Source organism: Pseudomonas fluorescens (genome assembly GCF_900636825.1).
GTDB lineage: Bacteria > Pseudomonadota > Gammaproteobacteria > Pseudomonadales > Pseudomonadaceae > Aquipseudomonas > Aquipseudomonas fluorescens_BG.
The window spans coordinates 4,306,638-4,363,130 of sequence record NZ_LR134318.1; the positions used below are offsets into that span (position 1 = coordinate 4,306,638).

General features: G+C 60.0%; 59 protein-coding genes and 1 pseudogene (2 of these 60 running past the window's edge). 9 read left to right on the forward strand and 51 right to left on the reverse strand.

Annotated elements, in window-relative coordinates; genetic code table 11:
- The 5 genes from EL257_RS19460 to EL257_RS19480 form a co-directional block, all read right to left on the reverse strand.
- Positions 1-379 carry the 5' portion of an MFS transporter gene (locus tag EL257_RS19460; RefSeq protein ID WP_126365365.1) on the reverse strand. 932 nt of this gene lie to the left of the window's left edge, so only the first 379 of its 1,311 coding nucleotides appear in the window; the start codon lies at positions 377-379; its stop codon lies off the left edge, out of view.
- Between the two features lie 194 nt (positions 380-573).
- Positions 574-1,722, reverse strand: a complete 1,149-nt coding sequence (gene dgoD / locus EL257_RS19465; RefSeq protein WP_007908327.1) for a galactonate dehydratase — start codon at positions 1,720-1,722, stop codon at positions 574-576.
- A 62-nt stretch (positions 1,723-1,784) separates the two neighbouring features.
- Positions 1,785-2,405, reverse strand: a complete 621-nt coding sequence (locus EL257_RS19470; protein ID WP_126365367.1) for a 2-dehydro-3-deoxy-6-phosphogalactonate aldolase — start codon at positions 2,403-2,405, stop codon at positions 1,785-1,787.
- A 19-nt stretch (positions 2,406-2,424) separates the two neighbouring features.
- A complete protein-coding gene (locus EL257_RS19475) occupies positions 2,425-3,414 on the reverse strand; it encodes a 2-dehydro-3-deoxygalactonokinase (protein WP_126365369.1) in 990 nt (329 codons plus the stop codon).
- Between the two features lie 184 nt (positions 3,415-3,598).
- Positions 3,599-4,081, reverse strand: coding sequence for a GNAT family N-acetyltransferase (locus EL257_RS19480; protein ID WP_126365371.1), 483 nt, complete (start codon positions 4,079-4,081; stop codon positions 3,599-3,601).
- 203 nt (positions 4,082-4,284) lie between these two features.
- On the opposite strand from EL257_RS19480, the pseudogene EL257_RS28115 reads away from it, so the two are divergent.
- The 4 genes and pseudogenes from EL257_RS28115 to EL257_RS19500 form a co-directional block, all read left to right on the forward strand.
- Positions 4,285-4,425 (forward strand): annotated as a pseudogene (locus tag EL257_RS28115) (MFS transporter); the annotation flags it as partial.
- An 82-nt stretch (positions 4,426-4,507) separates the two neighbouring features.
- Entirely contained in the window at positions 4,508-4,852 is a 345-nt protein-coding gene (locus EL257_RS19490) for a hypothetical protein (RefSeq protein ID WP_126365373.1), read from the forward strand.
- Between the two features lie 43 nt (positions 4,853-4,895).
- Positions 4,896-5,150, forward strand: coding sequence for a hypothetical protein (locus EL257_RS19495; RefSeq protein WP_126365375.1), 255 nt, complete (start codon positions 4,896-4,898; stop codon positions 5,148-5,150).
- A gap of 148 nt (positions 5,151-5,298) precedes the next feature.
- Positions 5,299-5,679 (forward strand): Rho termination factor N-terminal domain-containing protein, encoded by a 381-nt coding sequence (locus EL257_RS19500; protein ID WP_071173202.1) that lies wholly within the window; start codon positions 5,299-5,301, stop codon positions 5,677-5,679.
- A gap of 143 nt (positions 5,680-5,822) precedes the next feature.
- Here EL257_RS19500 and EL257_RS19505 read toward each other — a convergent pair whose 3' ends face one another.
- The 8 genes from EL257_RS19505 to EL257_RS19540 all read right to left on the reverse strand — a co-directional run bounded on the left by EL257_RS19505 (position 5,823) and on the right by EL257_RS19540 (position 14,960).
- Positions 5,823-6,752 carry a PfkB family carbohydrate kinase gene (locus tag EL257_RS19505; protein ID WP_126365377.1) on the reverse strand — a complete coding sequence of 310 codons (930 nt, stop codon included), beginning with the start codon at positions 6,750-6,752 and terminating at the stop codon, positions 5,823-5,825.
- A complete protein-coding gene (locus tag EL257_RS19510) occupies positions 6,745-8,211 on the reverse strand; it encodes a purine-cytosine permease family protein (protein WP_126365379.1) in 1,467 nt (488 codons plus the stop codon). Before EL257_RS19510 ends, EL257_RS19505 begins: the two co-directional genes overlap by 8 nt.
- A 183-nt stretch (positions 8,212-8,394) precedes the next feature.
- The gene (locus EL257_RS19515) at positions 8,395-9,393 is read right to left on the reverse strand and encodes an ADP-ribosylglycohydrolase family protein (RefSeq protein ID WP_126365382.1); all 999 of its coding nucleotides are present in this window, start codon (positions 9,391-9,393) and stop codon (positions 8,395-8,397) included.
- Positions 9,390-10,103 (reverse strand): GntR family transcriptional regulator, encoded by a 714-nt coding sequence (locus EL257_RS19520; protein WP_016770970.1) that lies wholly within the window; start codon positions 10,101-10,103, stop codon positions 9,390-9,392. Before EL257_RS19520 ends, EL257_RS19515 begins: the two co-directional genes overlap by 4 nt.
- 315 nt (positions 10,104-10,418) lie before the next feature.
- Positions 10,419-11,387, reverse strand: coding sequence for an L-arabinose ABC transporter permease AraH (gene araH / locus EL257_RS19525; RefSeq protein WP_126368198.1), 969 nt, complete (start codon positions 11,385-11,387; stop codon positions 10,419-10,421).
- 12 nt (positions 11,388-11,399) lie between these two features.
- Entirely contained in the window at positions 11,400-12,947 is a 1,548-nt protein-coding gene (gene araG, locus EL257_RS19530) for an L-arabinose ABC transporter ATP-binding protein AraG (protein ID WP_126365384.1), read from the reverse strand.
- 53 nt (positions 12,948-13,000) lie between these two features.
- Positions 13,001-14,005 carry a substrate-binding domain-containing protein gene (locus EL257_RS19535; protein WP_126365386.1) on the reverse strand — a complete coding sequence of 335 codons (1,005 nt, stop codon included), beginning with the start codon at positions 14,003-14,005 and terminating at the stop codon, positions 13,001-13,003.
- A gap of 136 nt (positions 14,006-14,141) precedes the next feature.
- Positions 14,142-14,960, reverse strand: a complete 819-nt coding sequence (locus tag EL257_RS19540) for an SDR family oxidoreductase (RefSeq protein WP_126365388.1) — start codon at positions 14,958-14,960, stop codon at positions 14,142-14,144.
- Between EL257_RS19540 and EL257_RS19545 the strand changes: the two genes are divergently transcribed.
- Positions 14,959-15,195, forward strand: a complete 237-nt coding sequence (locus EL257_RS19545; RefSeq protein WP_126365390.1) for a hypothetical protein — start codon at positions 14,959-14,961, stop codon at positions 15,193-15,195. The two genes, EL257_RS19540 and EL257_RS19545, sit on opposite strands and share 2 nt — an antisense overlap.
- A 36-nt stretch (positions 15,196-15,231) precedes the next feature.
- On the opposite strand, the gene EL257_RS19550 is transcribed toward EL257_RS19545, so the two are convergent.
- The 19 genes from EL257_RS19550 to EL257_RS19645 form a co-directional block, all read right to left on the reverse strand.
- A complete protein-coding gene (locus EL257_RS19550; protein WP_126365392.1) occupies positions 15,232-16,107 on the reverse strand; it encodes an SMP-30/gluconolactonase/LRE family protein in 876 nt (291 codons plus the stop codon).
- A 134-nt stretch (positions 16,108-16,241) separates the two neighbouring features.
- Positions 16,242-16,958, reverse strand: a complete 717-nt coding sequence (locus EL257_RS19560; protein ID WP_126365394.1) for a FadR/GntR family transcriptional regulator — start codon at positions 16,956-16,958, stop codon at positions 16,242-16,244.
- 136 nt (positions 16,959-17,094) lie between these two features.
- Positions 17,095-17,655 carry a DUF1285 domain-containing protein gene (locus tag EL257_RS19565; protein ID WP_126365396.1) on the reverse strand — a complete coding sequence of 187 codons (561 nt, stop codon included), beginning with the start codon at positions 17,653-17,655 and terminating at the stop codon, positions 17,095-17,097.
- Between the two features lie 15 nt (positions 17,656-17,670).
- Positions 17,671-18,276 (reverse strand): DUF4823 domain-containing protein, encoded by a 606-nt coding sequence (locus EL257_RS19570; RefSeq protein ID WP_126365398.1) that lies wholly within the window; start codon positions 18,274-18,276, stop codon positions 17,671-17,673.
- 170 nt (positions 18,277-18,446) lie between these two features.
- A complete protein-coding gene (locus EL257_RS19575; protein ID WP_126365400.1) occupies positions 18,447-19,415 on the reverse strand; it encodes a GTP 3',8-cyclase MoaA in 969 nt (322 codons plus the stop codon).
- Between the two features lie 137 nt (positions 19,416-19,552).
- Positions 19,553-20,191 (reverse strand): TetR/AcrR family transcriptional regulator, encoded by a 639-nt coding sequence (locus EL257_RS19580; RefSeq protein ID WP_007950805.1) that lies wholly within the window; start codon positions 20,189-20,191, stop codon positions 19,553-19,555.
- Between the two features lie 421 nt (positions 20,192-20,612).
- Positions 20,613-21,404 (reverse strand): TatD family hydrolase, encoded by a 792-nt coding sequence (locus EL257_RS19585; RefSeq protein ID WP_126365402.1) that lies wholly within the window; start codon positions 21,402-21,404, stop codon positions 20,613-20,615.
- Positions 21,405-21,418: 14 nt separating this feature from the next.
- Positions 21,419-21,775: a PilZ domain-containing protein gene (locus tag EL257_RS19590; RefSeq protein WP_126365404.1), complete on the reverse strand. Its 357-nt coding sequence runs from the start codon at positions 21,773-21,775 to the stop codon at positions 21,419-21,421.
- A 42-nt stretch (positions 21,776-21,817) separates the two neighbouring features.
- Positions 21,818-22,801 carry a DNA polymerase III subunit delta' gene (locus tag EL257_RS19595; protein WP_126365406.1) on the reverse strand — a complete coding sequence of 328 codons (984 nt, stop codon included), beginning with the start codon at positions 22,799-22,801 and terminating at the stop codon, positions 21,818-21,820.
- Positions 22,794-23,426 carry a dTMP kinase gene (gene tmk, locus EL257_RS19600; protein ID WP_126365408.1) on the reverse strand — a complete coding sequence of 211 codons (633 nt, stop codon included), beginning with the start codon at positions 23,424-23,426 and terminating at the stop codon, positions 22,794-22,796. Before tmk ends, EL257_RS19595 begins: the two co-directional genes overlap by 8 nt.
- A gap of 19 nt (positions 23,427-23,445) precedes the next feature.
- Positions 23,446-24,621, reverse strand: a complete 1,176-nt coding sequence (gene mltG, locus EL257_RS19605; protein ID WP_126365410.1) for an endolytic transglycosylase MltG — start codon at positions 24,619-24,621, stop codon at positions 23,446-23,448.
- Positions 24,622-24,624: 3 nt separating this feature from the next.
- Positions 24,625-25,440 (reverse strand): aminodeoxychorismate lyase, encoded by an 816-nt coding sequence (pabC, locus tag EL257_RS19610; RefSeq protein WP_126365412.1) that lies wholly within the window; start codon positions 25,438-25,440, stop codon positions 24,625-24,627.
- The gene (fabF, locus tag EL257_RS19615; protein ID WP_126365414.1) at positions 25,440-26,684 is read right to left on the reverse strand and encodes a beta-ketoacyl-ACP synthase II; all 1,245 of its coding nucleotides are present in this window, start codon (positions 26,682-26,684) and stop codon (positions 25,440-25,442) included. Before fabF ends, pabC begins: the two co-directional genes overlap by 1 nt.
- Positions 26,685-26,795: 111 nt before the next feature.
- Positions 26,796-27,032: an acyl carrier protein gene (acpP, locus tag EL257_RS19620; protein ID WP_003175607.1), complete on the reverse strand. Its 237-nt coding sequence runs from the start codon at positions 27,030-27,032 to the stop codon at positions 26,796-26,798.
- Positions 27,033-27,228: 196 nt separating this feature from the next.
- Positions 27,229-27,972: a 3-oxoacyl-ACP reductase FabG gene (gene fabG, locus EL257_RS19625; RefSeq protein ID WP_126365416.1), complete on the reverse strand. Its 744-nt coding sequence runs from the start codon at positions 27,970-27,972 to the stop codon at positions 27,229-27,231.
- A 16-nt stretch (positions 27,973-27,988) separates the two neighbouring features.
- A complete protein-coding gene (fabD, locus tag EL257_RS19630; RefSeq protein ID WP_016986029.1) occupies positions 27,989-28,927 on the reverse strand; it encodes an ACP S-malonyltransferase in 939 nt (312 codons plus the stop codon).
- A 123-nt stretch (positions 28,928-29,050) separates the two neighbouring features.
- Positions 29,051-30,061, reverse strand: coding sequence for a phosphate acyltransferase PlsX (gene plsX / locus EL257_RS19635; RefSeq protein WP_126365418.1), 1,011 nt, complete (start codon positions 30,059-30,061; stop codon positions 29,051-29,053).
- Positions 30,062-30,065: 4 nt separating this feature from the next.
- Positions 30,066-30,248, reverse strand: a complete 183-nt coding sequence (gene rpmF / locus EL257_RS19640) for a 50S ribosomal protein L32 (RefSeq protein WP_003179396.1) — start codon at positions 30,246-30,248, stop codon at positions 30,066-30,068.
- A gap of 13 nt (positions 30,249-30,261) precedes the next feature.
- Positions 30,262-30,789, reverse strand: coding sequence for a YceD family protein (locus EL257_RS19645; protein WP_038364482.1), 528 nt, complete (start codon positions 30,787-30,789; stop codon positions 30,262-30,264).
- Between the two features lie 105 nt (positions 30,790-30,894).
- Between EL257_RS19645 and EL257_RS19650 the strand changes: the two genes are divergently transcribed.
- Complete coding sequence (locus EL257_RS19650) at positions 30,895-31,473, forward strand: Maf family protein (RefSeq protein ID WP_126365420.1); 579 nt, start codon at positions 30,895-30,897, stop codon at positions 31,471-31,473.
- 86 nt (positions 31,474-31,559) lie between these two features.
- Here EL257_RS19650 and sppA read toward each other — a convergent pair whose 3' ends face one another.
- From sppA to rluC, 3 genes are read right to left on the reverse strand one after another with little or no spacing between them, the layout of a single operon-like run.
- Complete coding sequence (gene sppA / locus EL257_RS19655) at positions 31,560-32,549, reverse strand: signal peptide peptidase SppA (RefSeq protein ID WP_126365422.1); 990 nt, start codon at positions 32,547-32,549, stop codon at positions 31,560-31,562.
- Between the two features lie 24 nt (positions 32,550-32,573).
- Positions 32,574-33,236 carry an HAD-IA family hydrolase gene (locus EL257_RS19660; protein WP_126365424.1) on the reverse strand — a complete coding sequence of 221 codons (663 nt, stop codon included), beginning with the start codon at positions 33,234-33,236 and terminating at the stop codon, positions 32,574-32,576.
- Positions 33,223-34,182, reverse strand: coding sequence for a 23S rRNA pseudouridine(955/2504/2580) synthase RluC (gene rluC / locus EL257_RS19665; protein ID WP_126365426.1), 960 nt, complete (start codon positions 34,180-34,182; stop codon positions 33,223-33,225). The genes EL257_RS19660 and rluC overlap by 14 nt, the downstream gene beginning before the upstream one ends.
- 699 nt (positions 34,183-34,881) lie before the next feature.
- Here rluC and rne point away from each other — a divergent pair.
- A complete protein-coding gene (gene rne, locus EL257_RS19670; protein WP_126365428.1) occupies positions 34,882-38,163 on the forward strand; it encodes a ribonuclease E in 3,282 nt (1,093 codons plus the stop codon).
- 173 nt (positions 38,164-38,336) lie between these two features.
- On the opposite strand, the gene EL257_RS19675 is transcribed toward rne, so the two are convergent.
- From EL257_RS19675 to EL257_RS19730, 12 genes are all read right to left on the reverse strand, one after another.
- Positions 38,337-38,927, reverse strand: coding sequence for a nucleotidyltransferase family protein (locus EL257_RS19675; protein ID WP_126365430.1), 591 nt, complete (start codon positions 38,925-38,927; stop codon positions 38,337-38,339).
- Positions 38,924-39,904 (reverse strand): XdhC family protein, encoded by a 981-nt coding sequence (locus EL257_RS19680; protein WP_126365432.1) that lies wholly within the window; start codon positions 39,902-39,904, stop codon positions 38,924-38,926. Before EL257_RS19680 ends, EL257_RS19675 begins: the two co-directional genes overlap by 4 nt.
- Entirely contained in the window at positions 39,905-42,226 is a 2,322-nt protein-coding gene (locus EL257_RS19685; RefSeq protein WP_126365434.1) for a xanthine dehydrogenase family protein molybdopterin-binding subunit, read from the reverse strand.
- Entirely contained in the window at positions 42,223-42,693 is a 471-nt protein-coding gene (locus tag EL257_RS19690; RefSeq protein ID WP_126365436.1) for a (2Fe-2S)-binding protein, read from the reverse strand. Before EL257_RS19690 ends, EL257_RS19685 begins: the two co-directional genes overlap by 4 nt.
- 287 nt (positions 42,694-42,980) lie before the next feature.
- Positions 42,981-44,000 carry a UDP-N-acetylmuramate dehydrogenase gene (gene murB / locus EL257_RS19695; protein ID WP_126365438.1) on the reverse strand — a complete coding sequence of 340 codons (1,020 nt, stop codon included), beginning with the start codon at positions 43,998-44,000 and terminating at the stop codon, positions 42,981-42,983.
- On the reverse strand, positions 43,997-44,461 hold the full coding sequence (locus EL257_RS19700) for a low molecular weight protein-tyrosine-phosphatase (protein WP_126365440.1): 465 nt from the start codon (positions 44,459-44,461) through the stop codon (positions 43,997-43,999). The genes murB and EL257_RS19700 overlap by 4 nt, the downstream gene beginning before the upstream one ends.
- A complete protein-coding gene (gene kdsB / locus EL257_RS19705) occupies positions 44,461-45,225 on the reverse strand; it encodes a 3-deoxy-manno-octulosonate cytidylyltransferase (RefSeq protein WP_126365442.1) in 765 nt (254 codons plus the stop codon). The genes EL257_RS19700 and kdsB overlap by 1 nt, the downstream gene beginning before the upstream one ends.
- Positions 45,222-45,407 carry a Trm112 family protein gene (locus EL257_RS19710; protein ID WP_003174668.1) on the reverse strand — a complete coding sequence of 62 codons (186 nt, stop codon included), beginning with the start codon at positions 45,405-45,407 and terminating at the stop codon, positions 45,222-45,224. The genes kdsB and EL257_RS19710 overlap by 4 nt, the downstream gene beginning before the upstream one ends.
- Before the next feature lie 22 nt (positions 45,408-45,429).
- Positions 45,430-46,440, reverse strand: coding sequence for a tetraacyldisaccharide 4'-kinase (lpxK, locus tag EL257_RS19715; protein ID WP_126365444.1), 1,011 nt, complete (start codon positions 46,438-46,440; stop codon positions 45,430-45,432).
- Positions 46,440-46,868, reverse strand: a complete 429-nt coding sequence (locus tag EL257_RS19720; protein WP_039760196.1) for an ExbD/TolR family protein — start codon at positions 46,866-46,868, stop codon at positions 46,440-46,442. Before EL257_RS19720 ends, lpxK begins: the two co-directional genes overlap by 1 nt.
- A complete protein-coding gene (locus EL257_RS19725) occupies positions 46,865-47,500 on the reverse strand; it encodes a MotA/TolQ/ExbB proton channel family protein (protein ID WP_172604563.1) in 636 nt (211 codons plus the stop codon). The genes EL257_RS19720 and EL257_RS19725 overlap by 4 nt, the downstream gene beginning before the upstream one ends.
- A 101-nt stretch (positions 47,501-47,601) precedes the next feature.
- Positions 47,602-49,836 (reverse strand): DNA internalization-related competence protein ComEC/Rec2, encoded by a 2,235-nt coding sequence (locus tag EL257_RS19730; RefSeq protein WP_126365446.1) that lies wholly within the window; start codon positions 49,834-49,836, stop codon positions 47,602-47,604.
- A gap of 136 nt (positions 49,837-49,972) precedes the next feature.
- On the opposite strand from EL257_RS19730, the gene EL257_RS19735 reads away from it, so the two are divergent.
- Positions 49,973-50,491, forward strand: a complete 519-nt coding sequence (locus EL257_RS19735) for a DUF2062 domain-containing protein (protein WP_126365448.1) — start codon at positions 49,973-49,975, stop codon at positions 50,489-50,491.
- Positions 50,492-50,655: 164 nt separating this feature from the next.
- On the opposite strand, the gene EL257_RS19740 is transcribed toward EL257_RS19735, so the two are convergent.
- The 4 genes from EL257_RS19740 to EL257_RS19755 form a co-directional block, all read right to left on the reverse strand.
- Positions 50,656-51,435, reverse strand: coding sequence for an ABC transporter permease (locus tag EL257_RS19740; protein WP_126365450.1), 780 nt, complete (start codon positions 51,433-51,435; stop codon positions 50,656-50,658).
- Positions 51,432-52,364 (reverse strand): ABC transporter ATP-binding protein, encoded by a 933-nt coding sequence (locus EL257_RS19745; protein WP_126365452.1) that lies wholly within the window; start codon positions 52,362-52,364, stop codon positions 51,432-51,434. Before EL257_RS19745 ends, EL257_RS19740 begins: the two co-directional genes overlap by 4 nt.
- A gap of 132 nt (positions 52,365-52,496) precedes the next feature.
- Positions 52,497-53,120 (reverse strand): glutathione S-transferase family protein, encoded by a 624-nt coding sequence (locus tag EL257_RS19750; RefSeq protein WP_126365454.1) that lies wholly within the window; start codon positions 53,118-53,120, stop codon positions 52,497-52,499.
- A 43-nt stretch (positions 53,121-53,163) separates the two neighbouring features.
- On the reverse strand, positions 53,164-53,823 hold the full coding sequence (locus tag EL257_RS19755; RefSeq protein ID WP_126365456.1) for a transglutaminase-like domain-containing protein: 660 nt from the start codon (positions 53,821-53,823) through the stop codon (positions 53,164-53,166).
- A gap of 248 nt (positions 53,824-54,071) precedes the next feature.
- Here EL257_RS19755 and EL257_RS19760 point away from each other — a divergent pair, with 248 nt between their 5' ends.
- Positions 54,072-56,493: the 5' portion of an acyl-CoA dehydrogenase gene (locus EL257_RS19760; protein WP_126365458.1), read on the forward strand. The gene runs 26 nt beyond the window's last position; only the first 2,422 of its 2,448 coding nucleotides appear in the window; the start codon lies at positions 54,072-54,074; its stop codon lies beyond the right edge, outside the window.

Here is a 56,493-nt window from a genome sequence, read left to right on the forward strand (position 1 = left end):
AGGCCGGTGCTTCCAGCGCACCAACGGCCATGCGCAGGACGAACAGAGCGATGAAGCTGCTGACGAAACCGAGCATCACCGTGGCCACCGACCACAGCAGCAGCGCGACGCTGTAGAGGATCCGCGGCGGCACCCGATCCACCAGCCAGCCGCCGGGAATCTGCATCGCGGCGTAAGTCCAACCGAAGGCGGAGAAAATCAGGCCGACGTGAACCGGATCGATGCCCAGCTCGCTGGTCAGCGCCGGCGCGGCAATCGACAGGTTGCTGCGGTCGAGGTAGTTGATGACCACGGTGATAAACAGCAACACCATGATGAAAAACCGCTTGCGGCTAGGCGTGACTAAAGACGCCTGCCCGGAAAGGGTGTGCGTTTGCATGAGAGATGCCTCTTTTTATGTTTGTTGAGGTCATGACGCAGATCTCCCATCCATGGAGATCAATTGTGGGAGCTGGCTTGCCGGAACGCCGCATCGCAGCGATAGCGGTAAATCTGTCACATCAGTGTTGGACGTGCCGCCGTCATCGCTGGCAAGCCAGCTCCCACAGGGTTTTGTGGTGTGTCAGGGACGACTCACCACTCGGCAAAGCTGCCATCGGCATGACGCCAGATCGGGTTGCGCCAGCGGTGGCCGACTGCCGCGCGCTCGATCACGTATTCCTCGTTGATCTCGATGCCGAGCCCCGGGCCGTTGGGGATTTTTACGAAGCCCTTGTCGTAATCGAAGACGCGCGGGTCTTTCACGTAGTCGAGCAGGTCGTTGCTCTCGTTGTAATGAATGCCCAGGCTTTGCTCCTGGATAAACGCGTTGTAACAAGCGGCGTCCAGTTGCAAACAGGCGGCCAGCGCGATCGGCCCCAGCGGGCAATGCAGCGCCAGCGCCACGTCGTAGGCTTCAGCCATGTTGGCGATCTTGCGGGTTTCGGTGATGCCGCCCGCATGAGACGCATCAGGCTGGATGATGTCGACGTAGCCTTCGCTCAACACGCGTTTAAAGTCCCAGCGCGAGAACAACCGCTCGCCGAGCGCAATCGGTGTGCTGGTCAGCGGCGCCAGTTCTTTCAGGGCCTCGTAGTTTTCGCTGAGCACCGGCTCTTCGATAAACATCAGTTTGTACGGGTCGAGTTCCTTCATCAGCACTTTGGCCATCGGCTTGTGCACGCGACCATGGAAGTCGACGCCGATACCGACGTTCGGCCCGACGGCGTCACGCACGGCGGCGACGTTGGCCAGCGCCAGATCAACCTTCTCGAAGGTGTCGAGGAACTGCAGCTCTTCGGTGCCGTTCATTTTCACCGCGGTGAAACCTCGGCTCACCGCTTCTTTCGCTGCACGTGCGGTGTCGGCCGGGCGGTCGCCGCCGATCCACGAATACACACGAATCTTGTCTCGCACCTGGCCACCGAGCAGGTCACTCACCGACACCCCGAGCGCCTTGCCCTTGATGTCCCACAGCGCCTGATCGATACCGGCCAGCGCGCTCATATGGATCGCGCCGCCCCGGTAGAAGCCCCCGCGATACAGCACGGTCCAGATGTCTTCGATATTGCGTGGGTCTTTGCCGATCAGGTAGTCGGACAATTCTTCTACGGCAGCAGCCACGGTGTGCGCCCGGCCTTCGACCACGGGTTCGCCCCAACCAGTCACACCCTCATCGGTTTCGACCTTGAGGAAGCACCAGCGCGGCGGGACGATGAAGGTCGTGAGTTTGGTGATTTTCATCTCTGCTCTCTTTTGTAAATGCAGCTTTTATTAGATGCAGCGCACGCGGCGCCGGAAAAGTCTTAACGAAGCGCTTTCCATGCGGCCACATAGGCCTTGGCATTGACTGCCACTTGCTCTGGCGTCATGCCCGGTTTGAACAGGCCGGAACCGAGACCGAAACCTTTCACGCCAGCGTCGATGAACGCCTGCATGTTGTCCGGCGTGATGCCGCCGACCGGCGCCAGCACGGTCCCGGACGGCAACACCGCGAGCCAGGCCTTGACGACCGCCGGGCTCATTTGTTCGGCCGGAAACAGCTTGAGAACGTCGGCGCCCTCGGCTAGTGCCGCGAAGGCTTCGGTCGGCGTTGCCACGCCTGGCGACAGGAACAGCCCCGCCGCTTTCGCCGCGCGCAAAACCTTGGCATCGCTGTGCGGCATGACGATCACTTGGCCGCCAGCCGCTTTTACCTGTTCGACCTGTTCCAGGGTCAACACTGTGCCAGCGCCGATCAGGCAATCGGCGGGCAGTGCATCGCGCAGGATGCGGATACTTTCGTACGGCGAAGGGGAATTGAGCGGTACTTCGATGACGCGAAATCCGGCGGCATACAGGACTTCTCCGACAGCGGCAGCTTGCTGCGGGTGCAGGCCACGCAGAATCGCGATCAGACCGTTTTGTGCCAGTGCTTGCTTGAGCATGTCAGGCCTCCAGTCAGGGTTAACGGGATGAGGAATCGATCAATCCGGCGGCCAGCGCCAGTCGCCACAGACCACGCTCGGTGGCCTGCTCGGCCAACGTCACGTTGGCAAACCCACAGGTGTCGAGGGCACGGCTGTAGCGCGAACAAAGTTGCGCGTTGCCGATGAGGACGATCGAAGGGAGATTGGGATTGTCGCGGCGATTGCGCTGCACATTGGCCAGCGCTGTCAGTTCGTGGCCGATCATCAGGCCGGACAGATAATCCGCCTGCGCGGTCGGGCTCAGCTCCCCGGTCAGGCCAAGCGTACGCGCGCTGAACAGCGTCGACAGCACGCCGAGCGCACCGTCCGCCGACTGCGCGACCTGCACGCCCCGGTCAAATGCCGGAGCATCGAACGCTGCGCCTTGCTGCTGGGTTCGCCCCAGAATGCTGTGTTCACTGAGCACCGCGAACACTTCGCCGGTCATGAACGTGTCGAAATGGGTGATGCAGCCATCGACTACGTTTACCCATTTGGAATGACTGCCCGGCAGACCGATCAGCAGATTGTTGCCGGTCTCGAGGGGCAGATTCTGCAGCACGCCAAGGACTTGGGTTTCTTCGCCGCGCATGACATTCGGCAACCGCGAACGCTGAATCACGCCCGGCACGATATGCACACGGCTGCCGCGAAGACTCGTCACTGTTTGTAGGGAATTTCCGAGATTGGCGACATTTGCTGGCGTATCGCAGTAGGCCGCTTCACGCCAGCCCTGCGCACTGCCGACCATGCCGCACGCGATCACCGGCAGATCCGGCTGCGCGTCGAGCCAATCACCGCAGGCCTCATCGAAAGCCAGCTCAAAGCCGTCGACGCATTCGCGACCATTGATGATCCGCGGAGTCTTCGGCAGTTGCATGATCCCGGAAGACAGCGAGCGCTGCTCCAGCACCACACCGTCCGCCGCGAGTTTGTAAGCACGTAATGAGGTGGTCCCCCAATCGAGCGCGATCAATTGCGCCTGCATCGCTTCACCTGTTTTGTTTTTGGCAGTGAGTGCGACGGACTATAAACCCAGGAGGGCTAAAATCTCAATATATAAATATCAGTCCCATATTTTGGGACGAAAGCAAAAAAGATCGCAGCCTGCGGCAGCTCCTACAGTCGTTACCTTGTGTAGGAGCTGCCGCAAGCTGCGATCTTTAAAAAACCTAGTTACCTTCCGCGAAATCGCGCAATACCTTGCCATCCATGCGATATCGCACCCACTCTTCCTGCGGCTGTGCACCGAGTGATTTGTAGAATTCGATAGCCGGGGTATTCCAGTCGAGGACGCTCCATTCGAAGCGGCCGCAGTCGTTGTCGCAAGCGATTTTTGCCAGGTGGCGCAGCAGGGTCTTGCCGGCACCGCCGCCGCGTTGTTCCGGGGTGATATAGAGGTCTTCGAGGTACAGGCAATTGCTGCCGAGCCACGTCGAATAGCTGAAAAAGAACACGGCAAAACCGATCGGCAGGCCGTCGCGCAGGCAGATCAAGCCGTGGGCGGTGGCGCCTTCGCCGAACAGGCTGCGCTCGATGTCGGTGACGCTGGCGATGACTTCGTGGCGAGCCTTTTCGAAATCTGCGAGTTCAGTAATGAACGCAAGAATTTGCGGGGCATCGCTGGGGGTCGCCGAGCGTATTTCGATCGTCATGGACGGGCCTTGTATGCAATTTAAAACATCATACTAAGGCGCACAGCGGCGCTCGTCACATGGCAAACATACTGACCCGTCCGATTTGGTAAATACCGTTGCCCCTGTAGGAGCGAGCCTGCTCGCGAATGCGTCTTTCAGTCAGCCCTCGATTCAGCTGACGGAATGCCTTCCCCGAGCAGGCTCGCTCCCACAGTGGATGCCTTGCCGCCAATCAGGCACCGGATGGCACGACCTCGCAGGCGCTCCTGACGGCTTTGTGCGTGGCGCTGGCAAATTGGCTAATCACCGTCGGCCGATTGCTCTGGCGCAGATTTCATCTCGAGACCGCAACGCTGGTTTAGACCGTTCGTCGCGCTTCAGGCACCAATCCGTAAAAATGGCTGACCAACAAAGTGTGAGGATTCCAATCACTGGAGAAGCCCTATGATTCCGTCAAGGTTGACCGCTTTCGTATTCAGCGCCCTGCTTTGCCCTGCAGTTTTCGCCGCCTCCGCTACCGCGGCGGGCACTGGCCCGACCGATCCGACCCCACCACGCGCCCCCGCGATCAACAGTGCTCCCGGCATGAACACCGATGGCTCCGGCGTGCCGCTGATCAATCAGCCGCCCGCCACCGGGACTGACCCGCGCACGCAAGGCAGCGACCCGGGACGTCAGGGCGGCATGAACACGCCCGACGCTCCTAACGCCACACCCGACAATGCCGGGCCGGGTGTGGGTTCGAAAACCACCACCGGTGGCTCCGGTTCCGAAGGTTCCGGTCAGTAGTTCGCCGACGCGAGCGCCCTATTCACTCCATGAAGAGGTAACCATGAACGTCGACAAAGACCTGGAAAAAGAAGTCCTCACCCGCTTGCTGCACGCGCACCCCAATGGTTTGGGCAAAGAGGTGCTGGACAACTACCGGGGCGAGAAAACCGTCGCCAACACCCTCGCCGCCCTGCAGGATCGCGGACTGATTCACCACGGCCATGTGACCTGCAGTGAAGCGGGCGAACACTCGCTGACCCTGCCGATCAAGCTGAGTGCCGCCGGCGTTGAAGCCGCGCGCAAACTCGATAGCTAAGCGCACTGATCGCTTGACTATGTAATTGCTTGACCCCGTAGGAGCTGCCGCAGGCTGCGATCTTTTGATCTTGTAATCTTCAATGAAAGGTTGAAACCTGCGGTAGTCAACACAGCTGATAACAATCACTGAAGCAAGGAGTAATCCCATGCCTCGTGGAAGCAAAGACAAATACACCAGTGAACAGAAGCGCAAGGCCGAGCACATCGAAGACAGCTACGAGAAAAAAGGCGTGTCGAAAGATGAAGCCGAGGCGCGGGCCTGGGCAACGGTCAACAAACAATCGGGTGGCGGCGAAAAGTCCGGCGGTTCGGGCCGCAAAAAGCCCGCGAGTGCGAAGTCGGAAGATCGCAAAGAGTCTTCGCGACGCGCGGTTGCCAGCCGCAAGGGTCACTCGCGCAACAGCGAGACTTCGAAGGATACGCAGACCGTCGATAGCCTGATGAAAGAAGCCCGGGCGAAGAACATTCCGGGGCGGTCTTCCATGCGCAAGCAAGAGTTGATCGAGGCGTTGCGCAAGGCCAGTTAAATGACGCCCACTGTAGGAGCTGCCGAAGGCTGCGATCTGTTGATCTTGAAAAGCTAAAGATCGCAGCCTTCGGCAGCTCCTACAGTAGATTTGTGACGACACAGTTCCAATGTGGGAGCGGGCCTGCTCGCGAGGGTTTCAGATCAGCCGCCGCAGGACTCGCGGATAAACGCATCCACCTCAGCCGCCACGGGTGCGGTCGCAGGTCCCCAGCGCGTTACTGCCAACGCAGCTGCCGCATTCGCCCGCCGCGCTGCTCCATGCGCTTCAAGCCCCCGCGCCAGCCCGGCAATGAATACCCCGGCATGCGCATCCCCGGCGCCATTGCTGTCCACCGCTCTCACGGCAAACCCCGGCACTTGTCGACGCTCACCACGCTGTTGAATCCAGCAGCCCTGCGGCCCATCGCGGACCACGATCAAGGCCTTTTCCGGCAACACCTCAGCGAGACGCTCCATAGCTGCGCCAATCCCGGCCGCCCCGGTAAAGCGCAGCGCCTCAACGCTGTTGCTGGTCCACACATCGATGCGCGGCAACAACGCTTGCGTCAACGGCGCTTCAGGCGATTCCACCAAGGGTCCCGGATCGAACACCACGTTGATGGACGAGGGCAGCGCCAGTGTCCAGTCGAGCAACGCTTGCGCCTTGCCTTTCTGCACCAGGCTGTAGCCGCTGAGATAAACGTAATCGCCTGCCACTGCTGCGACGCTATTGAGGTCTGCCTCGCTGATCTCGCCTTCGGCACCGATGTAGGAAACGAAACTGCGCTCGGCCGACGCATCGGTCAACGCCACGCACAAACCGGTGTCGCGCGACGCGGGCTTGCGCAGCCCGATCTGAATGCCTTCGGCGTTCATTGCCTGGCGCGCCAGATCGCCAAAGCGACCGGTGCCGTGGCGCCCGAGATAGACCACCGGCAAGCCATTGCGCACCGCCGCCGCCATCACATTGAAACCGCCGCCCGCTTCGAAACCCGCCGACTGCGCGAGCACATCACCGCCAATCTGCGGCAATTTTTCCACGGCCATGACCAGGTCGATGATGACCTGGCCGGTGTGCAACATTTTAGGCATGAGCGTTCTCGGGTTGCGCGGCGCGGCGATCCCTGGCCCCGCCGAGTACAAGGTAAATGCCACCGGCGACAACAAAGGTGACGATCCAGCCGAGACCGTTATGGCCCAGCCATGAGTCGGACAGGAAGCCCTTGAACCAGACGTTCTCGGCCGTGGTGCCGATGGTGGTGAAACTGAAGCCAAGCACGATGGCAATCGCCCACGCGCCAAATGCGCGCCACTCGATGCCGCCGCGATACCAATAGGCGCTGCTCGGACTCACATCCAGCAGGTCTTTCGGGCTGTAGTAATGACGGTGAATCAGGTCGACAACGAAGATCCCGACCCAAGCGGTAATCGGCACTGCCAGCAGCGAAATGAAGGTAATGAACGGGCCGTAGAAACTGTCGGCGATCAGCATGAAGTAGATCGAACCGGCAAAGATCGCGACGATATCGACGACCACGGCATAGACGCGTTTGACCTTCAGCCCGAGGGTCAGCGTGGTCAGGCCGGCGGAATATACCGACAGGTTGTTCGACAGCAGCAAGCCACCGAACGCGGTGATCAGGTACGGCACGGCCATCCACGTCGGCAGCATGTCGCGGATTGCCACAATCGGATCGGTTGCAGAAGCGAGGTCGTTGTTACCCACCGAGAGCAAGCCGCCGAGGGTGATCAACAGCACCAGCGGAATGCCCGCGCCAAACGCCGCCGATGCGACCAGGCGCACGGCTTTGACGCTGCGATGCTGATAGCGCGACATGTCAGCGCCAGCGTTCGCCCAACCGATACCAGTGCCGGCGGCCATGGTGCCGATGCCGATGATCATCGCGCTCAGCGGCGCGGGCGTGGCGTTGAATACGGCGCTCCAGTCGATGGTCGCGCAAAGGAAACCGCCGACCAGAATGTTCAGCGCGCCGAACACGTAAGTCGCCCATTTCTGGATGACCAGCAGGGTCGCGTGGCCGAGACCGGAAACCGCCAGGGTGAGCAGCACGAAAATCGCGATGAAGATCAGCGTCAGTACCGGCGCACTCTTCGCTTCCACTGGCGAACCGAACAGGATCGAGCACAGCGACAGCAGCACGAACGCGGCGGTGGTGGTGTTCACGGTTTCCCAGCCCAGGCGCGACATCAGCGAGACCAGGGTCGGACCGATATTGCCGCGTACGCCGAAGATCGCGCGCGACAGTGTCAGGCTCGGGGCGCGGCCACGTCGACCCGCAATCGAGATGATCCCGACCACCGCGAACGAACCGGCGGCACCGATGATCGCCACGATGATTGCTTGCCAGATCGCCAGCCCACGAAACGCGACCAGGGTCGCGCCCAGCGGCAGGCCGAGAATGGAAATATTGGCCGCGAACCAGACCCAGAACAATTGCAGCGGATGGCCGTTGCACTCGGCTTCCGGCACCGGCTCGATGCCACGGGTTTCCAGTTGCCCGGCGCTTTGCCCGGCGGTTGATGAACTCATTGAAAATGCTCCTGTTTGCCATTCTTGTGTTTATGGGCAATTGAATACCTGCACCTCTCCCCTGTAGGAGCTGCCGCAGGCTGCGATCTTCTGATCTTGATTTTATAGCGACAGAAGGCTGCCGAAGATCAAAAGATCGTCCGATCGCGGCCCGAGCCTTCGGCAGCTCCTACACAGGGTTCCTCAGCGTAGGTTGAGGAGTCCTTTCACGAGGGGTTCCAGGTCAAGACGATTAACCGCTTTCACCGTGTCGACCATTTCCCCAGGCCAACACTCAAGACCCAGGCAGGCCCCAAGCATGGCGCCGAGAATCGCCGCGATGGTATCGGTGTCGCCACCCAGACTGGCTGCCATGCACAACGCGTCGAATGCGCTCATTTCACCGATCGCCACTTGCTGCGCCAGAGCGAATGAAACCACCACCGACTCCTGCGACGCCACCGACGTGCCGATCACGTCATACAGCACATCGGCGAGCAGCGCTTTGTCGCTGTCGACACTGATACTGCGCGCCCAGCTGATGCGCGAGGCCATGCGCCCACCCGCGACCCAGTGGCCGTGGGCTTCGGCTTGCTGGGCAATGTGTTGACCGAGGTTCAACGCCTCGCCCAGATCCACGCCGTTGATCCCGGCAGAAACCACCGCCGCCACCGCCGCCGCGCTGGAAATGCCCAGCGTGGTGTTGTGGGTCACCTGACACGCCTGCACCACTGCGGCGATAAATTGCTCGGGTTCAGCAACATTTGCGGCAATCCCGACCGGGGTAATGCGCATCGCCGCGCCATTGGTGGTGCCATAGCGCCCGGCTTCTTCCGGTGAATGTCCGGCGAGGATCATTTCAATCGCGCGTTTGGTCGAAGGGCCGAGCAAATCCTGCGAGCCCTTGGCCTGCATCTCGGCTTCCCACTCGATCAAACGCTGAGCGAGGATCGCCGGCTCGATGCGCCCCTGACCTTCGACCAGCAACTCGCCGACCAGAATCGCCTGTTCGGTGTCGTCGGTGATCGAGCCTTTGGGCATATTCGCGGCGATGGGTTGCAGCGGGCCGGCGTCCTGCAGATCGGTGATCTGGCCAAAACGGCTCTTGATGGTTTCGCGGTTCAGCGACTGCGTCGGCATGCCCAGCGCATCACCCAGCGCCAGACCATAAAAAGCGCCAAGTGCACGGTTGAGCGCGGTCATTTCGATTCTCCAAATTGCAGGTGCAGACGAAAGTGCACCGGGTCGAGCAGGCTCTCCACCTGCTCCATGAAACGGTTCTGCCGGTCGTACGTGGTGCGCAGGGCTTTGAGGAACACCGTGCCGACCGGTCGACCGAGCAGTTCGGCGTCTTCGGCGTTCAGCGGCTCGGCGCCGATCCACTGATCACCGCGCTCGCCGATGTAGCCGTACGCGGCGAGGGTGATGGTCAGAGAATTGTCGATCAGACCGACGCGCGGCAGGCTTTCCAGACCGCCATTGGCCGGCATCAAAGAGCGTTCGAGAGAGACCAGCGTACCGTCGGTGGCGCGCCGGCGACGGTCGAGGGTGATGAATTGATCGGTGCCGAACCGCACCAGCAGATCCGGGCGCGTCACCGCTTCAAGGCGCAATACTTCAGTGTTGATCAGCGCCCCGCTGTCGGCCAGCGCTTGCGCCCAACCGCTGCGTTGGTCGAGGGCGACACCGTCGAAGGTGACGATGGAGCCGACCCCGCTCTGCGTGGCGATGTAATTGCGCCGCTTCAGTTCGGCCAGCGCTTCGCGCAAGGTGCCGCGGCTGACCTGGAATTCTTGAGCCAACTGATGTTCGCCGGGCAACAGGAAACCGTCCTCCATGAGGCCGCTTTCGATGCGCCGGACGAGTTCGTCGACCACCCGTTGTTTCTTGTCAAATCGTACCTGTCTAATCATGTACAAATTGATAACCGAAACGGGGCGCGGCGGGCAAGGGATATTTAAGGGAGGTGACCGGTGGGGGCGAAGATCAAAAGCAAAACCAAGAGCCCCTCACCCTAGCCCTCTCCCGGAGGGAGAGGGGACTGATTGGGGAATGCTGGCGAGATGCGGTGACCTCAAAGTGTTGCGCCGTATCCGCAATCGACCTGTTGCCGAGTGATTGTCCAATCCGTAGTCAACTCGGTATTTCAGGTCGATGCAGAACGGGAGACACCTCGGTTGGCCCCCTCTCCCCCTGGGAGAGGGCTGGGGTGAGGGTAGCTTTTGACGTTAGCGCTGCTTAAGGCGGTCAATCACCACGGCCAGCAACAGAATCGAACCACGGATCACATACTGATAAAACGTGTCGATGTTTTTCAGGTTCATCGCATTCTCGATGATCGCCAGAATCAACACCCCGGCAATCACATGGCGGATCATGCCAATCCCTCCACTCAGCGAAACCCCGCCCAACACACAGGCAGAAATCACCGTCAGCTCGAAGCCCTGACCAATCATCGGCTGCCCGGAGGTCATCCGCGACGCCAGAATCACACCCGCCAACGCGCCGATCACACCGTGCACCGCGAAGATGATGATTTTGGTGCGATCAACGTTGACGCCCGCCAGCAGCGCCGCTTCCTGGTTGCCACCGATGGCCATGGTGTTGCGCCCGTAGGTGGTGTAATTCAGCAGCCAGCCGAAAAACAGAAAGCAGACGATGGTGATCAGGATCGGCACCGGCACGCCGAACAACTGGCCGTTGCCGAACACGAAGAACGATTCCTGCGATACGCCCACCGCTTTGCCGTTGGCGAAAATGTACGCCAAGCCACGGACGATCTGCATCGTCGCCAGCGTGGTGATCAGCGCATTGACGCGCAATTTGGCGATCACGATGCCGTTGATCAGCCCCACGATCAGGCCCATCACCAATGCTGCGCTGACGCCGAGAAAGACGCTGTCGGTGTCGCGCATCACCACTGCCGCAACCACACCGGCACAGGCGATCACCGATCCGACCGAGAGGTCGAAATGCCCGGACGCCAGGCAGTACAGCATGGTGCACGCCGCGATGCCGGTGGTGGAAATCGCAAGGCCCAGACCACGCATGTTCAGCGGCGAAAGAAAGTTATCGATCAGCAGCGTGCAGGCGACAAAAATGCCGATCGCCGCCAGCAGCATGACCCAGTCATCGAGGAAGCGGCGCATGTCGAGCGGTTTGCGCTGGGTCGGCAGGGTTTCGTTTTGGGTAGTCATCATAGTCACCTCTCAGTTCGCCACGCCGTCAGCGCGTTGGCGCGGCAAAGCCAGTTGCAGCAGGTTGGATTCGTTGGCCTGGTCGCGGTTGATTTCACCGCGCAAGGCGCCTTCGCACAGCACCAGAATACGGTCGGAGATGCCCATCACTTCCATCAGGTCGCTAGACACCACGATCACCGAAATGCCGTCCGCGGCAAGGTTATGGATGATCTGGTAAATCTCGGCTTTGGCGCCGATGTCGATGCCGCGAGTGGGCTCGTCGAGCAGCAGGACTTTCATCGGCATCGACAGCCAGCGACCGAGAATGGCTTTCTGCTGGTTGCCGCCGGAAAGAAATTTGATCTGCTGCCCGGCGTGCGGAGTTTTCACTTTCAGGGCTTTGATCTGCTTGTCGGCGTTGCCCTTTTCCCACAGGCCACGGATCAGACAGCCGAGGCCGGAATGCGCACCGCGCGCACTGATGTTGATGTTCTCGGCGACGCTGGCCAGCGGGATGATGCCTTCTTTCTTGCGGTCTTCCGGGCACAACAGAATGCCCGCAGCAATCGCATCACGCGGTGAACGCAATTTCAGTTCGTGACCACGCAATTCGAGACGGCCAGCGGTGTTGCGCTCAAGGCCACTGAGCAGGCGAAACAGTTCGGTGCGCCCTGCCCCGACCAGCCCGAACAGGCCAAGGATTTCGCCCTTGTGCGCCTCGAAACTGATCGGCTCGCGCAGCCCTGGACCGAGCAAACCGTCGACTTTCAATGCCACGGCGCCGCGCGGGCGATGGCGGTAATCGTAGATATCCTGAATGTCGCGACCGACCATGCAGGTCACCAGTTGATCGTGGGTCAACTGACTCATGTCTTCGAACGTGCGCACATAGCGGCCATCCTTGAACACCGTGACGGCGTCGCAGATGCGGAAAACTTCTTCCATACGATGGGAAACATAGAGGACCACTTTGCCCTCATCGCGCAGGCGGCCGATGATTGCCATCAAGCGGTCAATTTCCCGCGCCGAAAGGCTGCTGGTCGGTTCGTCAAAGGCAATCACATGGGCGCCGCGCGACAGTGCCTTGGCGATTTCCACCAATTGGCGTTGGCCCAGTGACAACCGCCCGACCTTGGTCTGCGGATCGATTTCATCGGCCAAGCCTTTGAGGCAATTCAAGGCTTTCTGGCGTAGCTCACTGCGATTGATCAAGCCGAAACTGGCCGGCAGATGGCCGAGGAACAGGTTCTCGGCCACGGTCATTTCCGGGACCAGATGCAATTCCTGGTGAATCACTGCGACGCCGCTGCCGATGCTGTCGGCGGTGGACTTGAACGCCATCGCCTGCTCGCCGATCTGCAACTCGCCGCTGCTCGGGATGTAGGCACCGCCGAGAATCTTCAGCAGGGTCGATTTGCCGGCGCCGTTCTCGCCCATCAAGGCATGAACCTGACCCGGATGCGCGACGAAACTGATGCCGTCCAGCGCCTTCACACCCGGAAAGGTCTTGCCGATGCCGTTAAAGCGCAGGCTGCCACTGGCGCCGTGTTGTTCTTGTGTCTGTACTTGCGCGTGCATAAAGCCACCTCTTCACACCGAAAAACGGCCCGGCTGCCCGGGCCGTCGCTGCCTCAGTTCCACAAGCCGATTTTTTCCAGCTCTTGCTTGAAGTTTTCGCGGGTGATCAGGGTGACGTCATCCATGGCGGTGTACTTCGGCGGTTCTTTGCCGGCAGTGATCCACTCGTACATCATCTCGGCGGTCTTGTAGCCTTCGATGTGCGGGCTTGGCAGCATCGAACCGAAGAAGCCGCTGTTAGGCTTTTTCAACTCGCCAATGGCGTCGGTGCCGTTGATGCCAATGCCGATCACGTTGGTCGCGGCAAAACCGGCCGCTTCGGTAGCCCGTACGCCGCCGAGCACGGTGTTGTCGTTCATGCCGCCGATGATCAGGTTTTTCGCCGCGCCTGGCAGTTTCACCAGCGCCGAGTTGGTGGCGTCCATGCTGCCAGGTACGTCGAGGGTTTTCAGCGCGGCGAAGAGGATGTGATCCTCAGGCATGCCGGCCTTCTTCAGAGCATCGACCGAACCGTCGGTGCGCTTCTTGCCAGTGTCGAGTTCGTTGTAGGTGTTGACCACCGCGTAGGTGTCTTTCCAGTCCCAGTTACGCTTCTTCGCTTCGGCGGCCATGGCGGCGCCCTGCTTCTGGCCGACTTCGAACGCAGCCATGCCCAGGTACGGCACGTCTTCCATGAATTTGCCGCTGGCATCGACGAAACGGTCGTCGACGGCGATCACTTTGAGGTCATTGAGTTTGGCTTTGGCCATGATCGCCGGGCCGAGCGACACATCCGGTGGGCAGATCACAAAGCCCTTGGCGCCATTGGCGGCCAGGCTGTCGATAGCCGAGAGGGTTTTCTCGCCATCCGGCACGGCGATTTTGATCAGTTCAAAGCCTTTGTCCTTGGCGGCTTTCTCGGCAAAAGCCCATTCGGTCTGGAACCAAGGTTCTTCGGCCTGCTTGACCAGAAAACCGATCTTCACCGCGTCGGCGGCGAGCAGCGCACTGCTCAAGCTGAACGCAGTAACCGCCAGGGCAGTGCTGCACAGGGTACGAATCCCGAATCGACGTTTCATCAGATGACTCCTTGTTATTTTTTTTGAGCAAGGTTTGCAAAGCGTTGAAGCGTGTTCTTACTGAAACAGTTGAAAATAGTCATATCGTATGATGATTGGATTTCAAGCGTAGTTCAGCGCTCAAAATCCGTTGTATTCAGTCGTGGTACATCACCGAACGTCCGCCATCGAGGGTGATACACGACGCGTTGATGAACGGCGCTTCATCACTGGCCAGAAAAACCGCGGTCATGGCCACTTCGATCGGCTGGCCGATGCGTTTCGGCGGGTGCAGATCGAACGCGCGCTGGCGCTCGGCATGCGGGTCGGCGAAACCGTTCCAGTAGTCGACGTTGAGCTGCGTTTCGATATACCCCGGGGCAATGGCGTTGACGCGAATGCCTTTGGCGGCATATTCGATGCCGAGTGCGCGGGTCAGCCCGAGTAAACCGTGTTTGGCCACCGGGTACGGAAAGCAGCCGGGGATGATGTGGCTGGAATGGGTCGAGGCGATGTTGATGATGCTGCCGACGCCCTGCTCGATCATCTGCGGCAGCACGGCTTTGCAGCCAAACCAGGCGCCATCCAGATCGATGGCGAAGCAGCGGCGCCAATCTTCTTCGGTCATCTGCAGCGGGTCGCGAAACACGTTGACCCCGGCACAGTTGATCAGTACATCGATGCGTCCGTGCCGTTCAACGGCAAGTCTGGCCATGGCGTGCAAGTCGCTCTGGGCTGAGACATCCGCCTGCATCGCCTGCACATCATGGCCCTGCTCGCGCCAATGCGCGGCGACGCGTTCAACTTTGTCGGCCTGGATATCGCTGATCACCAATTTGGCCTGCTGCGAGGCGAAAGCGGCGACGATGGCTTCGCCGATGCCTTGAGCTGCACCGGTCAGCAACACCACTTTGTTGCGCAAACGCTCGCCCTTCGGCGGCGCAGGCACCGGCGGCAGCGAAAGAGGTTCAGCCATGGATCAGGCCTCCTGTTTTGCGCGCGCAAAAAAACCGGCCATCAATCGATGTCCGGTTTTGGTGGCTGCGGCAATGCAACAGGCAGGCGTCGCTGACGGCATTGAGCCGTGGCGATACGCGGATCCCGCTTGCGCGGGCAATAAGAATTCGCTGCATCACTTCACCTGTTTTGTTCTTTTTAAGTGTGAGTGCGTGTTACTGCTGGAGCCGACTATAAACCCGACCGCCAAATAATCTCAATATATAATTTTGCATCCCATATTTTGGGATTTAACCAGCAAAACGCGTACAGAGTTTTCCTGCAACGTCGACGCGCATGCTCAACACCGCGCCATCCAGGGGATGGTTGAGCGGACTTTTCGCGCTGGTGATGTACAAGGTCTTCAGATCTTCACCACCGAATACGCAACTGGTTGGGCGGCTGACCGGCAGATCGATTTTGCGATCCACTTGCCCATCCGGCGTCAGCCGCAACAGGCAACTGCCGTCCCAACGCGCGTTCCACACGTAGCCTTCGGCGTCCATTGCCGAGCCGTCGGGGCCACCGTTTTGCTCCGACGCGTAAAAGACCTGCGCGGCATCGAGACTGCCGTCGGTGCGGATGAAATATCGATTGAGCGTGCCGTCGAGACTTTCACCAAACAGCAACGTGGTGCCGTCATCACTCCACAACAAGGTATTTGGAATGCCCAGCCCGAGCAGCAGCGGTGTCACGCGCTGGTCGGGATCGATGCGAAACAGGCCACCGGAGCGGCGGACGATCGACAGGTCTTCGCCCTGCTCGCCGATGTTGTTTTGCATGGTGCCGAGCCATAACCGGCCCAGCGCATCACAGCGGGCTTCGTTGGGCCGATTGCCGGGTTGCGGGTCGGCGACGCAGAATAACGTGAGACGCGGTTCGAGCCCTGGCGAGTCGAGATCAAGGCGATAGACGCCGCTGCTCAGTGTCACCAGTGCATCGCCGCTGTTGCAGGGAATGAATGCGGAAATGTGCTCGGGCATTTGCCAGATCTGCACGTTCTGGCCGATCAGGCGCAAAGCCTGCTTGCCTGCAATATCGACCCAGTACAGCGCCTGGGTCGGCGCGTCCCAGAACGGGCCTTCACCAAGTTGCGCGCGGTGTTGGGTCAGAGCGGTGCACGACATATCCATTCCTTCATGTTCTTGTTGTTTTTCATTGTAGGAGTGAGCCTGCTCGCGATGGCGGTCTGTCAGGCGACATCATTGATATTGAACCACCGCTATCGCGAGCAGGCTCACTCCTACAGAGGTACCGGGTTTCAGCTGGCTTTTTTGTCAGCCATGACTTTCGGGTAAAAGCGTTTGATCGCCAGATCCGCATTGTCGATCAAGGTCATGCAGGCCCACACGCCACGTGCGGAATCCCGGGCGGCAATGGCGTCGGCCATGTCTTTGTGAATGGGAAGCGTGCGGCGCAATTCATCAGGATCAGCGGCAGAAACTTCGAACGAAACCGCGAGCAAAGCGCCGAGCGCCGGGACCATTTGTTCGATGAACTGGTTATGGCTCGCAGCCAGAATGCATTCATGAAAGGACTGGTCGGCGCGGTTGTAATCGACATTACTGTCGACGGCGCGCTCAAGGGCGTTGTACGCCAACTGCACCGCGTCGATCTGTTCCTGGGTCGCGCGCTCGCAAGCCCAGCGCACCGCCATCGGCTCGATAGTGCGGCGCAGGTCGAGCAGGTCATCGACGAAGTTTTCCGGCAAGCCGTTGCGCGAAAGCCAACCGACGACTTGCGGATCGAACAGATTCCAGCGTCGCACCGGCAGGACGCGAGTGCCGACTTTCGGCCCCACTTCCAGCATGCCTTTAGCAACGAGGGTTTTGATTGCTTCGCGAATCACCGTGCGGCTGACACCGAGCTGCTCGCCCAGGTCGGCTTCGACTTTGATGGTCTGCCCAGGCTTGACCTGACCAGCAGCAAGCCAGCTGCCGAGCCAGTCGACCGTCGACGCATGAAAACTGCTGGACATGAACACCTCAAAGCGGATCGCGTTGGGTGCCTACGCTAATCATCATACGATTGAGTGTCAACGACAAAAAAGATCGCAGCTCTCGGCAGTTCCCCGAGGTGTACACCCTGTAGGAGCTGCCGAAGGCTGCGATCTTTTAAGGTTCGAGACCGATGCGAAAGAATTCGCCGCGACTCCAGACGCCAAGCCAACGCTGGCCGTCGATTTCGCGGCTGACCGCCAGGTTCACCATTTGATAAAAGACATTGCGGTGAATCAGCGCCTCGAGATTGCTGCGCACATGAACATAGGGCGCGGGCTCTTGGGTTGTCGGATCGATTTCGACACGGATCGGATGCTCAGGCCCGGCCTCGGCGGTTTCCTCGACGTTGATGGTAAAGCGCAAAACCTGCGCCTCGCCCTCGCCTTCGACCTCAACGGAAATCGCCACAAACGGCGCATCGTCGACCTTGATTCCAACCTTCTCGACCGGGGTGATCAGGAAATAATCGTCACCATCGCGGCGGATGATGGTGGAGAACAGTTTGACCATCGGCTTGCGCCCGATCGGCGTGCCCAGGTAATACCAGGTGCCGTCACGGGCGATGCGCATGTCGATGTCGCCGCAAAAATCCGGATTCCATAAATGCACCGGCGGCAGGCCTTTGGTTTTGGGGATTTGTCCCAACAGGTCATTGGCTGTTTGCTGGCCACTCATGGCGTTCTCCTCGGATTATTGGTTGCTGACTCCCAGCAGGCTGCGCGCGTACTGTGCCAGCGGCGGACCGATCAGGTCTTCGGGTTTATTGTCGTGGAACGTCAGTAAACCGCCACGACTTTTGATGCGTGCAGTATCAATCAAATACTGCGTGCTGGTCTCGATCAACATGATCTGAATGACGCCGCCGTCGATGCCGAGACGATCCACAGCTTCCTGATCGAGCCACTCATCGGAGTTGCCGATGCGATCATCAGCCTTGGCGAAACGCGTGTACAACAAATAATGCGCGCCGGCATCGCGAGCCTCGCCCATCGCCTGGTCGAGGCCTTCCGGCGCACGGGCGCGGCGAACCATCGGGAAATACTCGATGAAACCTTTGAACGCTTCTTCAGCGACCACATTGGGTCGAGGATAGGAACCACCCGGCGGCGCGAAAGCACCCTGAGCGATGTAAATGAACGAATCCGCCTGAATGCGGAAGTTGTTCACGCGACGGCTATCGCTGTGATCGAGCAAACCGGCGTCGCTCATCTGGTAGCGAGTGCCTTCGGCCATATCGCTGACAGTCATACAGCCGCCGAGCGCCAAAACGGCCAGCAGCAAAACCAGGCTACGCATCCTATTCCTCCAGAGGCCGGTGACGGAAAACCGGCGAATGGCCAGTGAATGCAGCTTTTGCGCCAGCTCTGATTCTTCGTTCAATGTTAAATCGCATTCGCGAGCAGGCTCGCTCCCACACGGGATCGCTTTTAAATTGTGGGAGCGAGCCTGCTCGCGAAAACGGCCGATCAGCCGCCGATGATCTTCATGATGGTCGCGCCGCCCGAGAACGCCACTTCCTGCTTGTCGCCCAACGCCTTGACCAGCAAACGTTGAAGCGCCGGCAATGCCTGATGGCGCGGCTTGTCGAGGAGATCGCCGACATAGTGGCGGTTGCTCGACGACAGGCAGCCATGCAGCCAACCGGTCGAGGACAGGCGCAAGCGCGAACACGTACGGCAGAACGGCACACTTTCATTGGCGATTACGCCGAAGTTGCCCATCCCCGCAATTGCATAGCGCACAGCGGTTGCGTCCACTGGCGCATCGGTTTGCGCGTATTCGTAGTGTTCGCCGATCAGCGCCAGCAACTGCTGCAGGCTGACGAATTGTTGCAGGAATGCGTTGGAGTCTTTGGCCAGATGCCCCATGCGCATCAGTTCGATGAAGCGCAGTTCGAAGCCGCGTTCCAGGCAATAATCGAGCAACGGCATGACCTGATCGAGGTTCTGCCCACGCAAAGGCACCATGTTGACCTTGATCTTCATCCCCGCCGCTGCCGCTTGATCCATGCCATCGAGCACCGTGGCCAGGTCACCGCCACGGGCAATGCTGCGGAAAGCGCTGGGGTCGAGGGTATCGAGGGAAACATTGATGCGGCGCAGACCGGCATCGACCAGTAGCGGAAGCTTCTTCGCAAGGAGTTGACCGTTGGTGGTCAGGCTGATGTCTTCCAGGCCCATCTGCCCGACAGCGGCCATGAAAGTTTCGAGCTTTGGACTTACCAGCGGCTCGCCACCGGTGATGCGCAGGCGCTCGATGCCAGCGGCTTCGATCAGATACGCCACCCCGCGTGCCATGGCTTCGGCCGACATTTCATCCTGCGCAGCCACCAATCGCTTGCCGTCAGGCACGCAATAGGTACACGCGTAATTGCAGGCTGAGGTCAGGCTGATTCGCAAATTGCGAAAACGCCTGCCTTGACGGTCAACGATCATGATCACTCCGGCGAAAGAATTTCGAGCCGCTAAAACTTGACTCACAAATCAAGTTTTAGCAAGCCCTATGCCTGAGTATATTCCTGCGGTACTGCGTCATGTAGGGAAATCACGGCGCAATAAGGCTGCTGAATAGCTCAGCTGCTCGGCGTTTCCGGATCGCGCTTGCGCTTGTTGCCCATGCGCACACCGATGTCCATCAGGAACTGGAAGAAACCCTCCTGATCTTCCAGCACGTTGCTCCAGAATGGCGAGTGATACAGCGCAACAGCGCCGTGCACCAACGCCCAGGACGCGCAGTAATGGAAATACGGCGGCACGTCTTCGAGCTTGCCTTCGCTGATGCGGCCTTTGATCAGCAGGGTCAGACGTTCGAAGTTCGAGGCGCGGATCTTGTGCAACTCCTCGACCATCTCCGGCACCTGATTGCCTTTGACGACTTTCTCTTCGAGACGGTCGAACAGGCGATAACGCTGCGGATCGCGCATGCGGAATTCGAAGTAGGCGCGGGACAGCGCTTCCTTGTCCTTGTCGACATCAGCCGAATGCAGCAGCTCGTTCAAGTCGCGCTCGTAATCGAGCATCAGGCGCAGATAGATCTCGGCCTTGGATTTGAAGTGCTTGTAGATCGTGCCTTTGCCGATACCCACGGCATCAGCAATCATCTCGACGGTGACACTGTCTTCACCTTGTTCGAGGAACAGCTTGAGCGCGGTATCGAGAATTTCCTGCTCGCGGCGACGAAATTCACGGACCTTACGAGGTTCTTTATGCATAAGAAAAAAGGTCTGAAGGGTCAAAATTCGAAGCCGCGTATTATGCCTAACTTGCGCAAAAAAGCACGGTTCATCGACTGAATCTGTGTTTCTCGTTCATTTTGAGAACGTTTTCGGGGCAATGAGAACTCAACTGAAGCAAACGTATTCCAAATTTGTTTAAAAACCCCGGCCGCCTCACTGGACTGCACGCCAGACTGATCAATACTTGAACTGTCGGCCGACATCTCCCCCAAGTGTCGCGCCGATAAAGGTACCAACGGACCGCGTGCCTTTGTTTTACTCCTAATGGTCTTAACCCGGATTCACCCCCCAGAACCCGGGTTTTTTTTGCCTGCGATTTGACGTGTAGGAGCTGCCGCAGGCTGCGATCTTTTGATCTGGCTTCTTTAAGAACAAAGATCGCAGCGTTCGGCAGCTCCTACACGGCAGATTGAACGGTGGCCAGCGGGAACAGGCGCTTGAAGTTCTCGGTAGTCTGTTCGGCAAAACGCTCGTAATTCTCGCCGCGCAACATCGCCAGAAACTCCGCCACTTCACGCACGTATTGCGGCAGGTTCGGCTTGCCACGATAAGGAATCGGCGCCAGGTACGGCGAATCTGTTTCCACCAGCAGGCGATCCGCCGGAACCTTGCTCGCGACGTCGCGCAAGGCGTCGGCATTGCGGAACGTGACAATGCCCGACAGAGAAATGTAATAGCCCATGTCCAGCGCAGCCTTGGCCATGTCCCAGTCTTCAGTAAAGCAATGCAGCACGCCCGCCTGGGGCAGTGCCGCTTCGCGCAGCAACTCCAGCGTATCGGCACGGGCGCCGCGGGTGTGAATGATCACCGGTTTACCGGTTTGCTGTCCCGCTTGCAGATGCAGGCGGAACGATTCCTGCTGCAACTCGGCGGCTTCCGGCTCGTAGTGGTAATCCAGACCGGTTTCGCCGATCGCCACCACTTTCGGGTGATCGAGTTCGTGCAACAGCCAATCCAGGGCTGGCGCCGCACCCGGTTGAACATCGAGGGGATGCACGCCGACTGAGCAGTCGACATCGGCGTAGCGCTCGGCCAAAGCTTTCACGTCGGCGGCGTTATCGGCACTGACGCCAATGCAGAGAAAGTGTCCGACACCACGCCCGCGCGCGGCATCGAGTGCGGCATCGAGCGAGCCGTCATGGGCGGCGAGGTCGAGGCGATCAAGGTGACAATGGGAATCTACGAGCATAAAAACACGGCTACTTACATCGTATGAGTGGGACGGTCGGACTTGAGGGCTCCGGCCAGATGAGTTTCGATGCGACTGCGCGCAGTGTTGTCGCCGTCGTTGAACTGCACGCCGACCCCGGCGGCGCGGTTACCTTGCGCACCCTTGGGTGTGATCCAGGCGACTTTGCCGGCAACCGGAATTTTCTCCGCCTCGTCCATCAGGTGCAACAGCATGAACACCTCATCGCCCAACTTGTAACTCTTGTTGGTCGGGATGAACAAACCACCGTTTTTGATAAACGGCATGTAAGCGGCATATAGCACCGCTTTGTCCTTGATGGTAAGGGACAGGATGCCGTTGCGTGGCCCTGGGCCGAGGGGTTCATTCATGTTGACCTCCACTGCTGATCTTCAGAGTCTAGGTACACATTGTCATCTTTGACCAGGCAAACCCGCCCATTGCACCAACAATGCTTCCAGCAACAATGCCGGATTGAGGTTGGCCTTGCTCATGACTTTCTGTCGCTGGGCGAGAATCCAGTCCTGAATCTCGAGGACTTTGCCTTGCGCACTTTTCTGCGCCAGGTACTGCACGACCTTGCGCATATCGGTCAGGCCGAGGCCGGCTTCATCCTGAGTCAGTTGATAGCGCAGAATCAGGCTCGACCAGTCACAGAACCAGTCGAACAGGCGCAGCATCGGGATATTTTTCCATTCTTCGGCCAGTTGCGTCGGCGATTGCTGCTGCTTGAGCAACTTCTTCACGCCTTCGACCACCTGCGCACGTTGTTCACGCACGCCTTGGGACTGCAGACTGACCGCCATCAGCGGCGAGCCAGCAGCCAGTGTCAGCAGTTCGACCCGTTCTTCTTCAGAACAATCAGGCAGCGCCTGCGCCAGCCATTGCAGGCTCATCGCCTCACCCGGAAGCGGACAGGCCTGCTGCACGCAACGACTCTTGATCGTCGGCAGCAAACGGCTGGTCTGATGGCTGACCAACAGCAACACCGTGTCGCCGGACGGCTCTTCAAGGCTTTTGAGCAAAGCGTTGGCGGCGTTGATGTTCATCGATTCAACCGGCTCGATCAGCACCACCTTGCGCCCGCCCAGTTGCGCGGTTTGCACGACGAAACTGACCAGATCGCGCACCTGATCGACCTTGATCGCCTTGTCGGCCTCTTCCGGCTCGAGAATGTAATTGTCCGGATGGCTGCCAGCCCGGAGCAACAAACAGGATTTGCATTCGCCGCAAGCCTCCGGCGTCGGACGCTGGCACAACAGGCTGGCCATCAGCCGCTCAGCCAGCGCTCGCTTGCCGATCCCGGCCGGACCGTGGAGCAGATAGGCGTGCGCGTGCTGCTTACGCCCGGCCAGTTGCTGCCAGAGACTGTCCTGCCACGGGTAGGCCTCAGCCACGGGCCAGCTCCAGCAGGTTCGGCAGCAAGGTATCCAGCGATTGTTGAACCTTGACCAGTGACTGCCCGGCATCGATCCGCACGTAGCGCGCAGGATCGGCTTCGGCACGTTTCAGGAACGCGTTGCGCACGTCCTCGAAAAACGCGCGACCTTCCAGTTCGAAACGATCCAGTCGACCACGGGCACTGGCCCGAGCCAGGCCGATCTCCACCGGCAGATCGAAAATCAGCGTCAGGTGCGGACGCAGATCGCCTTGGACGAAATTTTCCAGCAGCGCGATGCGTTCCAGCGACAAACCGCGACCGCCGCCCTGATAAGCGTAGGTCGAGTCGGTGAAACGATCGCACAGCACCACCGCGCCGCGTGCCAGCGCCGGACGGATGACCTCCGCCAGATGTTGCGCGCGCGCAGCGAAGACCAGCAACAGCTCGGCATCCGGATGCATGACTTCATCGGCCGGCGCCAGCAGCACATCGCGAATCCGCTCGGCCAGTGGCGTGCCACCCGGCTCACGGGTCAGCACCACCTCGATACCGGCGGCGCGCAGACGCTCGGCGAGGTACTCGCGGTTGGTGCTTTTGCCGGCGCCTTCCGGGCCTTCCAGAGTAATAAACAAGCCAGTCACAGGCAGTCCTTAATCAAAGTCATTGCGCGTCTTGTGGTGCAGCAGCATCCGGGGCCGCTGCCGGTTCCTGAACGGGAACTTGCGGCAACGTTTCCGGCGCCGTGTTCGGCGACGCACCAGGAATCGCTTCCGGCGTAGCCGGAGCCTCTTCCGGGGTTACGGCTGGCGCCGGGCTTGAGCGGTAATCGGCGCGGCGCTTGAGCTGATATTCGCGCACCGCATTGTTGTGGGCATCGAGATCGTCAGAGAACACATGACTGCCATCACCGCGGGCGACGAAGTACAGACTCGTACCTTCCACCGGATTCAGCGCGGCGTGAATCGCTTCCCGGCCGACCATCGCAATCGGCGTCGGCGGCAGCCCTGGAATCACATAGGTGTTGTACGGCGTCGGCTCTTTCAGATGCGCACGGGTCAACTTGCCGGTATAGCGATCACCCAGGCCATAGATGACGGTCGGATCGGTTTGCAACTGCATGCCCAGCGCCATCCGCCGCACGAAAACACCGGCAATCTGCCCGCGCTCCTGCGGCACGCCGGTCTCTTTCTCGACCAGCGACGCCATGATCAGCGCTTGATAGGGTTCGGTGTAAGGCACATCGGCGGAACGCTGCGCCCACTCCTTGGCGAGCACTTCGTCGAGACGTTCAAAGGCCTTTTTCAGCAACTCGGCGTCGGACATGCCGCGCACGAAGCGATAGGTGTCCGGGAAAAACCGACCTTCAGGAAACAGTCCTTTATGACCGATCCTGGCCATGACGTCGGCGTCGCTCAATCCGTTCAAGGTCTGTTCGAGTTTCTCGTCTTTGGCTAACGCGGCGCGCACTTGATGGAAATTCCAGCCCTCGACCAGCGTCAGGCTGTACTGAACCACTTCGCCACGCTTCCAGGAGTCGATCAGACCGTTGACGGTCATGCCCGGCTGCATGCGGTATTCGCCACTGTGAATCGGCGTGCCGGCGAGGTTGAAGCGCCAATAGACCCTTAGCCAAAACGCGTCCTTGATGACGCCATCGGTTTCGAGTTCAAGGAAAGTACGGGTAGGTGTCGAGCCTTTCGGCACATCCAGCAGTTGTTCCTGCGTGATGTTCAAGGGCTGTTCCAGCGCGGAATGAATCTTCCAGGCGCTGGCGCCCATCAGCAGCCCTGCCAGAACCAGTCCGGTTTCAAGCAGCAGCAAAAGTTTACGTCTCACTAATCAGGCATCCAGTAGGGCGCGGGCAATGGTTTGCAGTTTACGGGTGAGCGGGCCAACCGGCCAGCTCAGTGCAGCGTAGGCGCGTACCGGCCAGACGCCATAAACGCTGTTGCAGAGGAAGATTTCGTCAGCCCATTGCAGCTGTTCGAGGCTGATGTCGGCGATTTGCGTGGGGATGGCCAAAGACTCGGCCTGAAACAATATTTCCGCGCGCATCACCCCGGCGACGCCGCAACGCTTCAGGTCCGGCGTCAGCAGCACGCCATCGCGCACAATGAACAGATTGCTGAACACCCCTTCAATCACTCGACCCGCCTGATCAAGCATCAAGCCCTCGGCGTGCTCGCTGTCCTGCCATTCGGCGCGGGCGAGCACCTGTTCCAGTCGATTGAGGTGTTTGAGCCCGGCCAGCAACGGCTGTCTGGACAAGCGCGTACTGCACGGGAACAGGCGAATGCCTTGCTCGGCATGTACGGCAGGATAAGCAGCAGGTGGATTGCCTTGCAGAATGCGTCGACCCGGCGCCGCTGGATCGGGCGCATAACCGCGCAGCCCGTCGCCACGGGTGAGGATCAGCTTGAGCACGCCCTCGCCCATGGCTGCCGCGTAGCTCAGCAGTTCGTGGCGAACCAGCTCGATATCTGCGGCAATAGCCAGACGCGAGCAGCCGTCGGCCAGTCGCGTCACGTGTCGTTCGAACAGGATGGGGCGGCCGTTGTGCACGGCGATGGTCTCGAACAGACCATCGCCATAAGCCAGGCCGCGATCTTTCAGCGACAGAGCGTCAGCCGGTTGACCGTCGACCCAGCAGTCCATCAGCCTGCAAACCGGCGGAATGCCAGCGTGCCGTTGGTGCCGCCAAAACCGAAGGAGTTGGAGAGCACGACATCGATGTCCATGTTGCGCGCAGTGTGCGCGACGAAATCGAGGTCGCAGCCTTCGTCCGGTTCATCAAGGTTGATGGTCGGCGGCGCGACCTGACTGTTGATGGCCAGCACGCTGAAGATCGCTTCGACCGCGCCCGCTGCACCCAACAGGTGTCCGGTCATCGACTTGGTCGAACTGACCGCCAGTTTGTAGGCATGCTCGCCGAACACGGTCTTGATCGCATTGGCTTCAGCGAGGTCGCCGGCCGGGGTCGACGTACCGTGGGCGTTGATGTACTGCACTTGATCAACGTTGATCTTTGCATCGCGCAGCGCATTGGTGATGCAGCGCGCGGCACCGGCGCCGTCAGCCGGTGGCGAGGTCATGTGGAACGCGTCGCCACTGGTGCCGAAACCGATCAGCTCGGCGTAGATCGTGGCGCCGCGCGCCTTGGCATGCTCGAGTTCTTCGAGAACCAGTGCACCGGCTCCGTCGGACAGAACGAAACCGTCACGGCCCTTGTCCCACGGACGGCTGGCACGGGTTGGCTCGTCATTGCGTGTCGACAGCGCACGGGACGCGCCAAAGCCGCCCATGCCCAGACCGCACGCAGCCATCTCGGCGCCGCCGGCAATCATCACGTCAGCTTCGTCGTACATGATGTTGCGCGCCGCCATGCCGATGCAGTGCGTACCGGTGGTACATGCGGTGGCGATCGCGTAGTTAGGTCCCTGTGCCCCCAGGTGGATGGACAGGAAACCGGAAATCATATTGATGATCGAGCCTGGCACGAAGAATGGCGAGATTCGACGCGGGCCCGTCTCATGCAGGGTGCGGCTGGTTTCTTCGATGTTGGTCAGACCGCCGATGCCCGAACCCATGGCCACGCCAATGCGTTCACGGTTGGCGTCGGTGACTTCCAGACCGGCATTGCGCACGGCTTGAAAGCCGGCGGCGAGGCCATACTGAATGAACAGGTCGAGCTTGCGCGCTTCCTTGACCGACAGGTATTCCTCGACATTGAAGCCTTTTACCGAGCCGCCGAAGCGGGTGGAATAGGCAGAAAGGTCGGTGTGTTCGATCAGACCAATGCCACTGCGGCCAGCCAGAATGCCCTGCCAACTGCTCGGCACGTCCGTGCCCAGTGGCGACAACATACCCATACCGGTGACTACGACGCGTCTACGCGACACAGCACTCTCCTTTTTCAAATGACGACGACTTTGCATCAGGCCTAAAGAAAAAACCGCACGCCATGATGGCAGTGCGGTTTTTCCATGACAGCAAACAACGATTACAAACTATTACGCCTGGTGGCTAGTAACGTAGTCGATTGCAGCTTGTACAGTAGTGATCTTTTCAGCTTCTTCGTCAGGGATTTCGGTCTCGAATTCCTCTTCCAGAGCCATCACCAGCTCAACGGTGTCAAGGGAGTCGGCACCCAGGTCTTCTACGAAGGAAGCGGTATTGACCACTTCTTCTTCTTTAACACCCAGTTGCTCGGCAACGATTTTCTTGACGCGCTCTTCGATGGTGCTCATACCTTGTTTTCACTCCTAATGGACAAATTCAGGCAGCTGGCCAGTGGGTAAGTGTATAGAAAGACTTTTCAGTTTTTCAACTGAAAGCTTCACTCCTCAAACCCTGCGACCCTCTGCCTATAAATAGATTGCAGCTTTATAACGGATTTTAGACAGCTCGTATGACATTTTTTTGAAGCAATCCGTCACATTTTACCTACATGTACATCCCACCGTTCACCGGGATTGTAGCCCCGGTAACGTATGCCGCACCGTCGGATGCAAGAAAAGCGACCACGGACGCGATCTCTTGAGCTTGTCCCAGACGACCCAGCGGAATCTGCGTCTGCAAGGCTTCACGCTGTGCTTCAGGCAGCTCACGTGTCATATCGGTGTCGATAAACCCTGGGGTTACCGAGTTCACCGTAATCGAACGCGAACCGACTTCACGCGCCATCGCACGGCTGAAACCTTCCAGACCGGCCTTGGCGGCTGCATAGTTTACTTGGCCGGCGTTGCCCATGGCACCCACCACCGAGCCAATACTGATAATTCGACCCCAACGCGCTTTGGTCATGCCGCGCAGAACGCCCTTGGACAAGCGATACAGACTGTTCAGATTGGTATCGATCACGTCGTACCATTCGTCGTCTTTCATGCGCATCATCAGGTTATCGCGGGTGATACCGGCATTATTGACCAGAATCGCCACTGGCGCACCGAACTGTTCCTGAATGCCCGCCAGTACCGCGGTGACCGATTCGTCGCTGGTGACATTGAGTTCGAAGCCTGCACCCTGAATACCGTTTTCCTTCAGGGTTGCGGCGATACGCTCAGCGCCCGACGCGGAAGTCGCAGTGCCAACGACAATGGCGCCCTGACGACCCAGTTCCAGCGCGATGGCCTGGCCGATCCCGCGACTTGCACCGGTGACCAGTGCAACTTTACCTTGCAAACTCATGCAAGTTTCTCCTGATTCAGGCTTGCGCTGCGCGAGCGGCAGCGAAAGCATCTGGGGTATTGAGGTTGGAAGTCGCAACGCCTTCGGCGCAACGTTTGTTCAGACCTGCCAGCACTTTGCCGGGGCCACACTCGACCAGATTGGTTGCGCCCTTGGCGGCCAGCGTCTGCACCGACTCGACCCAGCGCACTGGCTTGTACAATTGTTCCAGCAGATCACGCTTGAGGGTTTCCAGATCGGCCGGCACTTGCGCGCTGACGTTCTGGACGACCGGGATCTGCGGCGCTTGCCAGTCAATGGCAGCGATCGACTCAGCAAAACGCTCGGCAGCCGGGCGCATCAGCTCGCAGTGCGACGGCACGCTCACCGGCAGCGGCATGGCACGCTTGGCGCCACGCGCCTTGCAGCCTTCGATGGCGCGTTCGACAGCGGCCTTGGCACCGGCAATTACAACCTGGCCCGGAGAGTTGAAGTTGACCGCGCTGACGACGTCGCCTTGCGCAGCTTCTGCGCAAGCGGCCAGCACGTCCGCGTCTTCCAGACCGAGGATCGCGGCCATGCCGCCCTGCCCGGCCGGAACCGCTTCCTGCATCAGTTGACCGCGACGCTCAACGAGCTTCACTGCGTCAGCCAGCGTCAGGCTGCCAGCCGCCACCAGCGCACTGTATTCACCCAGGCTGTGACCGGCGACAAAGGCCGGACGCGCGCCACCTTCTGCCAGCCACAAACGCCACAGCGCGATGGATGCAGTCAGAATGGCCGGTTGGGTTTTGTCAGTTTGATTGAGCAGTTCTTCCGGACCCTGTTGGGTCAGCGCCCACAGGTCATAACCCAGAGCCTCAGAGGCTTCTTTGAAAGTTTCGAGGATCAACGGATATTCCGCGCCCAGCTCGGCCAGCATGCCGAGGGACTGCGAACCCTGTCCTGGAAAGACGAATGCGAGGGAAGCAGACATGTAACAAGCCCCTAATGATCTTGTCGTCGAAAAAGCACGTCCCGTTTGGGACGCAAGAAACTGACAGTTTGGATGGCCCATTGAACCGGGCGGTCACATTTAAGCATTGTCCGACGAAAACGCCTAAGACAACAGATCCTCCAGACGACCGTGAAGACGCTCAGGCAGGTTCTCCTGAATCTCGATCAACGCCCGCTGAATCGCACTCTGGAAGCCCTGAACGCCGGCAGAACCGTGACTTTTCACGACAATGCCCTGCAGACCGAGAAAGCTCGCGCCGTTATGTCGCGCGGGGGCCAGATCAGCCTGCAAACGTTTCATCAAAGGCAGCGCCAGGGCGCCGACAGCGCGGGAGGCGAAGTTTTTCTTGAACAAGGCCTCGATCCGGGCGGCGATCATGGTCGCCAGGCCCTCGCTGGACTTCAGCAGAATATTGCCGACAAAGCCGTCACACACCACCACGTCAGCTTCGCCGCGGTACAACCCGTCACCCTCGATGAAACCGGTGTAGTTGATGCCGCGCGCGGCCTGCAACAGCGTTGCTGCCAGCTTGACCTGCTGATTGCCTTTGATGTCTTCGGTACCGATGTTCAGCAGCGCGACGCGCGGGCGATGGATGCCCAGCGTCTGCGCCGCCACCGAACCCATCACCGCAAACTGCAGTAAGTGCTCGGCGCTGCAATCGACATTGGCACCCAGGTCCAGCAACTGGCAATAACCCTTCTGTGTCGGAATCGCCGCCACCATCGCCGGGCGATCGATACCCGGCAAGGTTTTCAGCACGAACCGCGACAGCGCCATCAACGCCCCGGTATTGCCGGCACTGACACAGGCCTGCGCCTTGCCATCACGTACCAGCTCCAAGGCGATACGCATCGATGAGTCTGGCTTGCCGCGCAAGGCTTGCGTCGGTTTTTCGTCCATGGTGATGACTTCGCTCGCCGGGACAATACTCAGGCGCGCGCGATCGGCAGCCGATTGGCCGTGGATCAATTCTTCAAGAAGGGAGGGTTGACCGACGAGGGTCAGATGCAGCGAGGGCGTAGCGGACAGGCAAGCAAGGCTGGCCTGAACAATGCTGCGGGGACCGAAGTCCCCGCCCATTGCGTCAATCGCGATGACTTGAGCGGACAAGTGATTACTCGTCAGCGCCCTTGTCGATCACTTTACGGCCACGGTATACGCCTTCTGGCGAAACGTGGTGACGCAGGTGAACTTCACCGGTGGTTTTTTCTACAGACAGGGTGCTAGCCTCGAGAGCGTCGTGCGAACGGCGCATGTCACGGGCAGAGCGGGATTTTTTGTTCTGCTGAACAGCCATAATTGATTAACTCCTAAACGTTTGGGTCACGCTTTAACTGCGCCAATACACTGAACGGGTTGGACCGCGTTACCTCGTCCTCGCTCGGTTCGGGCTCATCTGCTCCCGCCGGCTGCTGGCATTCTTCCGGATGATGAGCAGGCACAATAGGCAAGGCGAGCAGAAGCTCTTCCTCGACCAGTGACTGCAGATCCAATGGATCTTCGCCCAGTTCCAGCACGTCATAACCTTTCGGTAACGACTGGGTATTCGCACCCTCCTTCACTACAGCGTAACTGCATTCGCTGTGGATCGGCAGGGTGACCAGCTCAAGACAACGCTGGCAAACCATTTTGACTTCGGTGTCGATAAAGCTGTGGATGACCACAGATTTACGTTCATCTCGTTCAAAAACGAATTTCGCCTGCACCGTACCGACATCGTCGGAAAGCGGGTCGCAGAGTCTCTTCAAATCGGCCAGCAGCAGCTCACCTTGAAGGGTGGTGCCACGGTCAGCCAATTTGCGCGGGTCAACGTGAGGTGGAATCGGGTCATTCAACATAGGCGCAGCATTATAGGGATGCCCCCACCCTTGTCAAAGGAAATTGTGCCCTGTCCGTCACTTGCGTGCCTCCGCTAGAATCTGCACCTGCCTCAGGAGACGCGAATGTTGCCTTTATTACTCGCTTCAAGCTCGACCTATCGCCGGGAATTGCTCGGCCGCCTGCATTTACCGTTCGTCTGCAGCTCGCCGGATATCGATGAAAGCCATCGCCCAGGCGAGCCGGCCATCGAACTGGTCAAACGCCTGGCCGAGCAAAAGGCCCGAGCGTTGGCCGACAGCCATCCCGCACATCTGATCATCGGCTCCGATCAGGTTGCCGTACTTGGCGATCAAATCATCGGCAAGCCGCACACCTTTGAAAAGGCTCGCGAACAACTGATGGCCGCCAGTGGCGCAAGCGTGACCTTCCTCACCGGCCTCGCCTTGCTGAACAGCGAGACCGGCGCATGTCAGGTCGATTGCGTGCCGTTCACCGTGCACATGCGCCAGCTGGATCAGGCGCGCGTCGAGCGCTACTTGCGCATCGAGCAACCGTACGACTGCGCTGGCAGCTTCAAGGCCGAGGGCCTGGGTGTGAGCCTGTTTCAGGCCACCGAAGGGCCTGACGCCAGCAGCCTGATCGGCCTGCCACTGATTCGCCTGATCGATATGCTGCTGGTTGAAGGCGTGCAGATTCCTTAAAGCAAAAGATCGCAGCCTTCGGCAGCTCCTACACCGATCTGTGCAGGAGCTGCCGTAGGCTGCGATCTTTGGATCTTTACAGTGACTTAACGCAAAGAAGGTCCGTGGAAACCCATCCACATCGCCAGTTGCTCAGCCACGCTGGCGCCGAGCTTTTTCGAGAAGCGATCGAACGGCGATCCCTGCACAGTGAAATCCACCAGTTCTTTCTCGCCAATCACATCCCGAGCTACGGAACTGGCGCTGCCCAGACCATCGATCAAGCCCAACGGCAACGCCTGCTCGCCCGACCAGACCAGTCCGGAAAACAGTTCCGGATGTTCCTTGTCCTTCAGACGATCACCACGCCCCTGCTTGACGCTGTTGATGAACTGTTTGTGCGTGGTATCGAGCACGCCCTGCCAGAACGCCGTTTCTTCAGGCTTCTGCGGCTGGAACGGATCGAGGAACGACTTGTGCTCACCCGAGGTGTAAGTGCGACGCTCGACGCCCAGTTTTTCCATGGTGCCGACAAAGCCGTAACCGGCCGCCGTCACGCCAATCGAACCGACCAGACTGGCCTTGTCGGCGTAGATCTGATCCGCCGCGCTGGCGATGTAATAGGCGCCGGACGCACCGAGATCGGAAATCACCGCATACAGCTTGATCTCCGGATGCAAGCCGCGCAGACGCTTGATCTCGTCATACACGTAGCCCGACTGCACCGGACTGCCGCCAGGACTGTTGATCCGCAGCACGACGCCTTTGACCTTCTTGTCCTCGAATGCCGCGCGCAGGCTGCCGACAATATTGTCGGCACTGGCCGGCTCTTTGTCGGCAATCACGCCATCGATCTCGATCAATGCCGTGTAGTTCGGCCCGCGCGTAGCGCTCTTTTCCATGTCCATCAGCGGCGTGAACAGCAGCAGCGCCACAAACAGATAAACAAACGTCAGCAGCTTGAAAAAAATCCCCCAGCGCCGCGAACGACGCTGTTCCTGCACACCGGCCAACAGGGTCTTTTCCAATAGCTTCCAGCTTTTCGCGTCACCATCGTCGGCACTTGCCTTGGCCGGTGCTTTCCATTCGTCGGTCATGCCATCTACCCCAGCAAAAACGTATTAAGCCCGCTGCCCCAGCCAGGCATGCAATTCAGAAAAACGATCGATCGACAGGCACGGCTCGAACTGCTGCAACGATTCGATAGATTGCGCGCCATAACTGACCGCCACCGAATCCATCCCCGCGTTACGTGCCATCAGCAAATCGAAGGACGAATCGCCGACCATCAACGCCTGCTCCGGGCGTACCCCGCAATGGCTGACAATCTGCTCCAGCATCAGAGGGTGTGGCTTGCTGGCAGTTTCATCGGCAGCACGGGTGATATCGAAATAGTCTTCCCAGCCATTGGCCTTGAGCACGCGATCCAGGCCGCGACGATTCTTGCCTGTGGCCACCGCCAAGTGGTAGCCCTGCTCGCGAAACGACGCCATCGACTCGATCACGCCTTCGAACAACGGCGAAGGCACGGCTTCGGCAGCAATGTAGTGATCGGCGTAATACTCGCGGAACGCCAGCAATTCAACGTCGCTGATCTCGGGATAAAGCGTGCGAATCGCTTCCGGCAAACCCAGACCGATGATGCCCTTGACGGCAAAATCATCGCGCAACTCGAAGCCAGACCGCCCGGACGCCGAGTGCATGGCCTCGACGATGCGATGGATGGAATCAGCGAGCGTGCCGTCCCAATCGAAAATCAGCAGTTTGTAATCAGATGGGCGCACTCAATCGCTCCACAGTCTTGGCCCACATCTCATCGACTGGGGCCTGCAAGGTCAGCTTGCCGCCATCCGGCAGCGGCACGGTCAACATGTAAGCGTGCAGAAACAGACGCTTGCCGCCCAGATCGCGAATCTCTTTGGTGAAGTCGTCATCGCCATACTTGCTGTCGCCGGCGATGCAATGCCCGGCGTGCAAGGTGTGAACGCGAATCTGGTGGGTACGACCGGTTACCGGCTTGGCCTCTACCATCGTTGCGAAATCACCGAAGCGGCGCAGCACCTTGAACACCGTCAGGGCTTCCTTGCCTTCCTCGTTGACTTCGACCATGCGCTCACCGGAACGCAGGTTGCTCTTGAGCAACGGCGCGCGAACCTGCTTGATCGACGTCGCCCAGTTACCACGAACCAGCGCCATGTAACGTTTGTCGACGCCATCACCGCGCAGTTGCTCGTGCAAATGACGCAACATGCTGCGTTTTTTGGCAATCATGAGCAGGCCGGAGGTGTCACGGTCGAGACGGTGAACCAGCTCCAGCTCCTTGGCATCGGGACGCAACTGACGAAAGGCTTCGATGACGCCAAAATTCAAGCCGCTGCCACCATGAACCGCAATGCCGGCGGGCTTGTTGATCACGATCAGGGCTTTGTCTTCGAAGACAATCGAGGCTTCCAGGCGCTGCAGCAGACCCTGCGCAAGCGGGACCGGCTCGTCCCGCTCAGGCACGCGAACTGGCGGCACGCGCACGATATCGCCGGCCTGCAGCTTGTATTCGGGCTTGATCCGACCTTTGTTCACGCGCACTTCGCCTTTGCGCAAAATGCGGTAAATCAAGGTCTTGGGCACGCCTTTGAGCCGGGCGAGGAGAAAATTGTCGATTCGTTGGCCGGCATACTCCGGCGAGACTTCAAGCAGTTGAACGCCTGGAGTCGAAGGGGCAGTAGTTGTCATGCCGCGGATGATAACAATTTTTATGGAATTGAAGCACTTAATCATTGCTGCTATAGTCGCGAACGCCGCCAAAAGCGGCCTGGACAGCGGAACCACGGTCAAAGACCGGCCCTGACCAACGCAATTCACCAGGGCGCGAGGCCGTCCTACGGGGCTTTCGCTACGTAACGGTGGAGTTTGCAGTTGTAACGAGCGCAGGTGACATGAGGCCTGAATTACACCGTCGAGCAGAGTTTTTACTCGCCTGACAGGCACACATTCGAGGCCAGTTCACAAAGTGCAGTCAGCTGCGGATGACCCCGAGCGAACGCTTCGGAAACATCGCCTGAATTAGCCATGATGCGTGACCTCCCCTTTCGGAGCTCACGGTAAATGCCAACCCGCTGCGGATTCTGCGCGCGGCAGCACCCGAATTATCAGGGATACGTGTAGGGTGGAGATGCACAACCGCCGGACTGTGTAGCAATAGGCTTTATCAAGACGCTTCATCTCGTCCACAGCCGCTGGTTGATTCCTCCTCCTGACTGAGTGCTTAAGTAGCCACAGCAAGCAGGACGCGTACGTCGCGATATCGGCCCAATTGGTCGTACATCGCTGGACACGGGAATGGCCAACCACTCCCGACGCACCTGACACCGACCGTGAGAAGTCGTGTGTGCCGAACGCCGTTTCCGGCAGCCCGGAAACCGACGGTACTACATGAAAAGAATGCTGATTAACGCAACTCAACCCGAAGAGTTGCGTGTTGCACTGGTAGATGGCCAACGCCTCTACGACCTGGACATCGAATCCGGTGCACGCGAGCAGAAGAAGGCCAATATCTATAAAGGCCGCATCACTCGCATCGAACCAAGCCTTGAGGCTGCCTTTGTCGATTTCGGCTCCGAGCGCCACGGCTTCCTGCCCCTCAAAGAAATCTCCCGCGAATACTTCAAGAAAGCCCCTGAAGGCCGCGTCAACATCAAGGACGTCCTGAGCGAAGGCCAGGAAGTCATCGTTCAGGTCGAAAAAGAAGAACGTGGCAACAAGGGCGCCGCCCTGACCACTTTCATCAGCCTGGCCGGTCGTTACCTGGTACTGATGCCGAACAACCCGCGTGCCGGCGGTATCTCCCGTCGCATCGAAGGCGAAGAGCGCAACGAACTGCGTGAAGCGCTGAACGGTCTGGTCGCTCCTGCCGACATGGGTCTGATCGTGCGCACTGCCGGCCTTGGCCGCAGCAGCGAAGAAATGCAGTGGGACCTCGACTACCTGCTGCAACTGTGGACCGCCATCAAAGAAGCCTCGCTGGATCGCTCCGCGCCATTCCTGATCTACCAGGAAAGCAACGTGATCATCCGCGCCATCCGCGATTACCTGCGCCAGGACATCGGCGAAGTGCTGATCGACAGCGTTGAAGCCCAGGACGAAGCCCTGACCTTCATCCGCCAGGTAATGCCGCAGTACGCCAGCAAGATCAAGCTGTACGAAGACAGCGTGCCGCTGTTCAACCGTTTCCAGATCGAAAGCCAGATCGAGACCGCTTTCCAGCGCGTCGTCGAACTGCCGTCCGGCGGCTCCATCGTCATCGATCCGACCGAAGCCCTGGTGTCCATCGACATCAACTCGGCGCGCGCCACCAAAGGCAGCGACATCGAAGAAACCGCCCTGCAGACCAACCTTGAAGCCGCCGAAGAAATCGCCCGTCAGTTGCGCCTGCGCGACATCGGCGGCCTGATCGTCATCGACTTCATCGACATGACCCCGGCCAAGAACCAGCGCGCCGTGGAAGAGAAAGTCCGCGAGTGCCTGGAAGCTGACCGTGCCCGCGTGCAGATCGGTCGCATCTCGCGTTTCGGCCTGCTGGAAATGTCCCGTCAGCGCCTGCGTCCGTCGCTGGGCGAAAGCAGCGGCATCGTCTGCCCGCGCTGCAACGGCACCGGCATCATCCGTGATGTTGAATCGCTGTCGCTGGCGATCCTGCGCCTGATCGAAGAAGAAGCCCTGAAAGACCGCACCGCCGAAGTCCGCGCGCAAGTGCCGATCCCGGTGGCCGCGTTCCTGCTCAACGAAAAACGCAACTCGATCACCAAGATCGAACTGCGCACCCGTGCCCGTATCGTCATTTTGCCGAACGACCACCTCGAAACGCCGCACTTCGAAGTTCAGCGCCTGCGTGACGACAGCCCGGAAGCCGCGACCAACCAGTCCAGCTACGAAATCGCTGCTGCCGCTGCCGAAGTCGAAGAAGTCCAGCCTGCCGCTGCGACCCGTACCCTGGTTCGCCAGGAAGCCGCGGTCAAGACTGCACCGGCCCGCGCCAATGCTCCGGTTCCGACCGAAGCCGCCGCACCCGTCGCCGCTGCACCGGCTCCAGTTGCCGCGCCAGAACCAAGCCTGTTCAAAGGTCTGGTGAAGTCGCTGGTCAGCCTGTTTGCTACCAAAGAAGAGCCAGCCGCTCCGGTTGTGGTTGAAAAACCAGCCACCGAGCGTCCGGCCCGTAACGAAGAGCGTCGCAACGGTCGCCAGCAGAGCCGCAACCGTAACGGTCGCCGCGATGAAGAGCGCAAGCCGCGGGAAGAACGTGCCCCACGTGAAGAGCGTGCACCGCGCGAACCGCGTGAAGAGCGCGCACCTCGTGAAGCCCGTGAGCCGCGTGAAGCACGCACCGAAACGCCGGTGGCCCGCGAAGAACGCGCCCCTCGCGCTCCGCGTGAAGAACGTGCCCCACGTGCTCCGCGCGAAGATCGCAAGCCACGTGGCGAGCGTGAGGAGCGTGTACGCGAACTGCGCGAGCCGCTGGACGCCGCTCCAGCTGCCGCAGCCGTCGCTGTCACCGCTGAAGAGCGTCCAGCCCGTCAGCCACGTGAAGAGCGCGCACCGCGTCCGCCGCGTGAAGAACGTCAACCGCGTACCGAGCAGGCCACTGCTGCCGTCGCGGAAGAAGAAGTGAACAGTGTCAACGAAGAGCAACTGCCGGAAGACGGTTCGGACAACGCCGAAGGCGATCGCCCGCGTCGTCGCTCCCGCGGCCAGCGTCGTCGCAGCAACCGTCGTGAGCGTCAGCGTGATGCCAACGGCAACGTGATCGAAGGTTCGGACGAATCCGAATCCGGCGAAAACGCGGCCGAGCCAAGCACGGCTGATCTGGCCGCGGGTCTGGCAGTGACTGCCGCCGTTGCCGGCAGCGTGATCAGTGCTCCGGCCGAAGCTCAAGCCCACGAGCAAGCTGAACGGTCCACCGCCGCAGTTCAGGACACCGCTGCTGTAGAAGCGCCGGCTGTTGAAGCGACCACTCCGGTGGAAGCGATTGCCGCGCCGGAAGTCGAAGTTGCACCGGTTCGCGAAACTCAGCGTCACGCTGAAGTCGCTGCCGAACCGACCTTCGCTGCGCAGGAGCCAGCTGTGGTGGCCGAGCCGGTTGTTGAAACCGTCGCCGAGACCGTAACCGAGACCGTGCGTGAAGTTCGTGAAGTTCGTGAAGTTCGTGAAGAACAGACCGCGTTCAACTGGGTTACCGAACCAGCCGTGACCGAAGCCCCTGCCCCGGTGGCAGAAGCTGAAGTCCCGCAGGCCATGGTTTCCGAACCAGTGGTTGCTGCTGCCGAACCGGCTCAAGCGCCAGTCGCTGAAACGCCAGTGATTGAGACTCCGGTCGTCGAGGCACCTGCGGTAACCGAAGCGCCAGCTCCGGTGGTTGAAGCGCCGGCTCCGGTCAGCGCCCTGACGCCAAGCGGTCGCGCACCGAACGATCCACGTGAAGTGCGTCGTCGCAAGCGTGAAGAAGAGCGTCTGCAGAAGGAAGCCGAACTGGCGGCCGCTGCTGCTCCGGCTGCCGAACCAGTCGTTGCTGCTGAAGTGGTCGAGGCAGCTCCTGCCGCGGTCGCTGAAGAAGCATCGGTTGAAGCGGTGATTGCCGAAGCACCACGCTCCGTTCAGGACGCGGTCGAGCAACGCGAAGAAGCCGAGGAAAAAGAACACGAGCCTAAACCCCTCGTGTGATTCCCGAAGCCGATAAAAAAGCCCCGCCAGGTGAAAGCCTGGCGGGGCTTTTTTTATGCTTTTCAAAAAATCAAAAGATCGCAGCCTTCGGCAGCTCCTACATTAAACCGGTGTAGGAGCTGCCGCAGGCTGCGATCTTTTGATCTGGCTCTTATCTGAAAATGATCTGGTTGTTATGTGAAAATCAACGCATCAGGCACATCGATATCCCACAGCACCCCAGGATCCTCCACCGCCACTTCCACCACCCGTCCCTGCGCAAACAACGGCCGAGCACCACGATCACCCGTCAGCGCCTGCAATTGCGCGCCAAACGAACGACCAAATCCCACCGGGTGGCCGAACTCGCCATTCAGCACTGGCACGCTCACCGCGTCATCAGCCATCGCCGCGACCACCCGCTCGATACTCGACGGCAGGATAAACGGCATATCCCCCAGCACAATCAACCAGCCATCGGCCTCCGGACAAGCGGCGACGCCGGCGGCAATGCTGTCGCCCATACCGGTCGACTCGATGGACACCACGTCACAACCGTAGGCTTGGGCCATGCGCATCGCCTGTGGTCGCGCCTCGGTCGTGACCAGCACGCGAGTATCGAGGCTGACCGGCAAGTTCACCAGCACATGCTCGATCACCGAACGTACCGCGCCGTCACGCCCTGTGCAGTCAGCCAGCAATTTGTCTTTGTCTGGCCCTGCGATCTGGCGAAAGCGGTTGCCCTCGCCTGCCGCCAATACAATCACTGCGATGGATCGACTCATGCGCCCTCCAGTGGTTTTTTCTGCTTCAACTCCACGCCATTCTTGATCGCCACGATTTCCGCGAGCAGCGACAAGGCGATTTCAGCTGGCGAATGACTACCGATGTGCAAACCGATCGGACCGTGCAAGCGATCAATCGACGCTTGAGACAAGCCTAGCTGAGCCAGGTTTTCCCGGCGCTTCAGACTGTTGACCCGCGAACCGAGCGCGCCGACGTAGAACGCTGGCGAATCCAGCGCGGTGAGCAGGGCCATGTCGTCCAGCCGTGGATCGTGGGTCAAAGCGACGATCGCCGTGCGCTCGTCGGTCTGGATGTTCAACACCGCGTCATCCGGCATCCCCGGAACAAAACGGCCGTGCTGCTCTTCCCAACCATACACAAACTCGGTGCGCGGATCGCAGATCAGCACTTCGAAATCCAGCAGCCGCGCCATCTCTGCAACATAACGCGACAGCTGCCCAGCGCCGATCAACAACAGGCGCCAGCGCGGGCCGTAAATCGCTCGCAGAATCTTGCCGTCGAACACCAGCGAATCGGATTTGGTCGCGGACGCGAGTCGCACTTCGCCGGTGTCGATATTCAGCTCACGAGCAACAATTTGGTGGTCTTCACAGCGTTGCAGCAGTTCGGCGACCCACGTCGGATCGCCGACGCGCTCTTCGGTCAAGCGCAGCGTGCCACCACAGGGCAGGCCAAAACGCGCGGCCTCCTCGCGGGTCACGCCATAGGTAATCATCTGCACAGGCGGGCCATCAGCGGCGATGCGGCCATCGTGCAATCGGGCGATCAGGTCATCCTCGACACACCCGCCCGACACCGAACCGATGACTACGCCATCCTCGCGCAAGGCGAGCATGGCGCCGGGCGACCGCGGCGCGGTGCCCCAGGTCTGCACCACACTGAACAGCACCACCCGCTGCCCGGCGCGGCGCCATTCCAGCACGCTGCGCAAAACGTTGAGATCGACGCTATCCATTCACGCCTCCGTCTTCTGCCAGCCCTGCAACTGATAACGCACCGGCAGATCACGAATACGCTTGCCGGTGGCGGCGAAAATCGCGTTGCACAGCGCCGGCGCAATCGGCGGCACACCCGGCTCACCGACGCCGCCCAATGGTACGTCGCCCGGCGGAGTGACCAGATGCACCGCCACTTCCTTCGGTGCGAGCGACATGCGCGCGACTTCGTACATATGGAAGTTGTCCTGCTGAACCTTGCCGTCCTTGAAGCTGATTTCGCCCAGTACCGCGTTGCCCAGACCCATCACGCACGCGCCTTCGAACTGCGAACGGATGCGCTCAGGGTTGATCTGCGGCCCGCAGTCCACGGCGATGTCGGCCTTGTGCACGATCAGCGAACCGTCGTCCTTGACCTCGACTTCGATCACTGCCGCCACATAGGTGACGAAGCTGTAATGCACCGCCAGGCCCAGACCTCGACCCTTGGGCAGTTTGCGTCCCCAGCCGGCAGCTTTCGCGGCGGTTTCCAGCACTGTACGCATACGCCCGGTGTCGATCGGATAGCGCTCGGGCGATTCGCCGTAATTCCATTCTTCGCTCAAGGTGCGTGGGTCGATCTGCCGATCCGGGCCAAGCAGCTTGATCTGATACTTGAGCGGATCTTCGCCAGCATTGTGCGCCAACTCATCGACAAAACTCTGGATGGCGAAACCGTGGGGAATGTTCGACACCGAGCGATACCAGCCAACCCGCGTGTGCACCTTCGCCTCAGGGTTTTCCAGACGCACATTGGGAATCGCGTAGGCCATGTTGGTGAAGCCCATGCCCAGCTCGAACGCTGCCTCATGATTCATGTTCGGCGCGAACAACGCGGTGATGCTCGGTGCCACGGTGCGATGCAGCCAGCCGGACGGCATGCCGTTGTTGTCGACACTGGCCTTCAGATATTCAGCCGACACGGTATGGAAATACGAGTTGTGGATGTCGTCTTCCCGCGTCCACTGCACCCGCACAGCCTTGCCGGGAAACTCCTTGGCGAGAATCGCCGCCTCAACCACAAAATCCGGTTTCGACTTACGTCCGAACCCGCCGCCGAGCAACGTCACGTTGAACGTCACCTTCTCGAACGCCACGCCCAATCGTTCGGCAATGCGCTCCCGGGTGACCTGCGGCGCCTGACTGGGCGCCCAGGCTTCGCAAACGCCGTCCTTGAAACGGGCAATCGCGACCATCGGTTCCATCGGTGCCTGGGCCAGGTGCGGCAGGTAATACGACGCTTCGAGGGTGCTGGCGGCGCCGCTCAGGGCTTTGTCGATGTCACCGGTATTGCGCACGACTTTGCCAGGTGTCAGCGACGCGGCTTCGAGCTCCTTGCGATAGGCGATCGAGTCATAGCTGGCATTCGGGCCATCGTCCCATTCGATTTTCAACGCTTCACGGCCCTTGATCGCCGCCCAGGTATTGCTGGCGACCACCGCCACGCCACCCAATGGCTGAAACTCCGATGGCAACGGCCGGCCTTCGATCTGCAGCACTTTGAGCACGCCGGGGACTTTCAATGCCGCGCTGTCGTCGAGGCTTTTGACCTTGCCGCCATAGACCGCCGGGCGAGCAATGGTGGCGTAGAGCATGCCGTCGAAATGCACATCCGCACCGTAGATCGCGCGGCCATTGACGATGTCGACACCGTCGATGGCTTTGCTGCCTTCCTTGCCGATGTAGCGAAATTCCGACGGCTGCTTGAGGCGCAGACTGTCACGTGCCGGTACCGCCAACGCACTGGCGGCAGCGGCAAGCTCGCCATAGCCCAGCTCACGACCGGACGGTTTGTGGATGACTTTGTGCAGTTGCGCATGGCATTCGCCCACCGGCACTTTCCACTGCGCAGCGGCGGCCTGCTCGAGCATGGTTCGTGCCGCCGCGCCGCAACGGCGCATCGGCTCGTACCAGTGACGCATGCTGCGCGAGCCGTCGGTGTCCTGGTTGCCGAAGCGCACTTCGTCACCCGGCGCCTGCTGCACTTTGACCTGCGCCCAGTCGGCTTCCAGCTCATCGGCGACGACCATGCTCAGGCTGGTGCGGACGCCCTGGCCCATCTCCGAACGGTTGCACACCACGGTGACGCTGCCATCGGCGGCAATGCTCACGTAAACCTTGGGATCATCGATCCAGCCGTTGGGCATGCCGTCGGCGCCAAATTTTTTCGGTGCGTCTTCGGCCAGCGCATCGTGCCAGCCCCAGCTCGCGGCGAGGACCAGCGCGCTGGTAGCGCCAACGCCTTTGAGAAAGCCACGGCGGCTGAGATTGCTCAGGGCGAAATCATTCGGGACGCGGCTCATGCCTTCACCTCCTTGAGGTGACTGGAGGCTTGGCGAATCGCGGTTTTGATCCGGTTGTAGGTGCCGCAGCGGCAGATATTGCCGACCATGGCTTCTTCGATTTGCTCGTCGCTCGGGTTCGGATTGGTTTTCAACAACGCCGTGGCCGACATGATCTGCCCGCCCTGACAGAACCCGCACTGCGCCACAGCGCTATCGAGCCAGGCCTGCTGAACCACTTGCCCGACCGGGTCAGCGTGCAGATTGTCGATGGTGGTCACGTTCTGCCCGACGACCGAACCGATCGGGGTGATGCAACTGCGCGCCGGCAAGCCATCGATATGGATCGTACAAGCGCCACACAGGCCCATGCCGCAACCGAATTTGGTGCCGTTGTAACCGGCGACATCACGAATCGCCCATAACAGCGGCATGTCTTCAGTGACATCGAGGGAGTGGTCTTGACCGTTTAGCTTCAGGGTAATCATGGGCACGCCCGCATATTTTTAGTGGTTATGAGGTCATATCTGAGCTGCAAGCGGCAAGCTTCAAGCAGCAAGTGAAGGCGTGTCTGATTCGCTTGCACTTTGCAGTTTGGTTGGAGCAAATGGTTGGTATCGTTAGGTGGCTAAGTTAACCCAGCGTTAACAAAAAAGCCCTGCAGATACAGGGCTTTTTCAGCTGCAAGTTGCTAGCCACAAGCTGCAAGTAGAAGCGGCAGCTAGCTCATGACGCAGTGTAGCTTGCCGCTTGAAGCTTGAAACTTGCAGCTGCCTCAATACCGATTGGGCTCCATCTCCAGCTCAACATGAAAGCGCTCGGCAATGTCTTGCTGAATGCGTTGCGCCAGATCAAGCAATTGCAGGCCGGTGGCAGTGCCGTAATTGACCAGCACCAGTGCCTGCAATTTGTGCACACCCGCGTCGCCGTCACGAAAGCCCTTCCAGCCAGCGCGCTCGATCAGCCAGCCAGCGGCCAGTTTCATCTGCCCGTCCGGCTGCGCGTAGGCCACCAGATCCGGGTGCTGCGTTTTGATCCGGGTGACCACGGCGGCGGACACCAGCGGATTCTTGAAGAAGCTGCCGGCATTGCCGAGCACCGCCGGATCCGGCAGTTTCTCGCTGCGGATGCTGCAAATGGCGCGACTGACATCCGTCGGCGTCGGCTGCTCGATGCCCTGCTCGCTCAGGCGCTGACGCACCGGGCCGTATTCGAGATGCAGGTGGGCAGCCCGGTCGAGCTGGAAGCGCACCCGCAGAATCAGCCAGCGTCCCGGTTGCTGCTTGAACAGGCTGTCGCGGTAGCCGAAGTTGCAATCTTCCAGCGTGAAATCGCGCAGCTCGCCGCTCTCACGATCCAGCGCCGTGAGCCCGGCGAACACGTCCTTGATCTCGACGCCGTAAGCGCCGATGTTCTGCATCGGCGCAGCGCCGACCGTACCCGGGATCAGACTGAGGTTTTCCAGGCCGGAAAAACCGTGCGCCAATGTGTGCTGCACGAACGGATGCCATGGCTCGCCCGCCTCGGCCTCAATTACCACGCGACTGCCATCATCGCTGAGAACGCGAATGCCGCGGCTGGCCATACGCAACACCAGCGCATGAATATCAGCGGTCAGCAGCAAATTGCTGCCGCCGCCGATCACCAGCAAAGGCGTGTCATGCGCCGCAGCATATGCCAGCGCTTCGCGGACATCGTTGTCGCTGTGGGCTTCAGCGAACAATTGCGCGCGGACATCCACGCCAAAACTGTTGAACGGTTTCAGGGAAACCTGCGGTTGCACCTGCAAACTCATAACCGGCCCTTCACTTCGATCAACAGTTGGTCGCAGGCCGTTTCGATCAGATCCAGCACTTGTTCAAAGCCCTTGTCACCGTCGTAATACGGGTCCGGCACTTCATCGACCAGCCCGGCATAGCGACGCAGGAACAGATCCAGCTCAGCCTTGCCGGCGGACGGTTGCAGGGCCTTGAGGTTGCGCAGGTTGCTGCTGTCCATGGCGAGGATCAGGTCGTAGCTGGCGAAATCGGCGCGGCTGACCTGTTGCGCGCGCTGGGCCGACAAATCATAGCCGCGCACTTTCGCGGCGGCCTGGCTGCGTCTGTCCGGCGGATTGCCGACGTGCCAGTCACCGGTGCCGGCAGAGGCCACTTCGACCACATCCGCCAGCCCGGCTTCGCGCAATTTGTGACGCAGCACGCCTTCGGCCGTGGGCGAACGGCAGATGTTGCCCAAGCACACAAACAGAACGCGCATCAAGCCTCCAGCAGGCGACGAACGCGCTCGAGGTCTTCAACGGTATCGACGCCGGTCGGCGGCGCGATCAGCGCATCGGCCACATGTATCCGCACGCCGTGCCACAGCGCACGCAGTTGCTCGAGGGATTCGGTGTTTTCCAGCCAGCACGGCCCCCAGTTGACGAAGTCGTGCAGGAACCCGGCGCGGTAGGCATAAATGCCGATGTGACGACGATACGGCACGCCGTCCGGCAATTGCTCGCGGCTCTTGGCGAATGCATCGCGGGCCCACGGCAAGGTGGCGCGGCTGAACGTCAGCGCCAGACCATTGATGTCGCTGACGACCTTGACGACGTTCGGGTTGAACAGCGTCTCGACATCTTCGATCGGCTCAGCAAGAGTGGCCATGCGCGCTTCGGCGTGTGCAGCCAGATTGGCCGCGACCTGATCGATCACGCTCGGTGGGATCAACGGCTCATCGCCCTGCACATTGACCACGATCGCGTCGGGCGCAAGGCCGAGTTTGGCTGCGACTTCGGCCAGACGATCGGTCCCGGAGTTGTGATCCTCACGGGTCAGCACCACTTCGGCGCCAAAGCGTTCGCACGCCTCGACGATGCGCGCGTCATCTGTAGCAACCACCACGCGAGTGGCGCTGCTTTTGCTCGCCTGTTCCCAGACGTGCTGGATCATCGGCTTGCCGGCGATATCCAGCAACGGCTTGCCGGGCAAACGGGTCGAGGCGAAACGCGACGGAATGACTACGGTGAAGGCGGTGGTCATTTATCCAGACGCTCGTCAGTGGTCAGGGTGCGCGCTTCGCTTTCCAGCATCACCGGGATGCCATCGCGGATCGGGTATGCCAGGCCGGCGCCCTTGCTGATCAGTTCGGTCTTGTCGGCGCTGAGTTTGAGCGGGCCTTTGCAAATTGGGCACGCGAGGATGTCGAGCAATTTGGTGTCCATGAACATTCCCTGGAATCAAGAGTTAAGGCAAAAGACGATTGGGCAACAGGCGCATCAACTGTGTGTCAAACCAGGCCACGAAGGCCGGCGACGGCACGGCATCGACCGCCAGATACCACCAGTCGGCAGCGGCGAAGGCACGGCACTTCACCGCGTCCTTTTCGGTCATCACCAATGGCAATGACGGTTTGAAGTTCAACGCCTGCACGCTGTATTCGGCGTGGTCGGCGAACGGATGAGGAACTGCTCGCCAGTCTAGCGCTTCGAGGGTATTGAAGAAACGTTGCGGATTGCCGATGCCGGCGACGGCATGCACAGCCTGACCCGCGGCAAAGTGCTCGAGCGATTGGCGCTCGCCGCTGCGCAGATTGACCAGCGCCGTCGGTTGCAGACGGAAGGCGAAACCGTCGTCGCGATCTGCCACGGCGCCATTGAACAGCACGCCGTCGACACTTTGCAGACGTTCGATCGGCTCGCGCAGGGGCCCTGCCGGCAAACAGCGCTTATTGCCCAGGCCCCGCGCCGCGTCGATCAGCACCAGTTCCAGATCCCGCGCCAGCCGGTAATGCTGCATGCCATCGTCGGAAAGGATCAGATCCAGCGGCTCGCTGGCGATCAGCGCTTTGACGGCAGCGCTGCGATCGGGATCGATCATCAACGGCACGCCGCTGCGCTGGACGATCAGCAGCGGCTCGTCGCCGGCGATCTCGGCGCTGTGCCCGGCTTCAACTCGCCATGGCAGTTGCGGCGGTTTGGCGCCGTAGCCGCGACTGACCACGCCGACCCGCAAACCTCTGCGCTGGCAATGCTCGATCAGCCAAAGAATCATCGGCGTTTTACCGGTGCCGCCCACGGTGATATTGCCTACCACGATCAACGGCACCGGCGGCTGGTAGATCTCGCCCTGACCATCGAGAAAACGTCGACGTTTGTTGTTGACCACGCGGCGGTACAACAACTCCAGCGGCCGCAGCAGCATCAGCGCTGGATGCCCTTGATACCACGCGGCGAGCAAGCGATCGGACAGGCTCATCAGGATTTCGGCGCCGCCTCGACCGTGGTCATGCGCAGATGGCTGAAACCGAGCTTGCCGGCCGCATCCATGGCAGTGATCACCGATTGGTGCTGCGCCTTGCCATCGGCACTGATCGACAACGGCATACTGGTATCGCCGTTGGATTCTTTCTGCATGGCTTCCATCAGCGTCGGCAGATCATTCTTCGGCAGAATCTTGTTATTCACCGAAAACACGCCTTCAGCACTGATCGCGACGTCCAGCTGTTTGACTTGCTGGTCTTCGGCTGGCGAGCCGCTGACGGCTTCCGGCAGATCCACGCGCAATTGGGTTTCACGGGTAAACGTCGTAGTGACGACGAAAAACAGCAGCAAAATGAACACCACGTCGATCAGCGACGCGAGGTTGATGTCCACGGTTTCCCGGGGTTTGCGACGGAATTTCACGCTTTGCCCTCGGTCAGGTCGACATCACGGTCACCCTGCACCACTTCAACCAGTTTGATCGCCTCCTGCTCCATGCCCACCACCAGTTCATCAATGCGGCGCTGCAGGAAACGGTGGAAGAACACCGCTGGAATACCGACCATCAAGCCCGCCGCCGTGGTGATCAACGCTTTGGAAATACCGCCCGCCAGGACTGACGCATTGGTAGTCATGCCAGAGCCGGTGAAGGCGCTGAAAATATCGATCATGCCCAGCACAGTGCCGAGCAGACCCAGCAACGGCGCCATGGCAGCGATGGTGCCGAGGGCATTGATGTAGCGTTCGAGTTCATGAATGACCCGCGCGGCGGCCTCTTCGATGCACTCTTTCATGATCTCGCGACCATGCTTGGAATTCGCCAGGCCTGCCGCAAGAATTTCTCCCAACGGCGAATTGGCGCGCAGCTCCTTGAGCTTTTCCTTGTTGAGCTGTTTGTCCTTGATCCACACCCAGACCTGGCCCAGCAGATGCTCGGGGGTGACGCGGCTGGCGCGCAGGGTCCACAGGCGCTCGGCGACAATCGCCATGGCCGCGATGGAACTCAGAATGATCGGCAACATCATCCAGCCGCCGGATTTGACCAATTCCCACACAGTGACAGTCCCTTCGAAAAAGTGCGCCACTTTACCATACAGGGTCACGATTACGTCCCGGCGCCCCGACGACCGTGACGTGGCATTCATGCTGGCACCGATCAGCGGGCAGGCGCAGGCGGATCGCGCCAGAAGCGCCGCTGTTGACGCATCATAACGGGCGGGCTGAAGGTGCCCAGTTGCAGATGAATGGCGCCGTGTTCAGCGCTGTCGTAAATCCGCAGGCGTTGCTTGCGGTAACGGGCAAGAACCGTTGGGTGCGGATGGCCAAACGAATTGCCATGGCCACGGGAGATGAGCACGCTTTCTGGTTGCAAAACCTTGAGCAAGGCCATCGACGAAGAACTTCGGCTGCCGTGGTGCGGCGATTGCAGCCAATGCGTCGGCACTGCCAGGGGACTGTCGAGCAGGACACGTTCGGCATGGGTGTCGATGTCACCGGTCAGCAGCAACCGCTCGCCATTCGCTTCGATCTGCAAGACGCAGGAACGCTGATTGCTGTCATCGGCGTCTGACCATTGCCAGAGTTGGAATCGCACGCCATCCCATTGCCATTGCTGGCCGCTTTCGCAGGCTTGCGCGTTCAATTCAGCGGGCAGACCCGGCGGATCGCCGCTGATTGTTCTGGCGACTTTCAGGCCGCGCGCAATGCTCAGCGCACCGCCAGCGTGATCGGCATCGGCGTAACTGAGCAGCAGCAGATCGAGATTCTCCACGCCGAGTTTGCGCAGGGCCGGCAGCACCACCCGCGCACCGAGATCGAATTCGCCGAAACGCGGACCGGCGTCGTAGAGCAGCGTGTGGTGGCGGGTTCTGACCAGAATCGCCAAGCCCTGCCCGACATCCAGTTGCCAGACATCCGCCAGCCCTTCATTCAATCGCTCTCGCGGTGGCACCACCAGGATCAACAGCAACGGCCAGCCCAGCGCTCGCATCGGCACACCGCGCGGCAGTAGCAACAGCACCGCACCGAAACTGCCCAGCGCCCAGACCCAAGCGGATATCGACGGCGCCGTCCATGCCGGCCATTGCCCGGCAATCAGCGCCAGAACGCGGAACAACCAGTCGACCAAACCGCCGGCCAGCCACAACAGACCTTCGCCGACATAGGGCACCGGCAGCAATAGGGTGCCGAGCAACGCTGGCGGCAGCACCACGAGACTGACCCAAGGCACCGCCAGCAGATTCGCCAGTGGTCCGCTGAGGCTGATTGGCAGGTTCAACGCCAGCAGCACCGGGCATAGACCGATAGCGATCAACCACTGCGCGCGCGTCCAGGTTTGCCACCAGCGCCACGCCCCCAAACGACCGCCAAAAGTGAAGATCAGCACCGCCACCGCTGCAAACGACAACCACAGGCCAGGACGCAAACTGGCGAGTGGATCGAACAACAACACGCCATTGAACGCCAGCAGCAGCGGCCACCACGCACCCAGATGACGAAAGCGCAGACGCCACAGCAACACCAGCCCGACCATCACACAGGCGCGCTGCACCGGCACATCGAAACCCGCGAGCAAGCCGTAGCCGAGCGCTGCCGCGAATGCCATTCCACAGGCCCACGGCAACCACGGCCAACGCAACGGCCACAGTCCGTAACGCGCGAGCCCGGCCACCAAGCCATACATCAGCGCCGCCAGCAATCCGATGTGCTGGCCGGATATCACCAGTAAATGCACGGTGCCGGTGTCCTGCAGAATCTGCCAATCGTCGCGACTAAGTCCTGAGCCGTCGCCCAGCACCAGTGCAGCCAACGCCCCTGCCCGGCCTTGCGCGTCGGTTGCCAACAGGCGCTGGCGAATGCTGTCACGCCAGGCGCCGCGCGCTGGGCTCAGGCGCTGACCATCCTTGATCGTGCCCGTCGCCCCGATGCGTTGCGCCAACAACCATGCCTCGTAATCGAAAGCGTCCGGGTTGAGCAAACCTGCCGGTCGCTTGAGCTTGACTGCCAGTCGCCAGCGCTCGCCGCTACTGACCGGTGGTCCGCCGTACCAGGCCAGACGCATCAGCGTCGGCATTTCCTGCTGACGCGAGCGCGCATCGGCGAATTCGAAACGCACTACCCCGCCAGCGTTTTGCGGCAAGCCGACGACGCGCCCCTCGAGCCAACGGGTCTCGCCATCAAGCGAAGGCGCCAATCGATCATTCAGCGCCCACTGCGCGTTGATACACGCCCAACCGAAACCCAACAGCAGCAATGCCAACCGATACCTGCGCAACGCCAGCAGGGCCAAACCCGCCAGCGGCAACAACATCATCAACCCGACCGGCGGCAATGCCGGTAAAAACATCGGGGCCAGCAGACCGGCTGCCAGCGCCATCATCCCTGTGCGCATAAGCCCGTCCTTGAGAGTCCCGCACTTAGGCATAGCCGGTGTCGGGCACGTCCGTCGTCAACAATTGTCACAAAGTCTGAATGGGCGGTTCATGGAATCCAGACATACTTGCCGCCTTAACCGACCGAGAAGCCTTATGCCCCGGCGCTTATTCAAACGTTACATGCCCGACCCGACGAGCATCAGGGAACACAAATCCTTACGCTTTCTCGGCAAGTTGCTGCATGACCCGAACCTGTGGCACCTCAATCGCCATTCCGTCGCGCGGGGGATGGCGGTCGGTCTGTTTGCCGCTTTTCTGCCGATTCCGGCACAGATGCTGGTCGCCGCAGCGCTCGCGGTGACTGTGCGCGGGAACATGCCGATCGCCGTCAGCCTGGTCTGGCTGACCAATCCGATTACCATGCCGGCGGTATTTTTCTGCACGTATCAGGCCGGCGCGTTCTTGATGGACGTGCCAGCCAGGCATCTGCCCGATGAACTGACCTGGGAGTGGATCAGCGGCGAGTTGTCGACGTTATGGCAGCCGTTTTTGCTGGGTTCGGTGGTGGTCGGACTGGTGCTCGGTGCCCTCGCCTATTGCGTGGTGATGCTCTACTGGCGCTGGTGGGTGGCGCGGCAATGGCGCCGGCGCAAGAAAAGCCGGCAGAAGTGAATGCAAAACGGCCTCCGCGATGGGAGGCCGTTTTGTTTTGCGGATCCAGATATCCAGTGTAGGAGCTGCGGCACGCTGCGATCCTTTGATCTGGTTTACAAGAGCATAAAGATCGCAGCCTTCGGCAGCTCCTACATTGGGTCATCAAACCGATTCGGTGTGAATCAGGTACGCATCCCGCGCCCACTCACCAGCAACCGTGCACAACCGAGATACAGCACCACGGTCGCCACCAGCATGAAGGTAATGGCAATGCCGATGCGGATATCCGAGACGCCGAGGATGCCGTAACGGAAAGCATTGACCATGTGCAGCACCGGGTTGGCCAGTGACACCGTCTGCCAGAACGGCGGCAGCAATGTGATCGAGTAGAACACGCCACCCAGATAGGTCAGCGGGGTCAGCACGAACGTCGGAATGATCGAAATATCATCGAAGTTGCGCGCAAATACCGCGTTGATGAAGCCCAGCAGCGAAAAGATCGTTGCGGTCAATACAACCACGAGAACGGTCACACCGAGGTGATGCACCTGCAAATGGGTGAAGAACAGCGACAGCATCGTCACGATCACGCCCACCATCAGCCCGCGCAACACGCCGCCTACGGTGTAGCCAATCAGAATCGTATGCGGCGACACCGGCGACACCATCAACTCCTCAATGGAGCGCTGGAACTTGCTGCCGAAGAAACTCGAGACCACGTTGCCGTACGAGTTGGTGATCACCGACATCATGATCAGCCCCGGTACGATGTACTCCATGTAGGTGAAGCCACCCATGTCGCCGATCTGCCGACCGATCAGGTTGCCGAAGATCACGAAGTACAGAACCATGGTGATCGCCGGCGGCAGCAGGGTCTGCGGCCAGATCCGCGTAAAACGTCTGACTTCGCGGTAAACGATGGTCTGAAGAGCCACCAGATTGGGGCGCAATTCGGAACTCATACCGCCACCTTCGACAGATTTTTCTCCACCAGAGACACGAACAACTCCTCAAGGCGATTGGTTTTATTACGCAGGCTCAACACTTCGATATTTTGCAACGCCAACTGCCCGAACAGCGCCGTGATGCCCATCGACTTGTCGACCTGCACCTCCAGCGTGTGCGCATCCACCAATCGGCACGGATAACCGAGCAACTGTGGCGCGGCGGGCAGATCACCCTTGAGATCGAGCAGGAAAGTTTCGACATGCAGCTGACTGAGCAACTGACGCATGCTGGTATTTTCGACGATGGTGCCGTGATCGATGATGCCGATGTTGCGGCACAACTGCTCAGCCTCTTCCAGATAATGCGTGGTGAGGATGATGGTGATGCCTTTCTGGTTCAGCTCGGTGAGGAACGTCCACATCGAACGGCGCAGCTCGATGTCGACGCCTGCGGTCGGCTCATCGAGGATCAGCAGACGCGGTTCGTGCACCAGAGCGCGAGCGATCATCAGGCGACGTTTCATGCCACCCGACAGCGACCGCGACGGCACATCGCGCTTGTCCCACAGGCCCAGTTGCGTCAGGTACTGCTCGGCGCGTTCCTTGGCGACTTTCGCCGGAATGCCGTAGTAACCGGCCTGGGTCACGACGATATCGAAGGTCTTTTCAAACTGGTTGAAATTGAATTCCTGAGGCACCACGCCAATCGAGCGCTTGAGCGCGGCGGGATTCTTGTCCAGGTCATGACCGAAAATATTTACCGTGCCGCTGGTCTTGTTTACCAGGGTGGACAGAATGCCGATGGTCGTGGATTTGCCGGCACCGTTGGGGCCGAGCAAGGCGAAAAAATCACCTTCGGCGACGTCCAGATCGATACCACTCAAGGCCTGGAACCCGTTGCCGTAGGTTTTGGTTAGCTGCCGGATGGACAGAGCGGAACTCATATCTGATTTACGCACCATGAAGGAAGGAAATGAATAAATGGGGGCGGACGGCGCAAGAAACAACCGCAACACATGGCGCAATGTTGCTTGCCGCCGCCGCACAAGTACAGTCAAGTGTGTCGATAGTAATTATCAAGTCAACGCGGTCATGACGGCTTTCTGATAGGCCGGGCGCTGCTTCAGACGCTCATACCAAGCTTGGAGATGCGGCTGCGGTGCGCGTGCGATCGGCATCTCGTACCAGGCATAGATGAAACAGCCGAGTGGAATATCGCCCATCCCGATGTCGTCCCCGGAAAGATACGGCTGGGTGGCCAAAGCGTCATTGGCCATGCTCAGCAGCTCGCTGCATTCCTCGATCGCGGCGTTGATCGCAACCCAGTCCTGCTCGTGCGCCGGCGTACGAACGACACCCCAGAACACGGTGCGAAAAGGCCCGGCAAAACTCGACGTGGTCCAGTCCATCCATTTGTCAGCGATGGCGCGGGCTCGCGGATCCGCCGGATACCAAGCGCTGTCCGGCGCATGTTTGCCCAGCAGATAGCGAACGATGGCATTGGATTCCCACAGCACGAAACCGTCGTCTTCTATCACCGGAACCCGCCCGTTCGGGTTCATCGCACGATACTCCGGTGTGTCGACCACACCGAACGCGCCTCCGGCATCAATCGCCTCGTAAGCCAGACCAAGTTCCTCGGCGGCCCACAATGGCTTCCTGACATTCGATGAGTTTTTCCGTCCCCAGATCTTCAGCATGACCGCCTCTTTTCATTTGAGTGGGCAGGCAGCATACGCCGGATCAGCCGCGGCTCACATCGCTGTGCATATCCCCGAGCAACGGTGGCTGCTGATCAGTGAACAGATGCGGATAGCACTTTTCCAGGTGGCCGAAAAAAAACGCCTCCGGCACGTCGGCGAATTGACCGTGATCGATCAGGTATTCCATCAGCGGCGCGCCGGCGCGGTTGAAGGGGTGAAACACACTGTCATGGATGCCGTCGAATTCCAGCGGCGCGACGTTGAACAACTCGCACAATTGCTGGTTGAACGCGGGCGTCGCCTTGACCCAACGGTCATTGAGGAAAAACTCGGTATAGCCGTGCATGGCGAACATGTCGCTTTTCAATAATTCGAGCAGACGCGGGGTCGACAGGTGATTCTTCACGTCGGCCAGGCCAATGCGCGCGGCGATTCCGCAATGCCGCGCACAAGCGGCGAGCAACGTCGCTTTGGGCACGCAATAGCTCTCGCCCGCCGCCAACGCATGGCTGCCGCGCAACGTCTGCGGGTCACGGCTGAAGGTATAGGGGTTGTAGCGCACGGCCTCGCGCACGGCGTAATAAAGACTGATCGCCTGAGCGCGCGGGTCGCGACTGGCGCCCCGGTGCCGTTCGGCGAACTCCACCACTGCGGGGTGGTCACTATCGATGAAGCGGCCGGGCCTCAGATACTCGTGCATGACGACAATCTCCTGAATGAGCCTGGAGTCTAGCGACAGCTCAAGCACAGAGATAACGGCATTTCGGCCAAACTTGGACGCAAAGATGCGGACTAACCGAACGTTTTCCTACACTTGTTGCCCACCGAACCTACGAAAACCATCCGGGCTTTCCCACGATTTCAATCACCTTGGTCTGACCACCCGGTTTTACAGATGCCGTCTAAGCTCTGGAGGGTCGATTTGCCTTGGTTCACGGAGGACTGAATATGCTGTTGTTGTGGATACTGGTGTTGATTGTCGGCGTGGCGTATCTCGCGCACCGGCGTGTTTCTCCGCTGCCCGCATTGGGCATCGTTGCGGTCTATTTACTGGCAATGGGTATTTTCAGTCACGCACCGGGCTGGCTGTTGCTGGCGTTCTGGGTCGTATTGGCAGCCGTCGCTGCACCGTTGCTGCTGCCCGACCTGCGCCGCAAACATTTCACCGCGCCGCTGTTCAACTGGTTCCAGAAAACCCTGCCGCCGATGTCGCAGACCGAGCGCGACGCGATCGATGCCGGCACAGTGTGGTGGGACGGCGAGCTGTTCAGCGGCCGTCCGGACTGGGACAAACTGCTGGCTTATCCCAAGGTGCAATTGAGCGAAGAAGAACAGGCGTTCATTGACGGGCCGACCGAAGAACTCTGCGCGATGGTCACTGACTGGCAGATCGGCCAGTCGATGGATCTGCCGCCCGAAGCCTGGACACACATCAAGGAACATGGCTTTTTTGCCCTGATCATTCCAAAAGAGTTCGGCGGTAAAGGTTTCTCGGCCTATGCCCACTCCCAAGTGGCCATGAAACTCGCAACCCGCAGCGGCGACCTCGCCTCCACCGTGATGGTGCCCAACTCCCTCGGCCCCGCCGAACTGTTGCTGCATTACGGCACCGACGAACAACGCAATCACTACCTGCCACGTCTGGCGCGCGGTGAAGACATTCCGTGCTTCGCACTGACCGGCCCGCTTGCCGGCTCGGACGCCGGGGCAATGCCCGACACCGGGATCATCTGCAAAGGCGATTGGAACGGTGAGGAAGTCATCGGCCTGCGCCTGAACTGGGAAAAGCGCTACATCACTCTCGGCCCGGTCGCCACCCTTCTCGGCCTGGCGTTCAAGGCTTACGACCCGGATCACCTGCTCGGTGACAAGGACGACCTCGGCATCAGCCTGGCGCTGATCCCGACCGATACCGCAGGCGTCGAAATCGGCCGCCGTCACTTGCCGCTGGGCGCTGCATTCATGAACGGGCCGAACTCGGGCAAGGACGTGTTCATCCCGCTGGACTACCTCATCGGTGGTCAGGAGATGCTCGGCAAAGGCTGGATGATGCTGATGAACTGCCTGTCGGTCGGGCGTTCGATCTCGCTGCCGGCAGTCGGTACCGGTGCGGCCAAGTTCACCAGTCTGGTCACCGGCCAGTACGCGCAGATTCGCGAACAATTCAATGTGCCGCTGTCCGCGTTCGAAGGCATTCAGGAAGCCATGGCGCGCATCGGCGGCAACGCGTGGATGATGGACGCGGCGCGGATGCTCACTGCCAACGCGGTGGATCTGGGCGAAAAACCTTCCGTGCTGTCGGCGATCCTCAAATACCACCTGACTGAACGCGGTCGCGAATGCATCAGCCACGCGATGGATGTGCACGGCGGCAAAGCCATCATCATGGGGCCGAACAATTACCTCGGTCGCAGTTGGAACGGGGCACCAATCTTCATCACCGTGGAAGGCGCGAACATTCTTTCGCGCAACTTGATGATCTTTGGCCAAGGCGCGATTCGCTGTCATCCGTTCGTGCTCAAAGAGATGGCGCTGGCCGGTCGCGAGGACAAGGATCAGGCACTCAAGGAATTCGATGGCCTGCTGCTCAAGCACATCGGTTTTGCCGTGAGCAATGCCGCCAGCACGCTGGTGTTGAACCTGGGCCTGGGCCACTTCGAGCACGCGCCGGGCGACAAGATCAGTCAGGGTTACTTCCGTGCCCTCAACCGTCAGGCTGCGGCATTCGCCATGCTCGCCGACTTCAGCATGATGCTGCTCGGCGGCGAGCTGAAACGCCGCGAACGGTTGTCTGCTCGCCTGGGCGATGTGTTGAGCAACTTGTATCTGGCGTCCGCAGCGCTCAAGCGCTATCACGACCTCGACTCGCCGGGCTACATGGAACCGCTGTTTCGCTGGGCGATGGAAGAAAGCCTTGGTCAGTCGGAACGGGCACTGGATGAGCTGCTCAGCAACTTCCCCAACAAAGTATTCGGCTGCGTGCTACGCGTGATCGTCTTCCCGTTCGGTCGACGTCACAAAGGCCCGTCGGACAAACTCGGCGCCGAGGTGGCTGGCGTAATCGGTCGGGCCAAGGGCGATCCAGCGCTGGAAGAACTCCTCGCCGGCTGCTATCGCCCGCAATCGGCGGACGATGCCGTGGGCGCGCTGCAACACGCCAGCGACCTGCTGCACGCCGCGCAGCCGCTGCACAAAAAACTGCACACGTCGCTGAAAAGCGGTCAGGTCAAACCGGTGGCCGGTGAACACGCGATTGATGCTGCGCTGGAAGCCGGCGTGCTGCAACCGGTGGAAGCGCAGAGCCTTCGCGATGCCGAAGCCGCACGCCGCAAGGTGATCGATGTCGATGATTTCGACAAAGACGAGCTGG

Coding starts and splice junctions, on each gene's coding strand:
- dgoD (WP_007908327.1), bottom strand. CDS start 1,722: ATGAAAATCACCAAACTCACGACCTTCATCGTCCCGCCGCGCTGGTGC.
- EL257_RS19470 (WP_126365367.1), bottom strand. CDS start 2,405: ATGCTCAAGCAAGCACTGGCACAAAACGGTCTGATCGCGATTCTGCGT.
- EL257_RS19475 (WP_126365369.1), bottom strand. CDS start 3,414: ATGCAGGCGCAATTGATCGCGCTCGATTGGGGGACCACCTCATTACGT.
- EL257_RS19480 (WP_126365371.1), bottom strand. CDS start 4,081: ATGACGATCGAAATACGCTCGGCGACCCCCAGCGATGCCCCGCAAATT.
- EL257_RS19490 (WP_126365373.1), top strand. CDS start 4,508: ATGATTCCGTCAAGGTTGACCGCTTTCGTATTCAGCGCCCTGCTTTGC.
- EL257_RS19495 (WP_126365375.1), top strand. CDS start 4,896: ATGAACGTCGACAAAGACCTGGAAAAAGAAGTCCTCACCCGCTTGCTG.
- EL257_RS19500 (WP_071173202.1), top strand. CDS start 5,299: ATGCCTCGTGGAAGCAAAGACAAATACACCAGTGAACAGAAGCGCAAG.
- EL257_RS19505 (WP_126365377.1), bottom strand. CDS start 6,752: ATGCCTAAAATGTTGCACACCGGCCAGGTCATCATCGACCTGGTCATG.
- EL257_RS19510 (WP_126365379.1), bottom strand. CDS start 8,211: ATGAGTTCATCAACCGCCGGGCAAAGCGCCGGGCAACTGGAAACCCGT.
- EL257_RS19515 (WP_126365382.1), bottom strand. CDS start 9,393: ATGACCGCGCTCAACCGTGCACTTGGCGCTTTTTATGGTCTGGCGCTG.
- EL257_RS19520 (WP_016770970.1), bottom strand. CDS start 10,103: ATGATTAGACAGGTACGATTTGACAAGAAACAACGGGTGGTCGACGAA.
- araH (WP_126368198.1), bottom strand. CDS start 11,387: ATGACTACCCAAAACGAAACCCTGCCGACCCAGCGCAAACCGCTCGAC.
- araG (WP_126365384.1), bottom strand. CDS start 12,947: ATGCACGCGCAAGTACAGACACAAGAACAACACGGCGCCAGTGGCAGC.
- EL257_RS19535 (WP_126365386.1), bottom strand. CDS start 14,005: ATGAAACGTCGATTCGGGATTCGTACCCTGTGCAGCACTGCCCTGGCG.
- EL257_RS19545 (WP_126365390.1), top strand. CDS start 14,959: ATGGATCAGGCCTCCTGTTTTGCGCGCGCAAAAAAACCGGCCATCAAT.
- EL257_RS19540 (WP_126365388.1), bottom strand. CDS start 14,960: ATGGCTGAACCTCTTTCGCTGCCGCCGGTGCCTGCGCCGCCGAAGGGC.
- EL257_RS19550 (WP_126365392.1), bottom strand. CDS start 16,107: ATGTCGTGCACCGCTCTGACCCAACACCGCGCGCAACTTGGTGAAGGC.
- EL257_RS19560 (WP_126365394.1), bottom strand. CDS start 16,958: ATGTCCAGCAGTTTTCATGCGTCGACGGTCGACTGGCTCGGCAGCTGG.
- EL257_RS19565 (WP_126365396.1), bottom strand. CDS start 17,655: ATGAGTGGCCAGCAAACAGCCAATGACCTGTTGGGACAAATCCCCAAA.
- EL257_RS19570 (WP_126365398.1), bottom strand. CDS start 18,276: ATGCGTAGCCTGGTTTTGCTGCTGGCCGTTTTGGCGCTCGGCGGCTGT.
- EL257_RS19575 (WP_126365400.1), bottom strand. CDS start 19,415: ATGATCGTTGACCGTCAAGGCAGGCGTTTTCGCAATTTGCGAATCAGC.
- EL257_RS19580 (WP_007950805.1), bottom strand. CDS start 20,191: ATGCATAAAGAACCTCGTAAGGTCCGTGAATTTCGTCGCCGCGAGCAG.
- EL257_RS19585 (WP_126365402.1), bottom strand. CDS start 21,404: ATGCTCGTAGATTCCCATTGTCACCTTGATCGCCTCGACCTCGCCGCC.
- EL257_RS19590 (WP_126365404.1), bottom strand. CDS start 21,775: ATGAATGAACCCCTCGGCCCAGGGCCACGCAACGGCATCCTGTCCCTT.
- pabC (WP_126365412.1), bottom strand. CDS start 25,440: ATGGACTGCTGGGTCGACGGTCAACCGGCTGACGCTCTGTCGCTGAAA.
- acpP (WP_003175607.1), bottom strand. CDS start 27,032: ATGAGCACCATCGAAGAGCGCGTCAAGAAAATCGTTGCCGAGCAACTG.
- fabG (WP_126365416.1), bottom strand. CDS start 27,972: ATGAGTTTGCAAGGTAAAGTTGCACTGGTCACCGGTGCAAGTCGCGGG.
- fabD (WP_016986029.1), bottom strand. CDS start 28,927: ATGTCTGCTTCCCTCGCATTCGTCTTTCCAGGACAGGGTTCGCAGTCC.
- rpmF (WP_003179396.1), bottom strand. CDS start 30,248: ATGGCTGTTCAGCAGAACAAAAAATCCCGCTCTGCCCGTGACATGCGC.
- EL257_RS19645 (WP_038364482.1), bottom strand. CDS start 30,789: ATGTTGAATGACCCGATTCCACCTCACGTTGACCCGCGCAAATTGGCT.
- EL257_RS19650 (WP_126365420.1), top strand. CDS start 30,895: ATGTTGCCTTTATTACTCGCTTCAAGCTCGACCTATCGCCGGGAATTG.
- sppA (WP_126365422.1), bottom strand. CDS start 32,549: ATGACCGACGAATGGAAAGCACCGGCCAAGGCAAGTGCCGACGATGGT.
- rluC (WP_126365426.1), bottom strand. CDS start 34,182: ATGACAACTACTGCCCCTTCGACTCCAGGCGTTCAACTGCTTGAAGTC.
- rne (WP_126365428.1), top strand. CDS start 34,882: ATGAAAAGAATGCTGATTAACGCAACTCAACCCGAAGAGTTGCGTGTT.
- EL257_RS19675 (WP_126365430.1), bottom strand. CDS start 38,927: ATGAGTCGATCCATCGCAGTGATTGTATTGGCGGCAGGCGAGGGCAAC.
- EL257_RS19680 (WP_126365432.1), bottom strand. CDS start 39,904: ATGGATAGCGTCGATCTCAACGTTTTGCGCAGCGTGCTGGAATGGCGC.
- EL257_RS19685 (WP_126365434.1), bottom strand. CDS start 42,226: ATGAGCCGCGTCCCGAATGATTTCGCCCTGAGCAATCTCAGCCGCCGT.
- EL257_RS19690 (WP_126365436.1), bottom strand. CDS start 42,693: ATGATTACCCTGAAGCTAAACGGTCAAGACCACTCCCTCGATGTCACT.
- murB (WP_126365438.1), bottom strand. CDS start 44,000: ATGAGTTTGCAGGTGCAACCGCAGGTTTCCCTGAAACCGTTCAACAGT.
- EL257_RS19700 (WP_126365440.1), bottom strand. CDS start 44,461: ATGCGCGTTCTGTTTGTGTGCTTGGGCAACATCTGCCGTTCGCCCACG.
- kdsB (WP_126365442.1), bottom strand. CDS start 45,225: ATGACCACCGCCTTCACCGTAGTCATTCCGTCGCGTTTCGCCTCGACC.
- EL257_RS19710 (WP_003174668.1), bottom strand. CDS start 45,407: ATGGACACCAAATTGCTCGACATCCTCGCGTGCCCAATTTGCAAAGGC.
- lpxK (WP_126365444.1), bottom strand. CDS start 46,440: ATGAGCCTGTCCGATCGCTTGCTCGCCGCGTGGTATCAAGGGCATCCA.
- EL257_RS19730 (WP_126365446.1), bottom strand. CDS start 49,836: ATGCGCACAGGGATGATGGCGCTGGCAGCCGGTCTGCTGGCCCCGATG.
- EL257_RS19735 (WP_126365448.1), top strand. CDS start 49,973: ATGCCCCGGCGCTTATTCAAACGTTACATGCCCGACCCGACGAGCATC.
- EL257_RS19740 (WP_126365450.1), bottom strand. CDS start 51,435: ATGAGTTCCGAATTGCGCCCCAATCTGGTGGCTCTTCAGACCATCGTT.
- EL257_RS19745 (WP_126365452.1), bottom strand. CDS start 52,364: ATGAGTTCCGCTCTGTCCATCCGGCAGCTAACCAAAACCTACGGCAAC.
- EL257_RS19750 (WP_126365454.1), bottom strand. CDS start 53,120: ATGCTGAAGATCTGGGGACGGAAAAACTCATCGAATGTCAGGAAGCCA.
- EL257_RS19755 (WP_126365456.1), bottom strand. CDS start 53,823: ATGCACGAGTATCTGAGGCCCGGCCGCTTCATCGATAGTGACCACCCC.